Genomic DNA, 57,671 nt, shown 5'->3' with positions numbered 1-57,671 from the left:
TCAGGTATTGGGCGCCTGCTTCGGCCAAGCGGTCTGCCACAGTCTGCATCAAGAGCACATCGTAATCGCTGCCGCCCTGTTCCGCCTTCAGTTTTTCAAGACGCTTTACGAAAGTGTCGCTGACGGTAACGGCAAAGGCGCCCACGATATCGCGGAAAATCTTGTCGCCCAGAACGCTACTGAACACGCTGGCGGTCTTGGCGTCGGCGGGGGCCACATAGTCGCAGAGGGCAAGGCAGGTGCCTTCGGGATTCTGCTGACGTGCGGTGGTGACTTCAACCAGGTCGGCTGCGGTGCCGGTGCGTCCGGTGTTGAACTGGACGGTGCTATCGGTACCGGCGGCAGGGTAGAATGCCTGAACGGCTCGCAGGGCGTATTCGGGCTTGCTGATTTCTGCCAGCAGTTTTTCGGCGTCGGCCTTCAGCTTGATTGCTTCTTCGCAATCCGGCTTTACCTTCCAGGTGTAGAAGAAGTATTCCCAGCTGATCAGCGGGATGACCTTTTCCAAGGCGATAGGCGGCAACTTGCTTTCGCCCATGAAGGGGGGCTGTACCGGCTGATATTTTTCCCAGTCGCACTTGTAGCGGCGTTCCACCGGAGTGGATTCTGCAGCGGCCATGGCTTCTTCGGCAGCAGAGATGATGCCAGCCTGCTTGTCGCGAATGCGCTGCTGTTCCTTGCGGTTTTCTTCGATGGTTTCTGCGCTGGTGGAGGAATCCAGAAGTTTCTGGGCCAGACCCGGATTGCTTGCGGCATCGCGGACGTGGAATACGGGGCCATCGTAGCAGGGAGCGATTTTTACTGCGGTGTGGGTAGGCGAAGTGGTGGCACCGCCAACGATAATGGGAATGCGGAGTCCCGCTTCCTGCATCTTGGTGGCCACGGTGCACATTTCTTCAAGAGACGGAGTAATCAGACCGGAAAGGCTGACGATATCCGCCTTATGTTCAATTGCCGCGTTGACAATCACATCTTCGGGAACCATCACGCCCAAGTCCACCATGTCAAAGCCGTTACAGGCCATGATCACGGAGACGATGTTCTTGCCGATGTCATGAACGTCGCCCTTGACGGTGGCGATGACGATCTTGCCTCGAGAGGCGGCGCCTTCTTCCTTGCCGGCCTCGATGTAGGGCTGCAGAATTTCAACGGCCTTCTTCATGGTACGGGCTGTCTTTACCACCTGGGGCAAGAACATCTTTCCTTCACCGAAGAGGCGGCCCACTTCGTTCATGCCGTCCATCAAAGGACCCGAAATAATGTTCACCGGGCTGTCGCCACGGTTAATCAGTTCCATCAGATCCGGCTGCAAGGTGGTGGAAGTTCCCTTCAGGAGGGCTTCCTGCAAACGCTGTTCCGGAGTGGTCTGCACTGCGGCGACATCGGCACCCGCGCTTTCAGAACTAGCGGCGTTCGCGGCTCCGGCGCTTACGGCAAAAATAGCCTTGGGGTCGTATTTGGCGCCACTTTCCTTGGCAGCCATCTGGGCGGCAGTCATGCGGCTTGCAATTTCGATCAGCTCTTCGCTGGATTCCGGATAGGTATTCAGCAGAACTTCGGTAATGGCCATGCGCAATTCCAGCGGGATGGTCTTGTAGTCTACGGCGGCGGCCGGATTCATGATGGCCATGCCCATGCCGTTGGGAGTTGCCAAATGCAGGAACGTAGAATGCATGGCTTCGCGGAGGTAGTTGTTTCCGCGGAAGGCAAAACTCAGGTTAGAAAGACCGCCAGAAATGCGGACTCCAGGCAGGTTGTCGATAATCCAGCGGCAAGCGCGGATAAAGTCATGGGCGTAGGCGTTGTGTTCCGCCATGCCTGTTGCTACCGTCAAGACGTTGGGGTCGAAAATAATGTCAGAAGGATCGAAACCGCACTTCTCGGTAATGAGCTTATAGGCGCGGGAAGCAATCGCTACACGGCGATCGTAATTGGTGGCCTGTCCTTCTTCGTCAAAGAGCATCACGATAACGGCGGCACCCAAGCGCTTCACCGTCATGGCGTGTTCGATAAAAGCTTCTTCGCCCATCTTCAGGGAGATGGAGTTCACGATGCACTTGCCCTGGGCGCACTTCAAACCTTCTTCGATGACTTCAAAGCGGGAACTGTCCACCATGATGGGCACGCGGCTAATGGCCGGGTCGGAAGCCAGCAAGTTCAGGAAAGTTCGCATTTCCTGCTTGGCATCCAGAAGTCCATCGTCCATGTTCACGTCAACAACCTGGGCGCCGTCTTCTACCTGCTTGCGGGCGATGTCCAGAGCTTCTTCGTAATTCTTTTCGTTGATCAGTCGCAGGAACTTCTTGGAACCTGCCACATTGCAACGTTCACCCACGGGGACGAAATCTTCGGAATTGCAGTTGTCGGCGCCATTGCTGGGGCGTACCTGATTGACCAACAGCGGTTCCAAACCGGCCAGGCGCAGCAGCGGGGAAGTTGCGAATTTCGGTGCGGGTTTGCGACGTTCGTAATCGGCAGGCAGGGCATCCAGCATCTTGCGCATGGCGGCAATATGTTCGGGAGTAGTTCCGCAGCAACCGCCGATCATGTTCACCAGATGTTCGTCCATGTAAGGCGTCATGAGACGCACCATGTCTTCGGGGGTATCGTCATAACCGCCGAACTGGTTGGGGAGTCCTGCGTTGGGGTGGCAGCTCAAATAACAGGGGGCCACCTTTCCCATGCGACGCAAATAGGGAATCATGCCGTCGGCACCCAGGCCGCAGTTCAAGCCGATGCTCAAAGGCTTTGCATGCATGACGCTAATGGCGAATGCTTCTACAGTCTGGCCAGAAAGGGTTCTGCCCGAAGCGTCGCTCACCGTCATGGAAAGCATCACTTCTACCGGGCGGGGCGTTTCACCCTTGGCGATGGCTGCGGCTTCCATGGCTTCCTTGGCCTTGCTGTAAGCGCTCAAGGCGGCCTTTGCGTTCAAAGTATCGAAAATCGTTTCGATGAGAATGGCGTCGACGCCCTCTTCCAAGAGAACTTGAATTTGTTCTAAATAGGCGTCTTCCAGTTCATCGAAAGTAATGGAGCGGCTGGCGGGATCGTTCACGTCGTCGCTCATAGAAAGCATCTTGCTGGTAGGGCCCACGTCGCCCGCGATATACACCTGACGGCCATATTTTGCCATGGCCTCGTCGGCGGCCTGCCTAGCGATCTTTACGGAAGCGCGGTTCATTTCGGCGATACGATGTTCCTGATGGTATTCGTGCTGGCTCACTCTCTGGCTAGAGAATGTATTGGTGGTCAGCACGTCCACGCCGGCGTCTACATAGCGGCGCTGGATATCAAGAATGACGTCGGGGCGTTCGATGCTCAACATATCGTTGTTGGCGCCCTTGATGCCGTAGGTCTGAATGACGGAACCCATGCCCCCGTCCAGGAGCATCATTCTACTTTCAAATGCTTCACGTAAAGTCATAATTGGAATTTTAGAAAAAAGGTGCCGCTAATCCACTACTCTATAGGCATTGCCAATTACGAAAACTGAAAATAAATGATTTGTTATTGGTAAAAACTATAACGTGAAATAGAAAATCCCTTTTATATATAATGTACGTCGGGCAAAGAACTGCTAACTATTATTTGAAACGCGGTCTTTGTCGCAAGCAATCACGCGAAAAAGGCAGTGTAAACCACCGTTTTTTCACCAAATCCACTGCCTTTTTTGCAAAAGATCGTCGCAGGCCGCCCCTTTCGCCTCTGCGTAAGCCTCAATTTGGCTGTCCAACCCGCCATTTCCTCTGTTTAGACCGCCACTTTCATCGTTAAACCCGCCGCTTTCGCAAGCAAATTCGCGAAAAGGCAGTGTAAACCACCGTTTTTCGCAGAATCCACCGCCTTTTTCGCAAAAGATCATCGCAGGCCGCCCCTTTCACTGCCTTTGGAATAATTTCCACCGCCAGCGGGCTGTGTAAAATGGCATCCGATTGCTGATTTGTTGACCGCGCTCACAGTTTGCTCTTGAATGGAGATGTTCCGGCCCCCTTTGAGGCGTTTTTATCCATGAGGAATCCCATTCTTTCTTTTAAAAATTTGCGGTTTTTCGCCTGAAAACGCCAATTTTGTATCAAAACTTATATTTTTGTGACAAAAGTCACGATTGGCTTGGACAAAACGTCCACGGCAAATTCGCGAAATATCTATTTTTTAAAACGTCCAAAGTCTATCTTATTGGTGTAAAGATTTGGATAATTAATATGGTTACTTTTTCTGACATAGCGGACTACCGCGAATTCCTGAAAGCCTTCTATGATCGTAAAAAGGCAGAGATGCCTTTCTACAGCTATCGCATGATGGGTGACAAGCTGGGCCTCGATTCCAGCTACCTGTACAGGGTGCTTCAGAAGAAGCAACACCTGCCTGCCCGTGCGCTGCCTGCCGCGAAGGAAATGCTTGAACTGTCTGGCCGCGAAGCCGAGTACTTCGACCTGCTGTTCTCTGCCTCCGTTACCAAGGACAAGGGTCAGCGCGAAGAACTGATGGCCAAGGCCCTGTCTCTCAGGGACGTGAACCGTCATAGCCTGCAGGCCGCCGAACTTAAACTGCTTGAGAACTGGTGGATTCCCGCCGTCCGTGCCTACCTGGAACTGAATGGTGGCGTGGTGAACATCAAGCAGATCGCCCATGACATCTGCCCGCCCATTTCCGAGGCCCAGGTGCAAGAGGCAATCGATACTCTGCTGGAAGTGGGTCTGGTAAAGAAGATGGCTTCCGGTAAACTTGCGCTTACAGACGCCCATTTGACCGCTGGCGGACCCGAAAAGAAGGCCGCAGTTCGCAAATTCCAGCGTCAGGTGCTGTCTTTAGCCAGCGATGCGCTTGATAACGTTCCTGTGGACGAAAGAAATATTTCTACACTTACATTGTCTGTCGACCAGTCCTGCTTTGAGGATCTGGGGGACATGCTCCGTGAATTCCGTCGCCTGGTTCAGAAGCGCGTGGATGGCGCCAAGAATCCGGATCGGGTAATGCAACTCTCGATGGCGTTCTACCCGGTTGCCCGAAAGGGCGGGGTTGGCACCGTAGATGAAGCGGAGGGCGTAAAAAGGGAGACAAAATGAAAAAGTGGGTGTGGCATTTAACTTTAGCTGCAGCAAGCGCATTCAGTGCGCTTTTTGTCGCATGTTCTAGCGACAGCGTGGGTGACACTGCCGGTTCTTCGTTTGAAACGGAGAACTCTGTTGCCATGACTGTACGCCAGGCTGACGGCTCTCCTGCAGCTCGCACTAAGGTGATGGTGCGACCGAGTCATTTCTTGGCTGGTTCCAGCTCTCGTTATGTCAATAGTCTTGAAGAGTCTGATTCTGCCGCCGGTATCTGGAATAAGGAGACCGACGACCAGGGCCGGTTGAGCCTGCCCAGGATGAAGGCCGGCGAGTATCTTGTCGAAGCTCGTGGTAGCTCCGATAAGGCTTTGGACCGTATTGTCGTTAAGGATAGCGTTTGCGATACCTTGTCCATGGTTCTCAAGAAGACTACTTCTATGAGTGGTCAGGTATTGATTCCCGAGGGAAACAAGTCTACCTACGTGGGTATCCGCGGTCTTGATTACGTTGTGCAGACGGATTCTCTGGGCAACTTCGAATTCAAGTCCCTGCCCGAAGGATCCTTTGACGCTGTGGGCTTTATCTATTACACCAGCGAATACGTGAATGTCAACGGCCAGCTTGAAGTTTACGACAACTTCCAGACCATCGGCTTTGTTCCCGTGACTGTGGTGTCTGAAAAGTCCAAGGATGGCGTGGTTATCGGAACCCGTCCTCAGGTTGAAACTCCCGATACGCTTCCTGCCGATACAACGGCAAAGGATTCCGTAGACGAAGATACCGTAGAGGTTTACCCCTATGTGCTGCTGGATGATTTCGACGATGGCACCTACCGCTGGTACACTTCTGTATCCAGGAATGCGACTATCGAGCTGGATGCTGTGGAAGAAGCCAAGTTCGGTCTGGTAGCTCATATGAGCTGTCACAAGGATTCCAACTTGGTGTGGACCATGATGGGTCACAACTTCGCCGAATTCCATGACTTCTCGGAACTTGATTCCGTTGTGTTCTGGGCTCGCGGCGAGAATCCGGATAACGATTCCATGTGGGTCAGCTTCTCCTTCGATGTTCACGTAGACAACAGCACCGCAGATAGCGTGCTTGGTTACGAGACCAGCAAGGCTTGGGGCCATAAGAGAATTACCGACAGGTGGACTCGTATTGTGATTACCGTAGACGATCTGGATCCTACAAGCGAAAGCAAGATTGGCGGAAACGTCGGTTGGGACGCTGTCAAGGATCATGTGAACAGTCTTGGTATCTTTGCCGCCCGCCGTGGCGACGAAGGCGAATACGAACTCTGGGTCGATGACGTGGAAATCTATGGCGTAAAGGGTTTAACGCCCTAAGGTCCGTTAGGCTTTATATGAAAAAAAGCTCGTCGCAAAAGCGACGGGCTTTTTCTTTAGTTTGCCGCTCACGTTGACAAAATGTCAATGAAATCCCTTTTTCGGTGTGAAAAATTTTCTTCTGCCGGAAATATCTTTAGAAATGAAAAGATAAGGCTGGGTGTATTTAAGGCCTTAGGGAGTTTAGCATGAAGCTTTTAAAGAAAGTGGTTGGCGCCACCTTTGCCGCAGGTCTTGCAACCTTCGGCCTGGCCTACAATCCGATTTCAACTTACCATTATCTGGCTGACCCGGGTGCCGCCGCCGATGATGAATATTTCTACATCATCACCGATTCCGATGACCCGGCTCCCTATAATTCCGATGGTTATAAGATTTATGCTCTTTACGGCTTCCGCAGTAAGGACATGCAGAACTGGACTGATTTCGGTATTATCTATGATGCCCGTCAAATCAACGGCATCGGTGATATTTGGGCTTCCGGTATTGCTTCCGATCCCAAGACTGGTAAACTTTATATTGTGTTCCCCGATGGCGGTGGCGGCGGTATTGGCTATATCAAGGCTGATAGCATCGCCGGTCCGTGGAGCAACGCTGTGGGCGGTGGCAAGGACAAGCTGGTTGCCGGTTGGGGAAAGGGCCATATTGACTGTGATGGCGTTTCCTGGTGCTTTGACCCGGGTATCTTCATCGATGACGATGGTACTACCTATGTGACATGGGGTGGTGGCGAAAGCACTAGTCGTCCGAACACAGATAACTTTGACGTCGTAAAGCTGAATGATGCCAAGGATGCTCCGGTGGGTACCGGCTCTCACGTGAAGGTGAACGGCCTGTCTACCCGCAAGATGCTGGAAGCTTCCTACATCCATAAGCATGAAGGTAAGTATTACTTCTCCTACAGTACTGGCTGGCAGCAGGGTGCTCCCACTATTGACTATGGTATTGGTGATAGCCCCACGGGCCCCTTTACCTGGAAGGGTACCATCCTTGGCGATCCCAGCATGAATGGCAAGAGCATTAACGGCAATAACAACCACCACGGTATCGCCGAATTCAAGGGCCATTCCTATGTGGTTTACCATGATCGCCGTATTGCCAAGGGCCACGATGGTCTGGAAATTATCCCTGCCGATGATGGCATGCCTAAGCCTAACGAAGGTTACCACCGTAGCGTTTCTGTAGACGAAATGTTCTATAACGCCGATGGTACCATTAAGCAGGTGGTTTGCACTAACGAAGGTCCGGAACAGATTGAAAACTTTGACCCGTACGATTGGTATCCGGCTCTGACTAGCTCCAAGCAGAGAGGCGTCCGTAGCCGTTCCCTGTGGGCTCCGGGTAAGGTATCTGGTAGCCTCCTGTTGCCTCTTTCTACCAAGGAATCCTGGATTCGCGTTTCTGGTGTAGACTTCGGTACTGCTGCAACTGGCTTTATCGTTGAAGCGGGTAGTGTTGCCGATGGGAACACCATTGAAATCCGCAAGGGTTCTGCAACTGGCACCTTGGCTGGTACTTGCGAACTGAAGAATACTGGTTCCAAGACAACCTATGCCGAAAACAAGTGCGAAGTTGAAGGCCTCTCCGGTATTGTGGATCAGCTGTTCCTGGTGTTCAAGGGAGCCAAGGATTCTACCATGGCTATCAAGGCCTGGGGCTTCGAAGGTAGCGGAACTACTGAACCCACGCCGCAGTCACCTTATGGCGGCACCGCCTGGGCTATCCCCGGTGTGATCCAGATGGAGGACTTTGACGTTCCCGGTGTTGGCCGCGGTAGCGATTTGAAGTCCTACTATGACAAGGATTCCGAAAACCACTCCTGCACTGATGCCGGCAAGGAAGCGGAATGCTCCGACTACCGTGACGGTACTGGCGTAGATATCTATAAGAAGGCTGGCGGTAAGCTGATTGTGGGTTACATCAACGAAGGCGAATGGCTGGAATATACGGTGAACGTTGCTGAAACTGGCACTTATACCATGTATGCCGCTGTTGCTTCTGATGGTGGTTCCAGCTTCAAGCTTTCTATCGATGGCAAGGATATTACAGAAGATATCACTGTTCCCGCCAACAAGAAGAGCGAAGAATCTGCCCAGAACTTTGACGATTACAGCAAGGTTAGCGCCAATGTGAACCTGACCAAGGGCGAGCACATCCTGCGCTTTACCGCCACTGCAGACTGGTTCGACATCGACTTCATCAACTTCGTTGCTGGCGCCGATGCACCGGATGACGTGGAACTTGATCCTACTTCCATTAAGTCTATCCGTATGAACGTGACCTCTTCCAGAAGCTTCCAGGTGTTCGATGTAAACGGTCAGAAGATGGCTACCATCGATGCCAAGGACCTGTCTTCTGCAACGGCCCAGTGGAAAAATTCTGCCAAGGGTGTCCAGGGCATCTTCATGATCCGTGGTACCAATGGTGAAAAGTCCATGATCCGTGTGGTTCGCTAAAACGCAGAAAATCGTTGAATTTAGGCGAAAATCGTCAAAAGATACCATAAACGCATCCAAAAAAGCCTCCAGAATTTGCCTGGGGGCTTTTTGTCTATGGACAATTTGTCCATGGAAAGAGGGTGTCCATGGCGGATATATGCTCCGAAATGGAATAGTTTAAGTTGCATAGGGCGAGTGGTGTCGCTCTTCATACATGGAGTATGGGATATGTGGAATAGAAATTGCTCTTGCGTAGGCAAGATTGCATCTTTGTTTGGCGTCCTGGGCTTTTTTGCCGGTAGCGCCTTGGCTTCGACTGTTACTGTCGATGCAAATACTGAATATCAGGTAATTCGCGGTTTTGGTGGCATGGTCCACAATGAATGGCAGGGCGGTAAAGGTCTCTCCGATGCCGATGCTAAGCTTGCCTTTGGTACCGGTGATGGCCAAATTGGCTTGAATACCCTCCGTATTCCGGTTTACGGAAATTCTAACAGTTTTAACAAGGATGTTGCCGCCGCCAAGTCCGCCAAGAAGTATGCCGGCAATGACTTCATTCTCTATGCAACCCCCTGGACTTCCAACTATGCAGGTGCCGGTCAGCACATCGCCTCCAGCAACTACCAGAAGTATGTTGACCATCTGAATAGCTTTGCAGAATACATGATCAACCAGGGTGTTCCCCTGTACGCCCTTTCCATCAGCAACGAACCGGACTGGTGCGGCGAATGGGCCTGCTGGTCTGCTGACGAAATTTACAACTTTACCAGAGATTACGCCGCCAAGATGCGTAAGCATGGCACCAAGGTGATTTCTACGGAATCCTTTGCCTATGCCAAGGGCATGTACGACAAGGTTCTGAAGGATGATAATGTTCTGAAGAACTGGGACATTCTTGGCGCCCACTTCTACGCTAGTGAAGCCTATACCGCAGATTCCTGGTTCCAGTACTCTCTCGCTGACCAGAAAAATGTGGAACGCTGGATGACGGAACACTATACCGAAAGCCAGGGCAGCGGCAACTATTGGCGTAAGATTATGAATACCGGTGACCAGGCAAATCAGAACAAGAAGGACACCGTCCGCGCTATGGACGTGGCCTACGATATTCATCGTGCCTTGGCTATTGGGAACTTCAATCAGTACACCTGGTGGTACATCCGTCGTTGCTATGGCCTGATCATGGAAACGGATTTTAGCAATAAGCTTTCCATTCCTTCCAACGAAGTGGGCAAGGTTTCCAAGCGCGGCTACATCATGAGCCAGTTTGCCCGATTCATCCGTCCGGGTGCAGTTCGTGTGGGTGCTACCCTGAAGCCCGAAACTGACGTTCATGCTTCCGCTTACAAGAGCGCCAATGGCGATAGCGTCATCGTGGTTCTCCTTAATCGTGATGCCAGGAACGCAAAGACTGTTACGGTCAACATAAAGGGTGCTGATGTCAAGACCGTTCGCGCCTACATGACCAGCGAAAACAAGAATGCGGAATACCTGGATGAATATGATGTGGTTAACGGTTCCGTGACCATCAAGATGGAATCCGGTTCCTCCAACAAGGACTGCATTGTGACCCTGGTTGGTGCTGCCGCCTTTGCTCCTCCTACTCCCCGTGAACCGTTCAAGGGTGAAGCCCTCGCCATCCCGGGCAAGATCCAGGCCGAAGACTTTGATATCCCGGGTACGGGTAACGCCAACAAGACTTTCTATGATACCGATTCCGAAAACCATTCTTGCTCGGATACCGATGTTTCTGAATGTTCTGATTACCGCAAAGACACCGGCGTCGATATCTACAAGAAGTCCTTTGGCAACGTGGTCGGCTACAACCGCAATGGTGAATGGCTTGAATACACCGTGAAGGTGGCCAAGTCCGGTGATTACACCATGTTCGCCTATGTGGCTTCCAACAACGGTACTGCAAGTTTCCAGCTCTTGATGGATGGCAAGGCTATTACCGATACCATCGTCGCTCCGGCAACTACTTCTAGCGAAGGCAATTTTGACTCCTTTGACAAGATCCAGAGAAATGTAACCCTTACCGAAGGTGAACATATCCTTCGCTTCCAGGTGACCTCCGACTGGCTGGATGTAGACTACTTCACCTTCGTCGAAGGCAAGGACGCAACTGACCCGGAACCGGTTGTGGATCCCGAAGATCCTGAAGATACGACTAGTATTGTCAAGGTCCGTTTTGACGTGGCTGGCGAACAGAACTACTCCGTGTTCGATATGAACGGTAATTTGATGGGTTCCTTCAAGTCTGAATCTGTGGATCTGCAGAACAAGACTGCTGACCTTGTAAAGGCAAAGGGTTCCTATCTGGTGAAGTCCGTCTCTGGTTCTGCTGTAGTGAACGTAACTAAGTAAGATTCATAAAAACTTCCATAAACCAAACCAAAACCAAAAAGGGGCGTCCTGGGAAACTGGGATGTCCCTTTTTTTTAAAATATGACGTTTTTTTGGACATATAATCCATATTTTACGTGTAGAAATTTTGCTTTTTATTCCATTAAAGAATAGTTTATAGTGTGATAAATTGTACGAGGAGTGTTATGAATACAATTAAGTCTAAATTTATGAAGGCGGCGCTGGGTGTATTGGCTGTTGCCGGTTGTGCTTTTGCTGCACCCAATCCGAATTTCCATATTTATATTGCCTATGGCCAGTCCAATATGTCGGGTAACGGTGAAATCGTTCCGTCTGTGGATCAGGCTCAGGAACCCAAGAACTTTATTATGCTGGCTTCTCACACGGCAAATGCCAGCAGCCGTACTGGTTCCACAACCCAGTCTATCAAGACCGGAGAATGGTATCCGGCAATTCCCCCCATGTTCCACTCGTTTGAACAGCTTTCCCCCGCTGACTACTTTGGCCGCGCCATGGTGGACTCCCTGCCGGGTGTGACCGTGGGTATTATTCCTGTGGCTATCGGTGCTGTCAGTATCCGCGCATTTGACAAGGATCAGTATCAGGCTTATTTTGACGGCGATGGTAAGGACATTAAGTCTTGGGGCTGGCCCAAGGATTACGACAACAATCCTCCGGGACGTATTCTGGAACTTGCCAAGAAGGCCAAGGAAGTGGGTGTCATCAAGGGTTTCATCTTCCATCAGGGTGAATCTGACGGTACTGATGATAACTGGCGTAAGACTGTTTACAAGACCTACAAGGACATTATCGACGCTCTCGATCTGGACGAAAACGAAGTTCCTTTCGTGGCTGGTGAATTGCTCCAGGAAGGTAACAACTGCTGTTCCAGCAAGAACGGCGGCATTGCTCTGCTGAAGAACAACTTCAAGAAGTTTGGTTTGGCATCTTCCAAGGGCTTGAAGGGTAACGGCAAGGATGTTTACCATTTCGGACGCGAAGGTGTTATTGAACTGGGCAAGCGTTACTGCTCCGAAATGCTGAAGCTGATCGACAAGACTATTGACCCCAACGCACCCGCCGTGGATCTGGTTGACCCCAGCAAGTCTACAGTGGCTGATGAACCCCCTGAAGAATATGGCCCCTATGCAGATCCTATTGAAATTCCGGGTAAGCTTCAGGCCGAAAACTACAACAAGGGCGGCGCCGGAAAAGCTTACTATGACTTGAGCAAGGGCAACGAAGGTGGCAAGCTCCGTAAGGATGACGTGGATATTTACCAGCCGGATAAGGGTATGGCTATCGGTCATTGCCAGAAGGGCGAATGGCTCAAGTATACCGTGAACGTGGCTGCTGATGGTGAATACGAAATTTCTGCAAGAATCGCTGGCGAAAACAGCACTGGTAGCTTTGTCCTCTACATGGATGAAAAGCAGATCGGTACTGAAATGGTCAACGAGGGCTTGGGCTTTAGCGAAGAAAGCTACACGACTGTGAAGGGCGGCTCCGCAACTCTCACCGCTGGTGAACATGAGCTGAAACTGGAAATCACCAACGACTGGATTGACATCGACTATGTGGAATTTGTCAAGGTGGGCGGTTCTGAAGAAGATCCCACGGCAATCCGTTTGGGTGTGAAGTCCAATCAGCAGGTGGATATGTCCAAGGCCCAGTACTTCGATATGCAGGGCAATCGCGTAAGCAAGTCTGCTACCAAGAAGCAGGGCGTTTACCTGGTCAGTGTCCCCGGCGAAAAGAACTTCATTATGCGAGTTGAAAAATAACACCAAGGAAGATTTATGGGCGCTCACGAAATTTCCATCGTAAAACAGATTGTTGTCTGCAGCATTGTAGCAGTAGCGCTTGGTCTGATTTACGGATAAAACGAAATTTTGGTGGTTAGAGGGGAAAGGGTCCGTTCGCGGACCCTTTCCTTTTTTTTGATACCTCACTCCCTCTCCCCGCAAAGCAGTACCTACTGAAAACAGTCAGACGTTTATAACGTCCCCCCCCTCATTGATAAAATGTTTTGGTGAGGAGTGAAAAAGACGTTCCTTTTATGCAATAACGTTCTAATCTGCTTTCACGTGGCCGGGCGGGAAAGGGGTGCGGGGGAGAGGGCTGACGGCCTTCGTAACTCCGAGTGCGGGCCCTCTCCCCGCAAAGCAGTACCTACTGAAAACAGTCAGACGTTTATAACGTCCCCCCCCTCATTGATAAAATGTTTTGGTGAGGAGTGAAAAAGACGTTCCTTTTATGCAATAACGTTCTAATCTGCTTTCACGTGGCCGGGCGGGAAAGGGGTGCGGGGGAGAGGGCTGACGGCCTTCGTAACTCCGAGTGCGGGCCCTCTCCCCGCAAAGCAGTACCTACTGAAAACAGTCAGACGTTTATAACGTCCCCCCCCTCATTGATAAAATGTTTTGGTGAGGAGTGAAAAAGACGTTCCTTTTATGCAATAACGTTCTAATCTGCTTTCACGTGGCCGGGCGGGAAAGGGGTGCGGGGGAGAGGGCTGACGGCCTTCGTAACTCCGAGTGCGGGCCCTCTCCCCGCAAAGCAGTACCTACTGAAAACAGTCAGACGTTTATAACGTCCCCCCCCTCATTGATAAAATGTCAATAAAAGCTTTTGTCTAGGCATGTTTTTTGTCCTTGGACAGAGGTAATTTATAGTCATGAAAACCGCAGGTTGTTGGTGTGGCCTGCTGAGGAGATTGATATGGGATTGTTAAAGAAGTTTTTTGCCGGAGCAGCTTTGCTCGGTTCTGCAGTTGGCGCCTTTGCCGTCACTGTTAATAATCCGGTGATCTGGTCCGATTCTCCGGACCCTTCCATTGTACGCGTCGAGGGCAACTACTACATGGTGACGACCACCATGCATTACGCTCCGGGCATTCCCATTTTCAAGAGCACCGATTTGGCTCAGTGGCGCACTATTGGTTATGTGTACGAAACCCTGACCAATAACGACAACATGAATTTGAACGGCGGTAAGGATGCCTATGGTAAGGGCTCCTGGGCTTCTAGCATCCGCTATCGAGAGAAGGACGGTTACTATTACGTCCTGACTCCGTCTTATACCACCAACAAGACTCACCTTTACAAGACCAAGGATATCGAAGGCGGCCCCTGGAGCGAAGTCCAGCTGCCCTTCTATCACGATCCCTCTCTGTTCTTCGATGATGACGGCACGGCCTGGGTTTTCTACGGTTCTGGCGATCAGATTAGCTATGTGCAGCTGAACGACGATGCGTCTGGCGTAAAGGCTGGCGGCAAGAGCGGCAAGGTTGGTGGCGTTAGTGTCAACAAGATTACCGGCAAGGGCGATCGCGATTACTATGTGCAGCAGGAAGGCTCTCACATGGAAAAGGTGAACGGTGAATACTACCTGTTTACTATTTCTTGGCCCGCAGGCGCTTGCCGTACTGAAATTGTTTATCGTTCCAAGAACCTTTTGGATGGCTTTACCGGCCGAATCTTCTTGCAGGATAACGGTGTTGCCCAGGGCGGTATTTTTGATACTCCCGATGGCAAGTGGTATGCGCTCCTGTTCCGCGATTCTGGTCCTATTGGCCGTATTTCTCACCTGGTTCCCACGGTGTGGAAGGATGGTTGGCCGCAACCTGAAGGCGGTTCCAAGAAGGCTCCCGCAACTTTGGATTTGCCTAGCGAAGTGGAACCGGGTTACGGCATGGTCACTTCCGATGACTTTGATGGCGACGAACTTCCGCTGGAATGGCAGTGGAACCACAATCCGGATAACTCCAAGTGGAAACTGGCTGATGGCAAGCTCCGCATTACCACTGGCCGTACCGATGCCCGCATTACCAGCGTCAAGAATATGCTGACTCAGCGTACCTTTGGCCCCAAGTGCGTTGGCCGTACCTTGGTGGATGGCTCTAATATGAATGATGGCGATGTTGCCGGTCTTGCTGCTTGGCAGGACAACAAGGGCATGGTTGCCATTACGAAGGAAAGCGGCAGCTATAAGGTAGTCATGTATAGCGGCACCAAGGATGGTGAAAAGCGCGAGGCTTCTGAAAATCTTTCTGGCTCCAAGGTTTACCTCCGCGTCGATTTTGACATTCCTGTCGATAAGGGCACAGCCTCCTTCTACTACAGCGAAGATGGCAGTTCTTGGAAGAAGATCGGTACTAATGTAAGCTTGAGCTTCGATTTGCACATGTTCGTGGGTAATCGTTTTGGCTTGTTCAACTGGGCAACAAAAACCGCTGGCGGATCTGTTGACTTTGACTGGTTCAAGATTGGTGTAGACGCAAATGATGAAATCTACCTGGATGGTGCCGGCGCAGAACCTATTCCCCAGACGGCACACAATGCAACCCAGACTCCGTGGGCACTTCCTGGCCAGATCGAAGCTGAAGACTTTGACGATCCGGGTAAGGGCAAGGGCGGTCCGTCTTACAGCGACAAGGATTCCGAAAATCGTGCCTGCACTGGTGACAAGGTTAGCGAATGCTCCGATTACCGTAAGGATACTGGCGTAGATCTGTACAAGAAATCTGGCGACCGCATTGTGGTTGGCTATATCCAGAAGGATGAATGGCTGGAATATACCATCAATGTTACAAAGGCTGGTGACTATACTTTGTTTGCCGCAGTCGCTTCCGATGGTGGCTCCAGCTTCAAGCTTTCTCTGGATGGTAAGGATCTTACTGAAGACATCGCTGTTCCTGCTGCAAAGAAAGACGGTGATAGCGAAGAACAGAACTTTGATGATTACAACAAGGTGAATGCCAATGTGGTCCTGCCTGCCGGTGAACATATCCTGCGCTTTACCGCCACCGCAGACTGGTTCGACATTGACTACTTTAACTTTGCCGAAGGTAAGGACGCAACGGATCCCGCTCCTATTGGCACCACCTCCATCAGGGACATTCGCATGGTGGTTGGCGGTCAGCAGAACTACCGCGTGTTTAACCTGAACGGAAACTTGCTGGGAATCGTGAACAGCAATGGCGCCGATATCGTGAACGTTACCCGCGATTTTGTAAAGCAGAGCGGCATGTATATCGTAAAGCCTGTCCGTGGTGGCCTGGTTCACAAGATTTCCGTGACCAAGTAAATTTTACAAACGATCTTTCATAACACATCCCATACACTAAAGCGGTACCTGATTTACGTCGGGTGCCGTTTTTTTTGCTTGTTTTGTCATGGACTTTTTATCCATAGTTGTTATGGTTTGATGTTTTCTTTTTGCTTACAACCCATATAGTTTTAAGGTGGGTTCGCGGAGTGGTGTCCGCTAACCTTAAAAATGAGGATGTGGATGTCTGGCAAAAAGTTCTTTGTCGCAGCATTTGCTGCGTTGACTGTATTTATGGGAAGTTCCTTTGGGATTCCTTCTCAGAATATCAATGTGAATGGTGCGAACCGTAATATGCTGGTTTACGCACCCACTAATATCGAAAAAGATCGCCCCCTGATTATTCAGATGCATGGCATGAATCAGGATGCCCCCTACCAGCATGATGCGGCTAAGTGGGAAGAAATCGCGGATACCGCCCGATTTGTGGTGGTGTTCCCTAATGGCGAAAATAAGTCCTGGGATATTTCTGGCGACAAGGATGTGAACTTCCTGAAAGCAATCATCAATGAAATGTATACGAAATACGGAATTGATAAGAAACGCGTATATGTTTCAGGCTTCTCCATGGGCGGCATGATGAGCTATCACGCTGCTAACAAGATGAGCGACCAGATTGCTGCAATTGCTCCCGTGTCCGGATACCCGGTTGGAAATCCCGCTCCCGCCAGCAAGCGCATGATGCCGATTCTGCATACTCACGGCACGACGGATCCTACGGTGAACTACAACAGCGCTGTTTCCTATTTGAAGCGTTGGGTGGAATACGAAGGCTGTTCCTCCAACTCCGAAAAGATTTCCCAATATCCAGTTGGCAAAACCACTTCTGCAGCCTCCATGGAAAAATGGAGCGGCTGTAAGGAAAATAGCGATATCCGTCTGATTTCCATTAAGGATAAGGGCCATTGGTATTCCATGGATTTGGCCAGCGTCAATACCTCTGACGAAATCTGGAATTTTGTAAAGCGCTTCTCTCTCGACGGAGCGGTAGCGGAAACGCCTGCCGTACCTCCTTTTGTTGAACCCACCAACCGCGACAGCATTTATAATGGTGGTTTTGATTCTACTGCGAATGCATGGACCCTCCAGAATCATGGCGATGGTAAGTCCGTTGGTTCTGTGAAGGATGGCAAGTATGTTCTTGATATTTCCGCTGTCGGGTCGCAGCCTTATACCGTGCAGCTGATCCAGCACAATCTTCATCTTGAACAGGGTGAATGGTACAAGGTCAGTTTTGAGGCCGGTGCCGATGCAGATCGTGTTCTTGAAGTGAACGTGGAACAGCACGAAGATCCTTGGGATAGCTATTTGACCGCGGTCCAGAATTTTGACGTTAGTACTTCCATGCAGCCCCTTTCATTCTATTTCCAGATGACCGCTGCGAGGGACACCAATGCCCGCCTAAGCTTTAATGCGGCGACATCTACGGGAACCCTTATGCTGGATAATGTTTCCATTGAAAAGGTTGATGAAAATGATGTGCCCATGGTTCCCTGCTGCGAAACCGCTGTGCATGCGTTGAATTTGGATCGTAATGTTTTACGAACTTATGAAGTCTACGGTTTATCTGGTGCCTACCTTGGAAAGATTGATGCCTTGAATTTCAATGAAATGAAATCGAATGTACTTTCGCTGGTAAAAAAATCTGGCGTGTATATGGTTCGTTCAGGAAGTTCTGTGAAATCGATTCAGGTTGGTCGATAATATCTAGACAAAATGTCCATGAAATATTCTGGTAGGTTGGTGTTTTCAGTGACAGAAGTGGATAGTTTAATACCGAATTAAACAGGAGTGAAAAGATGTTCGGTTTGAAGAAACAGATGGGTCTTGCTGCAGCCGCTATGGCTGTAGCTGCCGTTACTGCAAATGCCCACCCAGATAGTCTGGTGCTTACGCCCCCTCTGGGCTGGAACAGCTGGAACGTATTCCACGAAAACATCAACGAAACCCAGATCAAGGAAGTGGCCGACGCCATGGTTTCTTCTGGCCTTCGCGATGCTGGCTATATCTACCTGAATCTGGACGACAACTGGATGGACACCAAGCGCGACGCCAATGGCGACCTCCAGAACCATCCCAAGACTTTCCCCAGTGGCATGAAGGCTCTGGCCGATTACATTCATAAGAAGGGCCTGAAGTTCGGCGTGTATGGCGACCGCGGTAAACGTACCTGCCATCATTACAACAGCAACTGGGTAAGCGAAAACGGCTCCTACATGCACGAAGAACAGGATGCCAAGAAGTTTGCCGAATGGGGCGTTGACTACCTGAAGTACGATAACTGCGACCCGGCTCCCGGCTCCAACCAGGAAGAAGATTACACCCGTATGTCCAAGGCTCTCCGCAATTCCGGCCGCGACATCGTGTTCAGCATTTGCGCCTGGGAATATAAGGACTGGATGCCGAAAATCGCCCATCTGTGGCGTACCACTTTCGATATTGGCCCCGAATGGAGATCTACCTCCTGGTACCGCGGCGTTTACGAAATTATCGATGCCAATGACAAGTACTGGAAGATTGCAAAGCCGGGTAACTGGAATGACCCGGACATGCTCGAAGTGGATAACAGAAACCTGACTTATGAAGAACAGAAGTCCCAGATGACCATGTGGTCCATTATGGCGGCTCCCATCATGATCAGTTCCGATGTCCGCAAGATGAGCGACCAGGTGAAGGAGCTTTACCTGAACAAGGATATGATTGCCATTAACCAGGATTCCCTGGGCGTGCAGGGACATCGAATTTCTAATGTAGATGGTAAGCAGGTCTGGACCAAGCCCTTGCGCAATGGTGACCTCGCTGTAGCTCTCCTGAATGACAATACCTCTACCCAGACTATCGAATGCGATTTCGCAGATATCGGTGTAACTGGTGAAGTGGAAGTTCGCGATGCCTGGCAGAAGAAGGATTTGGGCAAGCTGAACCATGTCTCTGTTGAAGTTCCTGCCCACGGTTCTGTATTGCTCCGCTTGATTCTTGAACCCGTTCCCCGCGAACCGTTCAAGGGCAAGGCCTTTGCAATCCCCGGCAAGATCGAAATGGAAGATTTTGACGTTAGCGGTATCGGCCAGGGTAACGTTTCCTATAGCGATGGCGATTCCGAAAATCAGGGCAACAGCGATTACCGTAAGGGAACTCCCGTAGACATTTATGAAAAGACTGACGGCCGCATTGTAATTGGTTACAACCAGAAGGGTGATTGGCTCGAATATACAGTTGATGTTGCCGAAACAGGTGAATACACTTTGGGCGCCTATGTGGCTTCTGCCAACGAAACTTCCAGCTTCAAGTTCTCTGTAGACGGTACTGACATTACCGAAGAAATCTCCGTGCCCAAGGGTGAAGGCGATGATAATTACGATGACTACAACCTGGTTGAAAAGAAGGTGAACTTGACCAAGGGCGAACACATTCTCCGCTTTACTGTTACTAGTGACTGGATGGATATTGACTATGTTCAGTTCGAGGGTAGTGGTACAGCTCGCATTGGTAAGAAGGTGGCTCAGAGCCGTTCTGCCGGTCTTGTGAAGGGCGAACGTAACGCCTATTCTCTGACGGGCCGAAATCTGGGCCGCGAAACAAAGAAGCGTTCCAACGGCATGTATCTGCTTCGCTAAAAAAACAAGTCAGATTGATTTTGGTTCCTTTGACAAAATGTCAAAGGAACTTTTTTTTTGTTTGCGTTTTTTACCGCTGTGAAAAATATCTTTAGACTTGTAAACAGGATTGTGGTGGTTCCGTTTACGGTTGGTGCGTCGTGGTTGACGCAATTGAGAGGATATTATGGGGAAATTGGTTTCCGTTGCAGCATTTGCTGCTGTTTTTGCCGTTAGCTCCTTTGCGGTAACGAATCAGTTCCGCGGTACGAACTGGGCTGATAAGCGTGACAATTTCGTCTCCGATGTGCTGAAACTTTCCGGCATGACCGGCACTGAGGACTACCAGGCCGCCTACGCGCTGTCCGACCGCGTCATGAGCCAGTTCGTAGAAAAACTGGGCATCAACAGCCTGCGCATTCCTATTAACGAACCTACCGCTTTAAAGGCCTGGAGCTCCTATAAGGGCATTATCGACGGTATTCTGGCTCACGGTCGTATGCTCGTTGGCTACTGGGGCCCTGCACAGCCCGCCGGCCCCAAGAACATGGATGACTGGTGGAAAATGTGGGATACCGTCATCAAGGAATATGGCGACAATCCCAATGCCTATTTCGAAATTTTCAACGAACCCCATATGTACACCAAGGACGAACTTCGTAATCTGTACGCAAAGTGGCTGGCTCGTTACCCGGATGTTCCTCGTGACCATGTTTTGCTGGATGGTACGGGCCTTGCATGGAATGTACCCGAAATCGCCGACGATTCCCGTTTTGATGGATGCCTTTTCGCAGTGCACGAATACACCTTCTGGAACATGAGCATTACTACCGAACAGGGCTGGATGAACAGTTTCAAGGGCAAGGTGGGCAAGTACGCCGACCGCACCGTGGCAACCGAATGGGGTGGCGCTATGGGCCCTGGCGACAAGAACGGCGTTCATTACGAGATCATGGATTACAACGATCCCAATCCCACCAACTACTTCATGGCCTACATTCGCGGTATGTCCGAACAACTTCGTGAATGGCAGATGGGCAGTTTCTACTGGGTTGGCCTCCGTGATGGTGACTGGTACAGTATGGTAACCCGTTCCGGTGAAGGAGCCAATACCAAACTTGAAATCGTGAACCAGTCTGGCGTAGACCGTATGCAGTATTCCTGGACGGATACTGTTGAGACGACTCCTGCCGTTCAAGAACCGTTTGACGGAATCATTGCGTTGCCCGGAAAAATTGAAGCTGAAAATTATGACAAGGGCGGAAACCGTGTTTCCTTCTACGACAAGGATGCTTCAAACCAGGGAAATGTCTATAGGGATGATGCTGTGGATATCGTTGGCTTTGGCTGCTCCGACTCCCTGAATACCATGGATTGCGAAGGCTATTCCTTGGGCTATACCCAGGTGGGTGAATGGCTGGAATATTCTGTGAACGTTGGAGCCCATGATTCTCTTGTCGGTTCTGCCCGAGTGGCTAGCGGTCTCGAGGGGGCAGGCTTTATCCTGTACATCGACGACAAGACGGTGACCGATACGGTCAAGATTCCCAAGGGCGGAGATTGGGTAACCTATTCCGAAATCGAATTCCCCGTGTCTGAAATCGCCGAAGGGGAACATGTGCTGAAGCTACAGTTTACGGGTGCTTACGGCAATGTGGACTGGGTCAGTCTTGGAGATCCGAATGCGGTTGTCGGAACACGCCTGCAATTTAACGTGGCTACTCCGCAGAACTATTCAGTCTTTACCGTAAATGGAAATTATGTGGGGACTGTGTACGGTTTGTCTGCGGGTATTGCGGAACAGGTTCGCGGGCTTGTGAAAAATCCTGGAATTTATGTGGCGAAACCCGCTTATGGTCCCGCTGTAAAGTTTAATGTGAAGTAGCTGTCGGCTGTATACAGGCGTTTTGGTTATATTTTAACCCATGAAGACGTCTATTCATAGCAAAATCCTAAGATTAAACCTCTCCGTATTGCTGCTCTGCGCAGTATTCGTGGGAGGTTTTGGCATTTTGTGTGCTAGTCATTTTGTCAAGGACGACACCCAGGAACATCTGCAGTTGATCAGCCAGAGGGAATCAGCCCGCATTTCTGCCAGGTTGCAGAATATCGAGCAGTATGTGAAGACCGTATCTTATGTGGTGTTGGATGGGCTTGATGATTTGGATGAATTGAAGGATACCTTGCGCCAGCAAGCGTTTACGGATTACAACCTGAATTTTATGCGGGCGACCATCCATAACGTGAATGGTGCTGTGGCTGTGTATTTGCGTTATAATCCCAAGTTTACGCCTCCCACTTCTGGGGTTTTTCTGGCCAAGACAAGTAAGAACGGAAACATCCTGAAGCAGGTCCCGACCGATTTTTCAAAGTACGATCCCAGCGACATCGAACATGTGGGTTGGTATTACGTCCCCGTTATTTCGGGTAAACCCATCTGGATGGATCCTTACGAAAATAAGAATGTCGATATTTACATGATATCCTATGTGATGCCCTTGGTCAAGTTCGGAACGGAAGTTGGCGTTGTTGGTGTTGATATCGACTTTGGGTATCTGACTTCAGAAATCGCGAGCATTTCATTCCTTGAGTCTGGATATGCCTACCTGGAAAACAAGAATGGAACTGTAATTTATCATCCGTCTCTGTCGAGAGGTTCTAGGGTTCCTGATAATTTCCGCAGGGTCTGCGTGAAGAGAGTCCTTTCTAATGGGATGGTGCTTGTGCTAGAAGTTCCAGCCTCCGAGACCAATATGCAGCGCGATGCACTGGTTGCCGAAATTATGGGCTTTACTTTTATAATCCTTCTTGTTTTCGGTTTGATTTCTGTACGTATGGCCCGCTCTATTACAGAACCTCTGACGGCGCTGACTGAATCCGCCAATCAAATGGTTGCCGGAAATATTGATGTTTCGCTGGAATTCCATTCTGATGATGAAGTGGAGGATCTTGCCCGTAATTTTGCTGCAATCCGAAAGTATGTGAAGGAGTATATGGGTTTTGTAAGGGGCGTGGCCTTTAAGGATGGCCTCACTGGGGTGCGCAATAAAACGGCCTTTGATACTTTTTTGGCAGACCTGCAGAATAAGGTGAACATGTTTGCCGTTACGGAATTGGGCTTTGTCTCGTTTGATGTGAACAACTTGAAAAAGGTAAATGAATGCAGCGGCCATGATCATGGTGATTTGCTCTTGCAGAACGCTTGCCAGATTATTTGCCAGGTGTTTGGCCATAGTCCCGTATTCCGTGTTGGCGGAGACGAATTTGTGGCTGTCCTCCAGTATGAAGACTACAGAAACCGCGAGGCTCTTCTGGCTGAAATGGACCGCAAGATGGCTGCTACCCGTTCCGAAGATTCTGCTCCCTGGGATCGCATCTCTATTGCCAAGGGACTTGCCGTCTATAACTGTTACACGAACGAACCTCTTGTTGATGCGGTGCAGCGTGCCCATGACGCCATGTACGAAAATAAGAGAGCGATGAAAAGTTTCGGTTAAAAGCTATATTTGGCATCGTTAAATTAGCCTCCCGGCATTTGACCGGGATTTTTTGAAATTGGTAAGTATATGCAGAACGAATTCGATAACGCCCTGGAAGGATTGCTGAACTTTAAGCCCGTTGACAGTCAGTCCGCTGACCGTTACAATGAACTTTTCAAGCAGTTGATTTCATCTTCTATGAAGATTTGTAGCGAGACGGATTATGCTGCCCTTGTCAAGCAGAAGGCCGACTCTGTAGAAAAGAAGTATGGTGTCAAGATGGAAACTTCTGACGATGAAGGTGACGTGTATAAGAAATTGCGTGAAGTTGTCCGCTTTGAGATGGCTCGCGAATCTATTCTGAATAACAGGGAGCATGAAGTCTGCTGTACTGAATCTAATTTCAGGAATGCCGTGGGTAAGTTCCGTGGCGAGTTAGAAAAGATTGTTCCCGAGTCTCAGATGGAAGTGCTGGAATCCATGTCCCAGTCGCTGTATTCCGACTTTACCAACTTCTTTGTCTGTGCCTCTATGGATTTGATTGCAGACGCAAAAATCTATCAGATGAAAGAATTCCGTCCCTTACAGCTGAATGCCATGGGCAAGGAAATCCGCACCTATGTAAACGTCATCAAGCAGCAGAATGCCAAGCCCCAGAAATCCCAGGTCGTTACGGACTGGTTCAGGAGTGTAATGGTGTTGCCCGCCTTCCTGTTTAGAAAGCTGTACGGTGTCAGCTTTGTAGAAATGTTTGAAGTGCCTCAGAAACTGGTAGACGATGTGGCCCACACTTTCAATATCTTCCAGAAGAATTTCGAGGCTTTTACCGCAGGCGATGAATACAGAATCCTTCATGAATTCCTGAGGGCTTTGAATCTGGAAAACTGCTTTACGGTTCGCATTAAGATCGGTGACCAGAACCGAAAAGCAGACAAGGCTAAGGTGAACTGATTTTTTATTTCTGTTTGCGCTTGATGCCTGTATTCAAGACTCGGAGTTCGGAATGCCCGTCTTCGAATCTGAACAGGATTCTCCAGGTGTAGACTCCGGTTCCGGCGAGTCGTCCTTCTGACGAACGCTGGTTCCAGCTGATGAATCCAACCTTGTAACGGTGCTCGCTGCTACTGCGGCTTTCCATTTCCATTTCGCCGTTTGAGCCGAATTCCTGGTTGAAGGTGGCAAGCACCTGGGCCATTCCATCGTAAATGGTGACAGAGACCTTATAGGGGGCGATTGTCCATACCTCTACGCTAGAAATAGAATCGGGTTGAGTTTCCCATTCGTCCTGACCGTCGGGAATCCATTCGACAGGTTGGCCTAAGCCGCTGACAGAGGGGTTGCTCCTGATCTTGTAAAGATAGGTGGCGATGTCGGTGCCGGTAGCCTCTACGCCTCCGCGGCCCATAGCGTTTCCTGCTTCATCCTGATAAGGGGCCTGATGGTCTGTGATGATGCAGTTGCCTACGTTTACGACGCGGTCTTTCAGAAGTAAGGTCCACACCAACCCCGATGAATCCTTTTTCGGAATGCTCAGCAGATTGATGGGGTGGGAAACTGTATCTTCGCATTTTTCTGAATATCGGAACAGTTTTTGCCAAGGTTCCCTATCTTCAGATTTTTTTGATTTCTTGGAAGAGGTCGTTTCTTTTACTTCGATAGGTTCTGACAGTTTGACGATTAATGTGTCGGGGTAGATTTCGTTGATTCCGCCCATATCGTTGTTTATGGCGAATTCGCCGGGGCGCTTCTGGGCGCTGACAACAACTGCGCCAATCTTGTCCCTGATTTTCAGTTTCTGCGTCTTGCCCCTTTTCTTGTGAAGGATTCTCAGGTAGGGTGAATTCTTTGCGCTGGTAAGGCCATATTTGAAGGGCTCCAAATTGGCTGTAATCCAAAGGGAATCGCTTGAAATTTCCACGTTGTTCTGGGTAACGCTTCGCCAATCTCCATCGGGGCTATTCCAGAACAAGGTGTCGATGCCGGCGATCTTTTTCAGAAGCTTTTCCTGGAAACGGATCTTTATAAAGTCTGCGGTACCATCCAGATTCAAATCATATATTTCGGCCTTGTCCGCTACACGGGTGGAATCTTCTTCGGGGATATCCTCTTCCTCTTCAATAGGTTCTTCGCAGGCGTTGATGAATGAATTCCTGAAGGTTTTCCAGCGGGTGGTAACGCCAGCCTTGTCAGTGGCTCTCAGGTAGAATTCAACGCTATCACCTTGGAATAAACTTGACGGAATTTTTACAGACCAACGGTTTTCGCCGGCCAGGTGACTGAGGGCTTTGCCGTTGAAGACAACCATGTCGGAATTCTTGTAGAACAGTCTGGCTTCGTAAATGCCGTCGTTGTCCAGGATGTTAAAGGAGAAGGTTGCCTTTCCGTTAGAAGTGTCTGCGCAGTTGTAAACCATGAAAACGGAAGGTGCCTGGTTGTCAATGGGAATGGTGTAGGGTTGCGCGGCGGGGTTGCTGACATTAGGGCCGCGGCCCATTAGACCTGTCGTGTCAGCGGCTATGATGTAGAAGTCGATTCCCGGAGCCACGGCCATGGAGTCGCTAACCACAAAACGCCACAAGTTGCCAGAAACATTTTCCATGTCATAAGGGCTGAAGGATCCTTGGGGGATGCCTGCATGACGCAAGTAGATTCGGGCGTAGTCCACGTCGCTCTTGGTGGTAATGCGAGCCTCGATAACAATGGAGTCGCCTGCGGCTTGCTTTTTGCCGATGAGGGCCTTGGTGGAGTCCGTTAGACGGATAATGGGTGGCGTAAAATCTTCACTCCAGGTGGCGGTTTCCTGAGAGGCGTTTTCCAGGAATTTGACGTTCACTGAAACGGTATGGACGTCTCCGTCAAGAATCATATCGGGGCTTCGGTAACAGACAACGTATCGGGTCTGTACGGAGGTTCTGACTTCGGAATAGATGGAAGCCAATTGTCCTGCGGTAGGTGCGTTAGTGTAGGTGCCTCCAGTAGCTTCTGCCAATTCTTTCAGGGGAACTTCGTAGTTGCCGCCGATGCCTACAGAATAGATGGTGGTATTTAGACTTTTGGCGTAATCGATTACTTCGTCGCTGGAAATGGTTTCGGATCCGTTATCGCCGTCAGAGAAAATGATGACTGCCGTTGGGTTGGTTTCGCCAAAGACCTGTTCTACGCCGTAATAGGCTCCGGTCTTGATGTTGGTCCCGCCGGATGCTGTAAGCCGGTCAACGGCATTCATCAGCAATTCCTTATCCGATGTCATGGTCTGGTGGACCTTGTAATTGCTTCCGCCAGAGAAGCCTACGATTGCCGTTCTATCGTATTGGCCCATATCCGAGATGAATTGACGGATGGATTCCTTGGCTTCGGTAATTCTTGTTCCCGACATAGATCCGCTTTCATCAACGACCAGGGCCACGGAAACGCCTCCCACCTGCTCCATAGTGGAAACCTGGGTGGGAACACTTTTGCCATCCTGGAAGATTTCGAAGTTTTCTGCGGACAAGTTCTGGATGGGGTTCCCTGTTTTACTGTCGCTTGCCGATACGGAAACGCAAACGCCCGGATGTTCGTTCAAGTTGATGTCCAGGATGCTTACGGCGGTAACCGTACTGGAGTCCAGCTCGAAATTCGGGCGGATGGTGCATTGTCTGGAAGTGGGCTTGATTCTCGTGGTGGCGGAATCCTTGCTTGCGAAAGTGGCTGTTCCGGTTACCAGTTCCCAGGACTTGAATTTGTAGCCGCCATAGGGAATCGCGGTCAAGGAGGTGTCAAAGCCGGGGTAAGTTATGATTTCGTTTTTAGGGAAGACTCTGCCGTTACTTGATTCTGAAACGATAACGGTGACGGGAGTCTGTTCGCTGATGGTGAAACCCGGGTTTTTGAATCCGTATGCGCTGCTCAGCTTAACTTCAAAATAGAGGGGGACTCCGGGTGTTCCTGAAACTTGGGCTTGGAAAGTGTTGCCAACTGCAACCCAGGATCGCGTAGAGTTGCTCAAGGTGGAATCGGTTCCCCAGTGATTGATGGTGTATGACGTAGTCGAATCAAACGTGATACCCAGCATGTGCTTTAAGGTGTCTGTGGGAGTCCACTTGAACAAGACGGAAGTACGGAGACTTTCGCTGTAGAAGTCCTTATAGAAGTCGTAATGCTTCTTGACTGTAGACAAGGTCTTGAAGACGCCTTTCTTGAATACAGCCTTGATTGTGGAGGAATCCCTGATAATGACCACGGTTCCGTTACTTAGGGAATCTTTGATGGTTGCCTTTCCCTTGATGACTCTCCAGTGGTCAAACCGGTTGTGTTTGGAAGAAGAAATTCGGATGGGATAGGCCACGTTTGTGTAGGCCGATGAATAACCGCTGGGGGAGGCTGTTCCCAAGGAATCTGTGATGATCGTCAGGGAGGCTGTATTCTGGGAATAGCTGATCCAGAAGGGATCGTCCTGATAGTTGCTGTAATAAGATTTCACTGAGTAGAAAATGGAATCTCCTGCGTTCATGTTCAGTGTGTCTATCAGGATGCTTGATACGTAGCTGAATAAGGTGTCTGCAGTACTGAATGCTGAAGATTTGTATCGGGTGATTTGTAGGGCTCTTTCGCTGTAATCTACGACAGGGCGTGATATGGCGATGGTGTACTTTCCTGCCTTTGGGGCTACGAACTTGAGACGGACTTCCTTGTTGTATGAAGCGTTGCTGAAGCTGTGATCGTTAAAGTCGTACGAAACGGGCGTTGCGATGATGGGATAGACCTGGCCCAGCCTATAGACGGCCTTTATGCGGCAATCGCTGTTGATGACCAGTTTTGTGCTAGCTTTCTTGGGGTCGAGAACGGAGCATTGCCCGCTTGTCACTTCCCACTTGGAGAATATGTAGTCGTTGCGGCTGTAAGCGGATAGGCTGAGAGAGTCTCCCTTGATGTGGGAGTAGTCGTAATTTTTCTGGTTGCCGGAGATGTAGATGTATCCTTGCGTGGAGTCGATGTCTGCATCCACCTTCAGCGCTTTCTGTACGCTTACGTTTATTGTCTCGGCCGGGTCTGAATATTGGTCCAGCAAGAAGTAGTAGGTTTTCCCCTTTTCGGCGGTAAAGGCATGGCCGTTGCCGTTATAATTGTAGGTGCTGCTCTTGCTGCGAGAAAACAGGCTGTCGTCCTGATAAGAAAGTATGTGTATGGTATTTTGGGTGTTGTACGAGATTGTATAATTGCTGGAATCTGTGGCGACGAACTTGAATCGTATGCCGTAATAACCGTCTTTAGTGGCGGATCCGTTTTTAGGGGTGCTGTAAGAGGTCGGCTTACTTGTCAGGGTGTACATCTCGCCCAGTTTCAACTTGTAACCAATAGTAGCCTGGGCCGTAGAAGGTATGAATAGGGTACTTTTGAGGGAGGAGTCTGCGAAAGTTCCTTTGCCCGATATGACGTACCAGTTGACCAGTTGGGAGTCTGCCTTGACGCTTACCGATACAGAAAGGGTGTCGTTGATTCCGACGGTGTCGGGCCTGGTCTTGCCCTGGGTGGTGACAATGGCGGCGTCCATTGCCTGGATGAAGAGGGAATCCTTGTAATCGTAGTATGATTGCTTGTCTTTGAAATACCAGGAGTCTCCCTTCTTGCCCTTGACTGGGACGAAGGAATAGCGGTAGAGGCTTCTGTTCCCTTTTGAGGTCGTGAAGGTGGAATCGTTTTCGTATGAGTAGAAATAATGGGTCCTGCTCTTGGGGCTGCCCTTGATCACGTGGAGGTTCGTGTCTGGGAAGACGTAGCGGAACCATATGCCGTTTTCTGGCTTGACGTCATAAAAATCGCGGTCGGTGTCGTAGCCTGTACGCTTGGTGGTGATGTCGTAAATTTTGCCGGGTTCGCACTGGAGTTCCAGCTTTGTGTTCCCGTAGAAATAGGCGCTAAACTTATAGGTGATGTTATCGTATGCGCGAAGGGAATCGGAAGTGTATTTCCAACCGGCGGGGCGGTACCCCTCTTTCCCGTATCCGAAAAAAGTCTGCTTTGTGCCGACGACCACTTTGCCGGAGGAGCCGCTGGTGTAGCAATTTTTCGACGCTGAAGTGACGGTCAAATTTTTTGTGGTGGCCGTAAGGGTGCTGTAGCTGACTTTGAAGTTTTCCAGCGTATCGGCGTACCAGTAGTTGTTCACCTTGTAGAAGAGGCTGTCGCCAGCATTTACCGCCACAGAGTCCTTGAAGGTGGAATAGAAGTAGGTGGTTAAAAAGTTGGCGTTGTAGGACGAGTCTGTCTTTATGATCTTAAACTCTTTGTCGGGGGCGTCGGTCTGGAAATTGATGGTATAGGTGCCTGTGGTGGGTGCGACAAAGATAAGTCTGACCCCTTCGTTGGAATAGTTGGTGGAACCTAGGAAACCATTATTCTTGACGTTGTATTCTGTGGCGGTGGCGGAAATCTTGTAGGTGGAGCCTGCAGCAAAAGCACCTGCCGTAAAAACAGCAGATGCGGCTAGACTAATAATACACACTCCTAAGACACGCCCGAAAAAATTCTTGAGACTCAAGGTTGACCTCAGAGATTTTTGAGATTTTTATGCGGACAAGGCGAAATTTAGAAATAGGGCCCTTGGTCGCAAACTTTTTTTTGAAAACAAAAATGTGACGGAAATGCTACGGGGTAGGGGTGAACGTGGGGATGTCTAAGCAAACTATAACAAAGAAAAAATTTACACACTTTTGAGTGTACAAACGGATAGTAATTCTATTTGGAATAGGCGTTTTAAGTTCTTGTTTCGGAAATTTTACTCTTGGACTGTTTATCAAAAAGTCTGCATTTATAAAAATTCTTAAACATTTAAAAAAAAACAAGCCCCAGCATATGCCGGGACTTGTAGGGGGTTAGGAGGATAACAACGAAACTTGTCATTCAAGTTTGGAGTTGTCCATAATATAGTAATATTTTATACGAAATTAAGTTATTTGGTAAAATTTAATCAAATTAATAAAAAAATATGTTTTTGGTCTAGTTTTTGACGCGTAAATCGCCTGACTTGGAGTGTTGACAACTTGTCCATGGGATGTTTTGTAGGGGCAATTCTTTTTTTCCTGCATAGAAATATCTTTTAGGATGTGGTTGGTATATCCGTGTGGTAACGGAAAAAGCGAGGAAGTATGGCTTTTAAGCATGTTTTTGGTGGCGCAGTTCTGGCTTGCGCATCTATCTTTGGCCTGGCTCAGGCTGCGACTCAGGCTACCTTTTATGTGGCTCCCGATGGCAGTGATGCCGCGAAGGGTACCAAGGACGCCCCTTTTAAGACGATTACGGCTGCCCAGAAGGCGGTTCGTGCTATCAACGGCTCCATGACCGGCGATATCGAGGTCATTCTCCGGGAAGGTACCTACCAGCTGACCAACACCGTGAACTTTACCGAGGCTGATGGCGGTCAGAACGGCTATTACGTCCGTTATAAGGCTGCCGATGGCGAAAAGCCCCTGATTACCGGTGGTATGCCCATTACCGGCTGGACTATCCATGACGAAAAGAATAACATCTGGAAGGCCGAAAACGTAGATGGCCGTTTCCGCCAGCTGTATGTGAACAACAAGAAGGCCGTTCGCGCTTGCTACCCCAACATGGTCAACGACATGGACCATGATTTTAGGCGCCTGACCAAGGTGGACTCCGCTGGCCGCGCTTTTGATGTTTCTACCGACGATGTAAAGATGATCAAGGATGCGGACAATGTGGAAATCCACTTGATGATTGCCTGGTCCGAAAATATCCTCCGTCTGGAAAAGATTCAGAATAACGGTGGTACTTCCAAGTTGATTCCCAAGGATCCGGAACGTACCCGCCTCTTCCACCGCGCCTACCCTATGCTGGGTACCGCCTTTGCCAGCAATCCGCCCAAGCAGCAGGCTTTCTATCTCGAAAACTCCTACGATTTTATTGACGCCCCGGGTGAATGGTTCCTGGACGAAAAGGAACATGTGCTTTACTACAAGGCCCGCGAAGGCGAAAATATGGGCTCTGCAGTTGTTGTGGCTCCCCGTGTCAATACCCTGTTTAACGTTCTGGGTAAGGATACCAAGAACAAGGTGGGCTACATGGCATTCGAAGGCCTGTACTTCGGCCATTCCAATTACCTGCGCCCCAGCGATGAAGGCTTCCTGGATCTGCAGGCCGCAAACTTCAATATCGATGTCTTGGCTGACCCGGGTCGCGGAAACTGGGAAAATTTGAACAGCAATAAGTTCCTGCTGTGGCGTCCGGATGCCGCATTCCGCGTAGAAAATGCCCATCATTTCAAGGTCCAGGGAAACGTTTTCTCCCAGATTGCCGCAACGGCACTTGATTTTGTTAGCGGTACCAATGACGATATGATCCAGGGCAACGCCTTCTTCGATATTGGCGCTGCTGGTATCATGATCGGTAAGTTTGCCCAGGACTCCCTCACTGAAATTCACGAAGCCTACAATCCTACCGATAAGGAAGAAATCAGCACCCGCGATACCATCAAGAACAACTTGGTCAATAACGTGACTACGGAACATCAGGGTGCTGTTGGTATTGGCGCTGGTTACCCCCGCTTTGTGGAAATTGTCCATAACGAAATTTCCTATACGAACTACTCCGGCATTTCTATTGGTTTCGGCTGGACCAAGAAAGAAACGGCCATGACCAATAACCATATTAACTGGAACGAGATTCACCATATCGCTCGTCTGCTTTGCGACGCAGGTCCGATTTACACTTTGTCTAACCAGGGTGTTGGTGGTGAAATCCAGTACAACTATATTCACGATAACACCACTTCCAAGTGGGCTGACTACTGGAATGTGCCCATCTACCTGGATGAAGGTACCAGCGGCTTTACCATCAAGGAAAACGTGTTCAAGAATGCCCAGGGTGGTGTAGGCCAGAACCAGGCAGGAACCAATACAATTAACCAGACCGGTGATTACTGGAACCAGAATACTGCTGACAATGCCGGTATCGAAAAGGATTTCAAGTACATCAAGGAAATCACGGAAATTCCGCTGCCCGATTTCTCCAATACGGTGCCCCAGGCTCCTTTTGGTGGCGTGGCCGCAGCTATCCCGGGCGTAATCCAGCTCGAAAACTACGATGAAGGCGGTCAGAGCGTTTCCTTCAGCGACAAGGATTTCATCAACGAAGGTAACGTATACCGCGAAGATGGCGTAGACGTTGTGGGCTATGGCTGCTCCGACACCTTGAATACCGAAGATTGCAAGGGCTATGCCATTGGTTACACCAATCCTGGCGAATGGCTGGAATACACCGTGAACGTGGCTGAGGATGGCGAATACCTGTTCCGTGCCAATGTGGCTAGCGGCCTGGATATGGCAAGTTTCCGCCTGTTCATGGATGGCAAGGCCATTACCGATACCATTGCGATCCCCCAGGGCGAAGACTGGGTGACCTACGATACCATCGATGGTAAGACGGCGAAACTGACTAAGGGTGAACATGTGCTCCGTGTGGCCATTACCGGTACATACGGCAACCTGGACTGGATCAAGTTCGCTCTGACCGAAGAAGAACTGAACGCCATGGGTATCAAGTCGGTGAATTACGGAATCAGCTTGGATTTGAACAGCGTTGGTGCCTACAAGGTGTATACCGCTCAGGGCCGCCTCATGGGCTACGTGAATGCAAATTCCGCCCGCGAAGCTCAGAATGCCGCCCGTGCCATGATTCATGATGCCGGCATCTACATGGTGAAGGCACCCAACGGATCCGCCTTCCGCATGAAAGTGAAGTAGTTTTTTAAAGAATGAAACATTGTTATCCCATTGACAACTTGTCAATGGGATTTCTTCTTTCTGTTGGTCGGTTAGCGGTTCCTAAAGATATTTTTATAAAAAAACATAAAAGGGTATGGTATTGTATGAAAAAGAGTTTCAAGAAGTGGATTGCTCCGGCCGCATTCGGCCTGTTTGGCTTGGGTCTCGTGCCCTCTGCCATGGCTGATAATCCGATTATCCAGACGTACTATTCCCCGGACCCGGCTCCGGTTGTGTTTGGCGATACCCTTTGCTCCTATTCCGGTAACGACGAAGGTGGTTCCTTCTTTACCATGCACGGCTGGCGTGTTTCCTGCACCACCGATATGGTGAACTGGACCGATATGGGTACGCTGATTCTGGAAGCTGGTGATTTTAACGGCAGCGCCAAGAAGAATGGCGACTGGGCTGCCCAGGTAATCCGTCGTAAGGATGCCAGCGGCAAGTACAAGTATTACTACTACGTTACAGTGGAATCAACCCGTGGTGGCCGCGCCATTAACGTGGCTGTTTCCGACACCAAGGAAGGTCCCTTTAAGGATGCCTTGAATGGTAAGCACTTGGCTGGCCCCAACTGGGACTACATTGATCCGACTGTATGGATTGATGACGATGGCCAGGCTTATCTGTACTGGGGTAACCCCAAGCTTTATTATTGCCCTCTTAAGGAAAACATGATCGAATGTGCCACCGACGTGAAACTTACCGACATGTCTAGCTTTAACGGCAAGTATACCGAAGGTCCGTGGATCCATAAGCGCGGCAACAAGTATTACATGATTTACGCTGCAAGCGGTGTTCCTGAATCTATTGACTATTCCTGGAGTGACAAGCCCACTAGCGGCTGGCAGTATAAGGGCACTATTATGCCTAGCGGCGAATCGGGTGCCGCATTTACAGTTCATTCCGGCATTGTGGATTTCCAGGGCCGTAGCTTCTTCTTCTATCATAATCAGCGCCGTGTTCCTGGTGCAGGTGGCTATTCCCGTACTTCTGCAGTGGAGGAATTCACCTGGGGTGCTGATGGTACCATTCCTACCATTCACATGACGGATGAAGGCGTCAAGACTCCTATCAAGAATCTGGACCCGTACGAAAAGGTACAGGCCGAAACCAAGGCTTGGATGGAAGGCATCAATCTAGATAAGAGCGGTGGTTATACCATTATCAAGAATGTTGAAACCGAAGGTAAGACTGTTTACCTTACCAATATGAATGCGGGTTCCTGGACTAAGGTCCGTTCTGTGGACATGAGCATGGGTGCCGATGATATTGTGGTCTGCACCAAGGGCGGCTCTGGTGTGATTGAACTTCACTCCGGTTCTGCAACTGGTCCGCTGATGTCTACCATCGAGGTTCCTGCAAGCACCGATTGGCAGGAAAACTCCTTTAAAGTGACCGGTGCCGAAGGCATTGGAGACTTGTATTTCGTATTTAAGTCGGGCAACTTCAAGTTTGACTACTGGTACTTTGAAACTTCTGCAACCGCTGTTCCTCAGGAACCGTATCTGGGTGCTGCATTCGCAATTCCCGGTAAGATCCAGGCCGAGAATTTCGACAAGCCGGGTGTGGGTCGCGGTAACAGTTCCTACATGGACAAGGATGCCGAAAACCATGCTTGCTCCGGAGACGATCTTTCTGAATGTTCCGACTACCGTGATGGCACTGGCGTTGATATTTACAAGAAGAAGGATGGCCGTATCGCTATCGGCTTTATCCAGGAAGGCGAATGGCTGGAATACACCGTGGATGTGGCCAAGGATGGTGATTACACCATGTATGCTGCGGTGGCATCTGCAGGTGGCTCTACCTTCAAGCTTTCTATTGACGGTGAAGATATTACCTCTGACGTAGAAGTTCCCGCCGCCAAGGAAGAAGGAAGTTACAGCGAATACGCCAAGGCAAAGGCCAATGTGAAGCTGACTGCGGGTAAGCATATTCTTCGCTTTACCGCTACCGGCGACTGGTTCGATGTGGACTACTTCAACTTTGAATCTGGCAAGGATGCTGAAGACAGCTCTCCCATAGGTAATGAATCTAATGATGAGGAAGTCTCTATTGGATCTCGTGTTCAGTTCGTCAAAATTCAGCCGGCTTCTTATGAAGTGTTTAGCATGAACGGCAAACTGATTGGCAATGTGGAATTGTCTGCAACCGAGGCTGTTTCCATTTCGCAGGAAATGAAGTCTGCAGGATTTGTTCGCGGTGTATACCTGCTCCGTGGCGTAGGCGTTAATGCCATGCAGAAAGTTCAGGTGAAGTAAAAATCTTTTGATACTCCGAAAGGGAGTTTTGGGGAAAGTCTCAGTCTTCGGACTGGGACTTTTTTTGTCCATAATGGACGCTTTTGGACAATCTGTCAATGAGATTTTCACAACAGATATTTCGCTACCTCTTTAAAAGGGGTATTTTTTTATTGGTTGGTAATAAAGCGAGGACCTTATGAAAAAAGGATTGGTTTTGTGTGCTGCATTGGCTTCTGCCGCAGCGGTTATGGCTCAGCCTAACAATGAATGGAATGGCAAGCCCACGGTGTTCGGAGTAAATACTCTTACACCCCATGTGACTTCCATGCCTTACAGCACTTTGGAAGAAGCTCTGAAAATGGACCGTCGTGCTTCTGAATGGTATCAGACCTTGTCTGGCACGTGGAAGTTCTTTCATGTGAATGCACCTGCTCAGCGTAACAACGAATTCTACGGCGATACCTACGATGTTTCCAAGTGGGACGATATCCCGGTTCCTGGTAACTGGCAGATGTATGGTTACGATCATCCCATTTACAGTAATGTAATTTATCCCTGGAGCAAGAACGACTGGATCAGCCCTCCCGAAGCTCCCACCAAGTTCAATCCCGTTGGACATTACCGTCGTGACTTTACCGTGCCCAAGGCTTGGGACGGCAAGCGTATCCGTCTCCATTTCGAAGGCGTGGAATCCGCCTACTATGTCTGGGTGAACGGTAAGTACGTGGGCTATAGCGAAAACTCCTTCACCGATCACGAATTTGATATTACAGACAAACTTCGTAGCGGTACCAACAATATTTCTGTGCAGGTGTTCCGCTGGTGTGATGGCTCCTGGATGGAAGACCAGGACTTTATCCGTCTGGCCGGTATTCATCGCGATGTCTATATCTATGCTACTCCCAAGACTCACATTCAGGATTTCCAGGTCAATGCGTCCCTGGCTAGCAATTACAGCGATGGTACCCTGGATGCAAGCGTCTGGGTAAGAAATACTAGCGGTTCTGCATCCGGTTCCTACACTTTGGAAATGGGCGTGTATAATGCCGCCGGTACCGCTGTGGCTACCGACAAGGCTACTGTTTCTGTTGCCGCCGGTAAAGAAGAAAAGGTTTCCTTCAGCAAGACCATTACTTCTGTCAAAAAGTGGGCTTCTGAAACTCCCAACCTGTATACCTTTGTGTTGACCCTTAAGGATGGCTCTGGCAAGACCGTGCAGGTGGAAAGTAACCGCATCGGTTTCCGCAAGGTGGAACTTAAGAAGGATGGCAACGGCATTACCCGTTTCTATGTGAATAATTCTCCGGTGATCTTGCGCGGTGTGGACCGTCACGAAATCGATCCGGATTATGGTCATACCATGAGCTATGAACTGATGGAAAGGGATGTCTTCCTGATGAAACAGTTCAATATCAATGCTCTCCGTATGTCTCATTATCCCAATGACCCCCGTATGTACGATCTTTGCGACAAGTACGGCATCTACGTCATTGACGAAACTAACCTGGAAACTCATGGTGCCAACGATAAGGTTCCCAAGAGCGATGACAACTGGCGTGCCGCTTCCGTGGAACGTATCAGCTCCATGATCCAGCGCGACAAGAACCATCCTTCTATCTTGATCTGGTCCCTGGGTAACGAAGCCGGCTGGGGTAACGTTTTCGGCACCATGCAGGAATATGCCCATCAGGCTGACGCTTCTCGCCCGGTTCATTACGAAGGCGACAACGACCACGCCGACGTGAATAGCTGTATGTATTGCAGTGACTGGACTGCAGCCACCTACAATAACAATAACAAGCCCTGGATGCTTTGCGAATACGAACATGCCATGGGTAACTCCGTAGGCGAACTGAAGGAATACGTGAAGGCCTTCTATGATAATCCCCGCGTATTCGGCGGATTCATCTGGGACTTTATCGACCAGGGCCTCCGTCGCAACGGAACCAAGTACTTTAACTTTGGCGGTCTCTGGGGTGATGAACCTAACGATGACAACTTCTGCGCCAACGGCCTGGTTTTCCCGGATCGTAGTCTGCAGCCCGAAATGTGGGAAGTCAAGCACCAGTACCGTAACGTAGTGGTTCACGCCAAGACTCTGGAAAAGGGACTTGTAGAAATCGAGAACCGCTTTGACTTCGTGAACCTGAAGGATTACGCCAACGCTGTCTGGACCTTGAAGGAAGACGGCAAGGAAATCGCTACCGGTAAACTTTCTGGCTCTGACTTGGATGTGGCTCCCTTGGCCAAGAAGGAAGTGACCATCAATTTCAAGAAGCCTGAATTGAAGGCCGGTTCCGAATATATGCTGGATATTGATTTCCAGTTGAAGAATAAGGAAGACTGGGCTGATGCGGGTTTCAGCATTGCTCATGAACAGTTTGCCGTTCAGCTGGGTCAGGGTGATATTCCCCAGGTGGATTACTCTAGCCTGCCCAAGCAGAAAGTTTCCGAAGGTTCTGGCAAGACAACCATTGATGGCAGCGATTTTTCCGTTACCATCAATATGGATAATGCAACCATTGAAAATTACAAGTTGAATGGCCTGGAATTGATTCGGCAAGGTGGTGTGCCTAACTTCTGGCGTGCACCTACCGATAACGACAAGGGCTACAATATGGAAAAGGTTAGCGGTGTCTGGCGCAAGGCCGGTAGCTCCCGCAAGGTGAACAGCTCCAAGGTGACCAAGGTCGACGAAAATGAAACTCGCGTTGACTTTAACCTGGGAATTTCCGCCGGCTATTCTACCATGACCTTGAGCTACACCATTTACGGTAGCGGCGATATCCTGGTGGACTACACCCTTACTCCCGATGCCGCCCAGCCCGATATTCCTAACGTAGGTACCCTCTTCACCATTCCGGGTGGATTTGAAAAGGTCCAGTGGTATGGTCGCGGCCCCAGCGAAAACTATGTTGGCCGTCGTGAAGGTAGTTATGCCGGCATCTATTCTGCAAATGTAGACGATTTCTTTGTGCCTTACATGGAAGTGGGCGAAACCGGTCAGCGTAGCGATGTAAAATGGATGATGCTCACCAACGCTCAGGGCAAGGGCCTTATGGTTGTGGGTTCTCCCCGCATGGAATTCAATGCTTTGCATTACACTCCGGAACAGCTGACCGATGTAAAGCTGCCCTGGGATCTTAAGCGCGATAAGGAAATCACTCTCCGCGTTGACCTTCAGCAGATGGGCCTCGGTGGCACAAATAGCTGGGGCGCAAAGCCGCTCAGTTCCTACATGATTGGTGCCAAGAATACCTACAAGCATAAGTTCCGCATTTCTCCGGTTCGCGGTCTTATGGAAGATCCTACCGTGTTGGCAAATGTTGGTTTCCCCAACTTGGAAACCAGCAAGGTGATTAACGCCAAATATCCGACTATCGAGTACGGAGAGGTTCAGCAGGAAGCATTCGTTGAACATGTCTTCCCCTGCACCATCCAGATGGAAAATTACGACAAGGGTGGTGAAGACCTGAGCTTCCATGATGTGGATATGGAAAACGAAGGCGGCCTCTATCGCGAAGATGGAGTGGATATTGTTGGTGTCGGTTGCGATGCGAAGGGCTCGAACTGCACTGGTTATGCCGTGGGCTATACTCAGCCTGGCGAATGGCTGGAATTTACCGTAGACGTGAAGACTGCAGATGATTATCTGTTCCGTGCTAACGTGGCTAGCGGCCTTGAAGGAAGTGGCTTCAAGCTGTACGTTGACGGTAAGGCTGTAACGGATACGGTCAAGGTCCCCAAGGGCAATGACTGGGATACTTACGGAACTATCGATGGAAAGATTGGCAAGGTATCCGCAGGTAAGCATGTGATCAAGGTTGAAATTACTGGCGCCTACGCAAACATTGACTGGATCCGCTTTGATACGACTGAAGAAGGCCTGCCCATTCGCAACCCGCTGAAGTTGGACGTGGCAGAATCCCAGGACTTCTACGTGTTCAGTGCCAAGGGCAGAATGTTGACGAAGGTGAATGCGGCTGACTTGAACCAGGTCCGTGAGGAATTGCAGGTTCGCGGCATGCAACCCGGAGCCTACATTATTCGCAGTGCGGATGGTAACGTAAAGCAGTTGATCAAGATTACGAAATAAAATTAGCGGAATCTGTATACGCCACACCCATAGCACTTCGAGAGAAATTTCGAAGTGCTTTTTGTTGTTAATGGGCTTTGACAATCTATCCATGAGACTTTGTAAATGACGTGGGTAAAATGCGTCATACAGGAATATTTTTACAGAGAAAAATTAAAGGGAAAGAGGTCCATATGTTTTCTAAAAATTTGTTGTTTGGTTTGGGTTTGAGTCTTGCGGCTCTTTCCTCACCGATGTTCGTGGCATCTGCAAATGCAGCGCCCGAAACCTCTCACGTTCTTTGGTACAACCGTGATGCCGGCGATGTGTTCACCGATGCGCTCCCCATTGGTAACGGCTACATGGGCGGCATGGTCTATGGCGGAGCCGGCAAGGATATCATCGGACTGAATGAAGGTACCGTATGGAATAGCGGTCCCGGCAGCAACAATAAGAGTGGCTCTGCAAGCAAACTGGGTCAGATCCGTAACGCCCTTTTCTCTGGCGACTACAAGACTGCTGAAGATGTAACTGGCAGTTTTGCCACCTATGACATTGCTGCATTCCAGCCTGTTGGTGACTTGGTGATCAATACTGGCCACACCGCTTCTGACTATCGTCGTGAATTGGATCTTGAAACCGCAACGGCAAAGACTACCTATACGGCAGGCGGCGTAAAGTACACCCGTGAATATTTTGCCAGCTATCCCGACAATGTGATTGTGGTCCGCCTGACCGCAAGCGAAAAGGGTAGGGTTGGTTTTAGTGCAGGTCTAACTACGCCTCACAAAAATAATAGTGTGAAGAATGTGGGCTCCAACACCCTCACCATGGATGCGACCGTCAACTCCATCAAGTTCCAGACCCGCTTTGTGGTGCAGACTGATGGCGGTACCGTTTCTGCAGGCAATGGAACCGTCAACGTTTCCGGTGCAAATTCCGCAACCATCATTTTGAATACGGGTACGAATTTCGTTTCTTTCGATAATGTGACCGCAGACCCCGCTGCCCGCGCCGAGGCCACCATCAAGGCTGCTAGCGCCAAGACCTACGATCAGCTGCGTTCCGCTCATCTTAAGGACTATCAGGAATTGTACAATCGTGTGCGTCTGAACTTGGGCGCTGCCGCTTCTAACGCAGGTGATATTACCACCAGCCGCGTCAAGGCTTTCAACACTACCGATGACCCTTCCTTTGTGGAACTTTACTACCAGTTTGGTCGTTACCTCATGATTTCCAGCTCCCGTAAGGGCGGCCAGCCCGCAAACCTTCAGGGCATCTGGAACAAGGATACTTCTCCTATGTGGGGTTCCAAGTACACCACCAACATCAACCTTGAAATGAACTACTGGATGGTTGAATCCGCCAACCTTCAGGAATGCGGTGTACCTCTGTTCGACAAAATCAAGGCTCTCGTCACTCAGGGCTCCAAGAGCGCCAAGGAAATCTGGGGAACGGACCGCGGCTGGGTTGTCCATCATAATACTGACCTCTGGAACCGTACCGGTCCCGTAGATGGCTCCTGGGGCGTATGGCCTTCTGGCGCAGGCTGGCTTAGCACCCACCTGTGGGAACATTACCTCTATACCGGTGATAAGCAGTTCCTGAAGGACGCCTACGAAACTATGAAGGGCGCCGCAGAATTCTACCTCACCACTATGGTTGAAGAACCGAAGAGTGGCCATAAGTATCTGGTAACCGCACCTAGCGATTCTCCCGAAAATACACACGGTGGTTACAATGTCTGCTTTGGCCCTACCATGGATATTCAGATCGCCCGCGATGCCTTCAACAATGCCATCGAAGCTTCCAAGATTTTGGGCGTTGACGCAGATCTTCGCGCCGATTTTGAAGCGGCCGTGAAGAAGCTTCCGCCTAATCAGATCGGTAAGTATGGCCAGCTTATGGAATGGTTTGAAGATTGGGATGATCCTAAGAGCGATCACCGCCATGTTTCTCACCTTTACGGCCTTTTCCCCAGTGCCCAGATTTCTGTAGACGGCACCAAGGAAGAAGCGGAAGCTGCAAAGACTACTTTGACCCAGCGCGGCGACAATGCCACCGGCTGGTCTCTGGCCTGGAAGATTAACTTGTGGGCTCGTTTGCAGGATGGCGATCATGCCTACAAACTGGTCCGCAACCTCCTTACACCGGACCGTACCTACAATAACCTTTTTGACGCACATCCGCCTTTCCAGATTGATGGTAACTTCGGTGCCGTTTCCGGCATTAACGAAATGTTCATCCAGAGTCAGGGCGGCAAGATCCGCGTTCTGCCCGCACTTCCTTCCAAGTGGTCTAGCGGCAGCATCGCAGGTCTCAAGGCCCGCGGCGGAATCACTGTGGATTCCCTGGCCTGGAATAACGGCAAGTTGACTTATCTTGGCCTTAGCTCCACCAACAAGGATAATCTGACCATCGAATATAACGGCAATATCGCCAGCACCACCACCATGGCGGGCGGCAAGTACGAATTCGACGGTAACTTGAAACTGACCAACGAACCTTTCGAAGCCGTGGCCATTCCCGCGACCATCGAAGCGGAAGATTACGTGGCTATGGACGGTGTGGTTATTGAACCCGATGAATCCGGCGAACCCAATATCGGCTGGATCGAAGACGGCGACTGGTCCGAATACTTCGTCAAGGCCCCTGTTGCTGGAACCTACACTTTGAAGGTCCGCGTGGCTTCCGGTTCCGAAGACGAAAGCACCATTACGGTGACCGACGAGGCTGGCAAGAAGCTGGGTGTTATTACCGTTGATCCTGCAAAGACTAGCGGGTGGAATGATTGGTACGAAGAATCCACTTCTATCGAACTCCCTGCCGGCGAACAGACTTTGCGCTTTACCTACAACGGCGAAGGCTTCCTCATGAACGTGGATAAGTTCTCCCTGGAAGGCGATCCCACCGCTATCGGCACCGTTGCCTCCCAGCGCTTCAACTCCCTGGAAGTGTCCCGCGTGCCTATGTCCAACGCCTCTATTGCTCTCATGGTAAAGGCCCCTGCTGGCGAAAGCTACACCGTGCGCCTCCTGGATGTGGATGGCCGTCAGGTGGGAAGCTCCCGCGGCATTGGCGGTTCCTCCAACCTGGTGGAATTCGGTGTGAGCGAGGCCCTGGCACAGGGAAATTATGTCGCCATTGTCCGCTGCGGGTCCCGCCAGAAAGTCCTTCGCCTTTCCGCCTTTTAAACGCCAATTCCGTAATCGGTTGGAAAAGCAGGAAAAATAATGTCGAAAAGAAAATTCCCAGGTCAAGGACCTGGGAATTTTTAAATGCACCTTTTATTGCGCTTCGCGCCGTACCTAAGGCCGACTAGGGCTGGTTACGGCCGATGCTCTAGTTACGGCATGGTGAATTGCTTCAGGAAGGCCCAGCCGATGCGGGCGCAGCCTGCTTCGTGACCGTTGCCAGTGCAGGTTCCTCCTAGCTTGTCTATACAGAGTCCCACCTTTACGCCACTGGCGCAGTTCTCGTACATCTGGCAGCCGTTTTCGGGAGTGGAGCCCTTGGGAGAGCCGGTGCACTGGTTCATGGAGGCCCATTCCTTAAAGTTGTTTTCGGCGCCAAGGAAGGTGATGGGCTTGCCCGGTACTACGCTGGAGTAGCCGCCATTGTAGCTTACGACATTGTCTCTTGTTCCGCGGAAGTTCAGCACAGGAATGGGACGGCTAGGCTTGCAACCTCCGTTCATGCCGTTCTTGACAACTTCTTCGGAAAGGTCCATGGAGGCGGGGGCCACTGCGGCGTAAATATCGGCCATCTTGCAGGCTGCATAGTTGGACATGCCGCCGCCCATGGAGAAGCCCACGGCGTAAATGCGCTTGGAGTCGATATAGACTTCCTTCTTGGCTTCCTCAATAAACTTGCGGCTGAAGGTGACATCGTCTGCATCGTTGCAGCAGGGGCCGACGTTCCAGGCATGTCCCATGAATCCGCCGGCGCTTGCTTCACCGTCGGGGTAGATGATGATTACCTGGTCTGCCTGGGTTTCGCTTTCATAAGTCTTGCTTCCTGCCCACTGGTCAGCGTTTCCGCCAATGGGGTGGTAGTCCACAATCAAGGGAACCGGCTTGTCGCCCTTGTAAGTGCTGGGAACGTGAATAATGTATTTGCGTGAACCGATCGTCCTGTCGTAATTTCCCGGGGCGAGCACCTTGGAGGGCTTCACGTCTACAGCGGCGCTGCTTGACGATACGACCGGGGTAACATTGCTGGAGCTGGAAGCAGGCGGGACAACCCCGGCGCTGGAGGTGGGGATGGGGCCCGCCTTTTTCAGTACGATCTTCACGCCGGTTTCTTCATCCGATGTCATTTCGTGATAAGTCAGGCCGTATCCGTCCAAGGTAAAGGTAAGGGTAGGCAAGGTTTCGCCGTCCTTTTTCAGAACCTGCCTTGCGCCATCCTTGTTCAGCACATAATTGCTGCTGGTTCCATTGGAGGAAACCTTTAGGATCATCATTTTCTGGTTGGAGAACTTCTGCAGGTCTATTTGGGCGTTCGGGGCGTTAAATTCCTGCTGGAAGGCCATCTTTCCCAGGGCGTCCATTAGGGAAACCTTGAAATTTGTGCCACTTTTGTTTGAAATATTCAGTACAGAACCCTGATAACGCACGGCAAGCTTGGCCTCCTTGAGGCCGAAGTCCGCAATTCCCGTCTGCCCGTCGCTGGAAAGTCTGAATTCCCCTTCCGCGTTGGTGACTGCGGACACCCCTGCCACGTTAAAGGAGGATATTGATACCCCCGGCAGACGTGCTTCGCTTTCGTTGACGACGTAACCGTCAATGCTCCAGGCAAAGGCCATGCTTGCCAGAGAGCTAAAAAACAAACCCAGTGCGCCCTTTCGGGCTACACTGCCTAAATCCATCTTATGGATATGCATAACTACTCCTTGATAAGGGAGATCTCCCCAAAAAAAGGAACTTTCTCTCCCAGTATATAATAATACGATGTGGAATAGTAAAAAGCAACAACATTATGGGGAAATCGGGTGAATTCGTTGTATGTTTTAACAACAGGTTTTTGGTGTAGAAGTTCCCGAAATGTTTTTTTTTCGCTTAAATGTGGACTATTCGTCCACGCTGCCTATTTTTTTTGAATGTGTTTTTACGTCAGGACTAGGTAGTTTAATAGAAAAAAGAAAAGGATTTGGTTTATGAAAAAGTACATCACTATTGCAATTGCTGGCCTTGCGGCAGCTACCATTTCCCATGCAGCCCTTGCCGATGGCGGTGCCAAGTTTCTTGGCAATATCACCACTAAAGGCGATATTCGCAGTGACATGGGTACCTACTGGAATCAGATTACGGCTGAAAACGGCTGTAAGTGGGGCTCTATCCATTCTCTTGACGCACAAGGGAAAAGTCAGTTTGCGTGGGATAACTACGACAAGTGTGAAGGAGCCTATAATTGGGCCAAGGAAAAACCGGGTGAACGTTTCTTCAAGTTCCATGCCCTGGTTTGGGGTTCCCAGTATCCCAGCTTCCTTTGCAAGGCCAAGAACTCCAGCATCACCGTAGAAAAGACCAAGCAGTACATCACTGAATGGTTCGATGCTGTTGCTGCCAAGTTCCCTGATCTGGAATATATCGATGTGGTGAACGAAGCTATTTGGTCTGGTAACAATTATCATTCCGGCTATAAGCTCCCTGCCACGGGCGCCGAAGGCGTCAGCACCGACGATGCTGCTTGCGGTGGCTCCTATATTATCGAAGCTCTTGGTGGTGATGATGTTGTCAATGGCAAGCATCAGTATAACTTCATTACAACGGCCTTCAAGATGGCCCGTGAACGTTGGCCCAAGGCTGTTCTGATTTACAATGACTACAACACCTTGCATTGGCAGAAGGATGAAGGTATTGAACTGGTGCAGACCATTCTTAAGAATGGTGCTCCTGTAGATGCCTATGGTCAGCAGGCTCACGATGCCGGCGACTTCCCCGATGCAGAAAGCTTCAAGAATGTCCTGACCGAAGTTTACAATGGTGTTAAGATTCCTCTGTTCATCACCGAATACGACATCGGTGAGGCTGATGATAACAAACAGAAAAACATTATTGCAAACCAGATTCCTTTCCTGTGGGAAACCGAATGGATTGCCGGCATTACCATCTGGGGTTACATCAATGGTTCTACCTGGCGTCAGAATACTGGTATCATGAATTCCGACGGATCGGATCGTGCATCCATGAAGTGGCTCAAGGAATACTTTGCCGCAAATCTGGACAAGGGCCAGAACACCACCGGAATGGGTGGCGGAGTGCCTGTGGACCCTGTGGCCCAGCAGCCGTTCCATGAAGTTGCCATGACCGTGCCTGGCAAGGTGGAAGTGGAAGACTTCGACATTTCCGGCAAGGGCAAGGATCCGGAGACTGGCGCAAGCAACGCTTCCTACTCAGACAAGTCTTCCGAAAACGCAGGCAAGTCCACCTACCGTAGCAATGACGCCCCCTCTGTAGACCTTTACGACGAAGGTACCGGCGTTGTTCTTGGCATGACCCAGGCCGGTGAATACCTGGAATACACCCTGGACTTTGCTGAAGGCGACTATGAAGTGGTTGTAAACGCTTCTTCCGGTAACGCCACCTCCGCTTTCCAGCTCTACATCGACGACAAGAAAGTCGGTGATGAAGTGAAGATGGAACAGACCGGCGAGGGCGACTGGAGTAACTACGTTGACGTCGCTGTGAAAATCGGCAAGGTTTCTGCAGGCAAGCATGTGTTCAAGCTGGAAATTACCGGCGACTACGTGAACATCGACTACTTCAATTTCAAGGCGGATGGCGTCGATGCCGTGCTTGCTAGACCGGCGATGAAAAAGGTCCGTGCCGATTACGATGTATTCGACATGCAGGGCGTTTTCGTTGGCCGCCTCAGCGCCTACTCCATCGGTGAGGCCGTGTCTATCGTAAAGAACAGCAAGACTATCAAGGCGAACGGCATTTTCCACGTTCGTGCAGTAAAGTCTAACGTTTCCCGGACGGTTCGTATTACCAGGTAGCTGGTCCTACCCTCTGTTCACAATCCTATTAAGGCGACCCCTTGTTGACAAGGGGCCGTTTTTTTTGTTGGCTTTTTACACACTTTAGCCCCCTTTTTACACGAAAAACGGCGTTTTTGAGCGAATTTCGCCATGGATAAAATGTCCATGGCATTTGATTTTCGTGGTGGAATGTTCCATCCTGGACGATATAGTTTTATGGACATCGGGGGGATTAACCTCTGACAATATAGGATGTGGATTATGAATAAAATTTTCTCTCTCGTTGCCGCCGGTCTTACCGCTGCATCGATCTCCTATGCAGGCCCGGGTATTGCCGATGGCGCTGCAAAGTTCGTGGGTAACATTACCCAGTCTAACACCGCTCCCGGTCCCAACGATGAATTTACCAAGCTCTGGAACCAGGCCACAGCCGAAAACGGCTGTAAGTGGGGTTCTATCGAAGGCCAACGTGGTAAGTATAACTGGGCTGGCTGCGACGCCGCCTACGATTGGGCAAAGAATAACGGTGGCCACTTCAAGTTCCACGCTCTTCTCTGGGGGTCCCAGTATCCCAGTTGGCTCGAATCCCTGAGTGTTGACGATACCAAGAAAGCTATTACCGCATGGTTCGATGCTGTCAAGGCTCATTACCCCGATATCGAAATGATCGATGTTGCCAACGAAGCTATCCGTACCGGTAACGGCCAGTACCATTCCAACTATACCAAGACAAAGATTATTCAGGCTCTGGGTGGCGACAACAACGGCGATTACCAGTTCTTGACTACCGCTTTCAAGATGGCTCGCGAACGCTGGCCCAAGGCAATCCTGATCTATAACGACTATAACACCATCCAGTGGAATGTGGACCAGGGCATTGACCTGATCAATACCATCCGTAAGAATGGCGCACCTGTTGACGCATACGGCCTTCAGGCTCATGACTTGATGAGCACTGGTGGTGGCTACAACGGCACCGGTGGTGGTGGCAACTGCCTCAACTACAATACCTTTAAGTCCACTATGGAAAAAATCCATAGCAAGACAAACAACTTCCCGATTCTCATTTCTGAATACGACGTTCCTTCTACCGATGACAACATCCAGGAACAGTGCTATAAGGAACAGTTTGCATACTGGATGGAAGATCCCAATGTCGCAGGCATTACCATCTGGGGTTACATCTATGGTCGTACATGGCTCGACTGTAACGGTCAGGCAAGCGGTTGTTCCGGCTTGATCAAGAACGGCCAGGATCGTAAGGCCATGACCTGGATGAGAAACTACTTGAAGTCCAACAAGGGCGTGAACACCACTGGCCTTGCAACAGGTCTTGTGGCAGAACCGGAACCGCAGACTCCGTTTGGCGGCAAGGCTGCAACCATTCCTGGCAAGATCGAAGCTGAAAACTTTGATGAACCGGGTATTGGCGCAGGCAATGATTCCTACTACGATACCGACAGCGGCAACAACGCCTGCGCAGAAAACAATCCTGCACTGGCTTCCGACTGCAAGTCGAATTATCGTAAGGATGCTTCCGTTGATATCAAGACTTCTGGCTCTGGCTACGTAATCGGTTGGGGCGCAACTGACGAATGGCTGGAATACACCGTGGACGTTGTCGAAGTTGGTACATATTCCCTGTTCGTTGCAGCTTCTTCTGGTAACGGCGGCAGCTACAAGCTTTCTGTCAAGAATTCCGATGGTACTTTCTCTGACCTTACCGAAACCATCAAGGTCGCTGCAGGTGCCAATGAAGATGACTACAATAGCTTTGCAAAGAATGCTGTCAATGTGAATTTCAAGAAGGCTGGCAAGCAGATCGTTCGCTTCACCATCGTTGAAGGCTACGTAGACTTTGACTATATGACCTTCGTTGCTGGCGCCGACGCAACTGACCCGGAACCGATTTCTTCCTCTGCTGTAGAAGCTCCTGCCTCTAGTGATTCTAAGACTCCTGAAGTTGGCGACAAGGAAAGCTTCGTGCAGAACCTCAAGATGGAATTTGAAACCCTCCAGAAGTTCGACGTATTCGATATGCAGGGTTCCTTCATGGGCCGTCTCAATGCCTACAGCTTTGACCAGGCAATCAATACCGTCAAGGAAAGCGATGTCAAGTTTGCAAAGGGTGTCTACTATATCCGCAACAAGGATACCAAGCAGATGACTTCCTTCACCATCGCTCAGTAAAGTTTGGGACTTCGGTCCTCAAGAATCCTAATCCAAAACACCAAACAAAGGGCCCCGTGGCGTATGTCATGGGGTTCCTTTTTTTAAGATCTCTGAGCTTGCAGAAGTGGATTCATCACTTTATACAAACAGATCGCTATAAAAATCATCAAATTTTATATATTAATTATAAGGATTGATATAATTGATAGAGTAAAAATCCTTTAAACTACGGACTTTTTTCAAAAAATGCAATTTTTTTACCTTGAAACAGTCTCGATTTTCTTCTAAATTTTGCCTCGCATTGTCCGGGACGGAGCTGTTTCGGAACATTAACGAAAAACACAAAGGATTTACATGAAGACCATTACGGTAAACCCGAAGAACGTCGAACGCAAGTGGAAGCTTGTGGACGCCGCCGAAAAGCCGATGGGCCGCGTAGCAAGCGAAGTTGCTCGCCTCCTCATGGGTAAGCATAAGGCCATCTTCTCCCCGAACGTCGACACTGGCGACTTCGTGGTTGTGATCAACGCTGAAAAGGTTGCAGTTACTGGCAACAAGAACCTGAAGAAGGAATACTTCCACCACACCGGTCACATCGCTGGTGAACGTTGGATCAACTTTGCCGATCTCCAGGCTAAGCACCCGACCGCTCCGCTGGAAGCTGCCATTTGGGGCATGCTGCCGCACAGCGCTCTCGGTCACAAGATGATCAAGAAACTCAAAATCTATGCTGGCGCCGAACATCCGCACGCTGCACAGAATCCCGAAGTCGTAGACTTGTAATTTTAGAACGGAGGATACCTCTATCGCTACCGCAAAGAATAAGAAGATCTACCGCGGCACTGGCCGTCGCAAGAACGCTATCGCCGCTGTGATTTTGAAGCCGGGTACCGGCAAGCGCACCATCAATGGTCGTGATTTTAAGGATTACTTCCATTCTGAAGTGCAGAACATGATTGCAAATCTTCCGTTCGCCATCCTCGGCAACGCTGAAGAATGGGACGTCGAAGTTACCGCTCGTGGCGGTGGCATCGCTGGCCAGATGGGCGCTGTCCGTCTCGGCATCTCCCGCGCACTGGTTGCTAACGACGCAGAATGCAAGCCTGCCCTCAAGAAGGAAGGCCTCATGACTCGCGACTCTCGTGCTGTTGAACGTAAGAAGTTCGGCCGCAAGAAGGCTCGTAAGCACTTCCAGTTCTCCAAGCGCTAATCGTTACGATTTTGCTTGGAAATTGCAAAGGCAATTTCAGGAAGCTCCCGCTCGGCGGGGGCTTTCTTTTTTTCCTCATGGGAAAATGAAAATCGCCCCTATTTTCTACCCTTTTAGCCTTTCCTCTTTAACCTCTAACCTTTAATCTTTCCCCTCTTTTTGCTATCTTTACGCCCACTCGGGCAATTACGCCTGGGGAAATAAACAATCACTGGTCTCGTAAGAGCCGCTTCGGTGGTACCAAGGTACTTTGCGGCTTAATTACCGACCGGGTAGAAATAACCGAAAAAAGGAATACTACTATGGCAAATCTGCCTTCTGTTGAAGACCTGCTCGCTGCAGGTTCCCACTTTGGCCACCAGACTCAGCGTTGGAATCCGAAGATGAAGCCCTACATCTTGGCTGAAAAGAACGGCATCTACGTTCTCAACCTGTCCAAGACCCGCGACCTCCTCGAAGCCGCTGCTGCAGCTGCTAAGAAGATTTCTGAATCTGGCAAGACCGTGCTCTTCGTTGGTACCAAGCCGACTGCTCGTCAGTGCGTGCTGGATGCTGCTGGTTCCTGCAACCAGTTCTCCGTTACCAACCGCTGGCTCGGTGGTATGCTGACCAACTTCCAGACCGTTCGTAAGTCCATCAAGAAGATCGACAAGATCGACACCATGGAACAGGATGGTACTTTCCAGGTTCTTTCCAAGAAGGAAGTTCTGGACAAGACCCGCGAACGCGCTAAGCTCCTGGACGTCTTCGGTGGCATCCGCGAAATGGTGAACCTTCCTGGCCTCATGGTCGTGACCGACCTCGCTCACGAAAAGATCGCCGTTGCAGAAGCTCGCCGTCTTCACATTCCTATCATCGGCATTTGCGATACCAACGTTGACCCGACTCTCGTCGACTTCCCGATTCCGGCAAACGACGACGCAGTGAAGTCCATCAAGCTCATCGTTGACTACATCGCTGCTAACGTTGCAAAGCGTTCTGTCGATAAGAAGGACAAGGAAGAAGCTAAGAAGTTTGACAACGGTGAGGACAAGTAATCATGGCAACTATTACCGCCTCTCTCGTTAACGAACTCCGCCAGAAGACTGGCGTGGGCATGATGCAGTGCAAGAAGGCCCTCACCGAAACTGACGGCGATCTGGACAAGGCTGTTGAACTCCTCCGTAAGCAGGGTGCTGCTGTTGCTGCAAAGCGCGCAGACAAGGCTGCCAAGGAAGGCCGCATCTACCTCATCGAAACTGCTGACAAGGCTGCTGCTTTCGAACTGTCTTGCGAAACCGAACCGGTTTCTAACAACGACGACTTCGTTGCTCTCGCTAACCTCGCTGTCAAGGCTGTCGAAACTCAGGCTATCTCCTCTGTGGAAGACCTGAAGAACGCTGTCGTCGATGGCAAGAAGGTGAACGACATCCTCCAGGACGTTCTCGTTAAGATCCAGGAAAACATCGACTTCCGCAAGTTCGCAGAAATCAAGAAGTCTGCAAACTCCGTCTTCGGTGTTTACAGCCACATGAAGGGCAAGATCGGCGTTATTACCGAACTCGCTTATGAAGGCTCTGCCGACGAAGCCGCTCTCAAGGCTGCTGCTAAGGACATCGCTATGCAGGCCGCTGCTTTCGCTCCGGTTGCATTGAACGACGCTGCAGTTCCTGCTGAAACTATCGAAAAGGAACGCGAAATCGCTCGCGCCCAGATCGAAGCTCAGGCTCAGGCAACTGGTAAGGCTACCAAGCCGGAATTCGTTGAACGTCAGCTTGAAGGCCGCGTTGCTAAGGTCCTCAAGGAAATCGTTCTCGAAGACCAGGAATTCTTCATGTCTGAAAAGAACCCCAAGAAGCTCAACGTCAAGGACTACCTCCAGGAAGTCGTTGCAAAGCAGCTTGGCCTCTCTTCCCTGAAGGTCGTAAACTTCATCCGCTTCGAACGCGGTAACTAATTGATAAATAAGGCGAGCGAAGCGGCCATGCTTGCATGGACATTTCCGAGCCGGTTATCAAAGTAACGAAGTTACTAATTCGCTTTTTGTCATCCCGAGCGTAGTCGAGGGATCTTGCGAAATAGAAAATGGCCGTCCCTTTGGGGGCGGCTATTTTTTATACCCTTCTTTTTACTACATTAGCCATGATTAAGTAATTGGAGCTTATTATGGCAAAGTTTAAGCGAGTTTTGTTGAAGCTTAGTGGCGAAGCCCTCGCAGGCGAAAAGGGCCATGGCATCGACAACGGTATTTTGACAGAAATGGCAAGCGAAATTGCTTCTGTCGTTAAGCAGGGTGTTCAGGTCGCTCTCGTGATCGGTGGCGGCAATATGATCCGCGGCGTGTCCGCATCAGCCGGTGGCATGAACCGTGCCCAGGGCGATGCCATGGGCATGCTGGGTACCGTGATGAATGGACTGGCTATGCAGGACGCCCTTGATAAGCAGGGCATCGACAGTGTGGTCATGAGCGCCATCCGTATGGAACCCATCTGCGAATTTTTTGATCGCCGTAAGGCTATCAAACTTTTGAATGCTGGTTCCGTGGTGATCTTCTCCGCAGGTACCGGCAATCCCTTCTTCACTACCGACAGCTGCGCCGCTCTTCGCGCCATTGAAAGCGAATGCGACGTGATCATGAAGGTGACCAAGGTGGACGGCATCTACTCCGCCGACCCCATGAAGGATCCTACTGCAACCCGCTTCGATGACATTACCTACCAGGAAGTTATCGCCCGCGGTCTTAAGGTGATGGATACCGCCGCTGTGGCCCTGTGCATGGAACACAATATGCCCATTTTCGTGTTCAAGATGGAAAAGGGCTGCTTGACTCAGGCCGCCGTTGAAGGTAATTTAGGTACACTGGTTCATTGTTAATGGAGTAAGAAGTGGTTAGTGTTTAGTGGTTAGTTTTGAGGAAAGATGAAACCTCCTGAACCACTGTTTACTAACCACTGTTTACTAACCACTAACTGCATTTCATATCTTTATTCTAAAAGGTTTTATTATGGCAGATTATCAAGTTAAGATGGACAAGGCTATTGAAGCTACTGAACGTGAATTCACCAAGATCCGCGCTGGACAGGCTTCTCCCGCTATCCTGAACGACATTCGTATCGACTATTATGGCACTCCCACTCCTATCTCCCAGGTGGCTAAGGTTTCCGTTCCGGAACCCCGTATGCTTCTGGTTGCTCCGTGGGAAAAGGCTCTGGTGGACCTGATCGAAAAGGCTATCTACGCAGCAAACATCGGTCTGACTCCCATGAAGGATGGCAACTCCATTCGCGTTAGCCTCCCGATCCTCACTACCGAACGTCGTCAGGAACTGGCTAAGGTCGCTCGCAAGCACGCTGAAGATGGTCGCGTTGCTATCCGCAACATCCGCCGCGATGCAAACGATGCCATCAAGAAGGACAAGGAAATGCCCGAAGACGAAGCCAAGAAGCAGCAGGACGAAATCCAGAAGGCTACTGACAAGGCTATCGCAAAGATTGACGCTCTCCTTGCTGCCAAGGAAGCAGACATCCTCAAGGTGTAATTGTCCTTTGTAAGGTAACGCGTGGCAAATCAGCTTAGACATGTAGCCATCATTATGGACGGCAATGGCCGCTGGGCCAAGAGCCGCGGCATGGAACGTTTCTTCGGTCATCGCAAGGGGACCGAGTCTACTATCGATGCCGTTGAAATGGGTGTGAACCTCAAACTGGAACACATGACTTTGTATGTCTTCAGTTCCGAAAACTGGGGTCGCCCCTCCAAGGAAGTGGATTATCTGATGAACCTTCTCATTGAGATGGTCGTTAAAGAAATCCCCGACCTGATGGAAAAGAACGTGAAGCTTACGGTCATTGGAAACATGGACCGTATTCCTGAGAAGCCTCGCGCGAGCTTGCAATCTGCAATTGATATTACTGCAAACAATACCGGCATGCAGTTGAACCTGGCTATCTCCTATGGCGGTCGTCAGGAAATCGTCGGTGCCGTAAAGTCCATTGCCGCCCAGGTTGCCGCAGGCTCCCTGTCCGTGGATGATATCGACGAAACCCTGTTTGCAAAAAATCTGTATCTGAAAGGCGCTCCCGACCCGGATCTGATTATCCGTACCGGTGGCGAATTCAGACTTTCCAATTATCTCCTCTGGCAGGCCGCTTATAGCGAATTCTACGTTACCGATACGCTCTGGCCCGACTTCACCAAGGATGAATTTATGCAAGCGGTCGAGTTCTTCAATACTCGCGAACGCCGCTTTGGGAAGGTTCTTCATGAGTAATTTGGCTCAACGTCTGATTACCGCGGTGATTGCAATCCCGCTGGTATTTTTCCTTTTGTGGTTTAACGATTTTTCCCGTGTCGGCCTGATGTGCTTCCTGGCCGGTGTTGGCGCCTGGGAATGGGCTGGCATGGCCACCAAGATGTACAAGGGGCCTAACGTACGTTATCTCTCCTTTGCTTCTAGCCTTGCGTTGACTCTTGCCTGGGCCCTTTCCAAGGGTGGGTACTTTGGTCTTTCTGCCGTGCCCTATGTGGTGGGCATGACCGCCATGGTCATCTTTGCCGTCTACATCGGTGTGGCTTACGCCAAGGTTGAAATTGAAAACCTCTTCCCCTGGCTGGTAATGCAGCTGGCCGCACCTCTGTATGTGGGCCTCTGGGGTGGTATGAATGTCTTGATGATGGGCAATGGCCAGGGCTTTGAACATTGCTATGGATTTATCCTGGTCATGACCAGCGTGTGGCTCTGCGATACTGTCGCTTACTTCTTTGGAAAGTTTGCTGCAGGCAAGGGCCCCTTCGGTCGTCATCTCTTTGCTCCCAGCATCAGCCCCAAGAAAACCTGGGAAGGTTCCATTGCGGGTTCTGTTGCAACCATTGCATGGGTGGCCTACTGGGCAAACTGCAGTTCCGCCCTTGGCGCCTTCAATGTAAACATGGATTGGTGCAAGGCCATTATTCTTGGCGTCATGGTGACCGTGGCTGGTCAGGCTGGCGATCTTCTCATGAGTGCTCTCAAGCGCTGGAGCGGTACCAAGGATTCCGGCAACTTGTTTGTGGGGCATGGCGGAGTCCTGGATCGCTGCGATTCCTTCTTCCTGGCAGCGCCGATGCTCTGGCTGTTGCTTGATTTCATGAAGAATCTTGCTTAAAAAATTGGAGGTGCAAACCTCCTTTTTTTATTATTGTTAGGTATAAAGGAGGATTTGTGGATACACCTATTGACATCAGGATGGCACTAGGTACCGACGTTGTCGGTATGATTCTTGTCGTCGTGATGATTGTGGGTAATGTCTGGAGATTGCGTCTAAAAACCAAGGAAAGCAAGCTGCTCATTGCGATGCTGCTATTCTGCTTTTTCAGTTGCCTTTCTGACCTTTTTGCTTATGCCGCCGATGGTTGTTCCTGCGTCTATGCTAAGCAGTTAGTGTATATCACGAACTCGTGGGTCTATGCCTCCAACTTCCTCTGTGCATACAGCTGGATGTCCTTCCTAAAGGAACATTTCCGTATGGAGTTGAATGGCTTCCTGAAATGTATCCTGCGGATTTCCATGGTCGTCTTGCCCCTGATGCTGTTGACGAATCTTTTTGTGCCGTTACTCTTTAGCGTTAACGAACATAACCGCTACGTTCGCTGTTTCGGCTACTGGATTTATATCTTTTTCAACTACAGCATCGTGGTTACATCCCTTACGCTCTACTATAAGAATTACAGGCAGGATGGCCTAATCCGATTTTTCCCCATTTGGTTTTACGCGATTCCGACTGTTGTGGCCATCGTGCTGCAGAGTATCTTCTACGGTGTGTCGTTGATGGCGCCTAGTTTTGCCGTCGCTATTGCGGGCGCGTTCTGTAGCCTGCAGAACGAACGCGTTTTCAGGGATTATCTGACCGGTCTTTTCAATCGCCCCTTCCTTGACTATGTGCTGTACCTGTACAATAACAAAAAGCGTCAGTCCAGCGGGATCATGGTCAGCCTTTGCGATTTTTCAAAAATCAATGACGAGTTAGGCCATAAGGTCGGTGACCGTGCCTTGTGCAATGCGGCCGATATCCTCCGTGAGTCTACGGGGCAGTGGGGTTCAATCCTGCGCTACTCAGGTGACGAGTTCATTATCATGGTCGATACGCATCACGATAACAGTATTGCCAACTGCGTAGAAAAAATCAGGATGAATGTGGAAAAGTTCAATCGCAATAGCGGTGAACCGTATAAGTTGACTGTCGCTATTGGCGTCAAGAAATATGCGGGAAGTTCCGAAAGCGTGGATTACTTCCAGGACTGTCTGTTGGCGGATATGAAAAAAGACAAGCGGCGTATAAAGGGGCTTGCCTTGTAGATATTGGGTTTCGCGGACAGGAAACGCAAACTATTAAAGAGTAATTAGGCCGTGTCAGGGAATCCTTGACGCGGCCATTTAAGTTTTCGCTACTTGATGTAATAGATGTAGTTTTCTTTGCGGGCCAAAGCCTGGGGAACAGGTGTCTGACGGTAACCTAGGGCCACGTGGCCGATGCCTTCGTAGTTGCCCTTGATGCCCAGCTTTTCTAGAATAGACTTTCCGAATTCGCTTTCGAATTCCTGTTTGGCGCGGTGGATCCAGACGCTGCCGAGGCCAAGGCTTGCGGCGGCATTCATCAGGTTTCCCATGACAAGACTGCCGTCGTTGATATAGGTTCCGGAGCCGTTGTTGGCATCCTTGTCTGCAATGACAATCAGGATTACAGGTGCGCCGTAGAAGGGGTCGAAACCTTCGTCCCAACCGCCGATCTTGCGGTTCTCTTCGGCGATCTGGTCGCGCATTTCCTTGTTGGTTACGGCGATGATGATGGAAGACTGCTGGTTCTTTCCGGAAGGGGCGAAGGTTCCTGCGCGAAGCACGGCTTCCAATTCCTCGTCGGTAATCATGTCGGGCTTGAACTTGCGGCAGCTGCGGCGAGTTTCCAGAGTCATCAGGGTTTCGTTCATCATTGTCTTACCTATGGCGAAAAAGTTTTGCCGAGGGCCATTTGGCACCACGTTCATTATAAAAATAGCATTTTCAAATAACTGACTTTATAAAAAAAGAAATTTATTTAAACAAGGTCTTGACCTAGAGTCAACTCTAGATGATATATTATAACAAAAAGAGATTTCAATGAAAAAGATCATCCTCATCCTTTTAACAATCCTTATGGGGGCTGCCATGGCTGCTGAATCCAAGAAACTGGTCATCTATTATTCCCGTGCCGACGAAAACTATAGCGTGGGCTATATCAAGAAGGGCAATACCGAAATCGTTGCCGAAATCATTGCCGCAAAAACAGGTGCAACGCTTTTGAAGGTGGAACCCGTCAAGGAATATCCGAAAGAATACGACGACTGTATCGCTGTGGCCAAGAAGGAATTGGCAAACGACTCCCGTCCCGAAATTAAACCGGTTAGTGTCAATCCGGAAGAATACGACGAAATCTATGTCGGATATCCCGTGTGGTGGGGCGAAATGCCTATGCCCATGGTAACCTTCTTCGAAAAGTACAATCTGAAAGGTAAAACTATTCATCCTTTTGTCACTCACGAAGGTAGTGGCCTCAGCGGTGTAGCCCGCCTTAAGAAATTGACCGGCGCCAATGTTACTATGGGTCTCGCCATTTATGGTCACGTTGCCCAGAACGAAAAGTCCAAGGCCGAAAAAGACGTGGAAAAGTGGATAAGGTAAAAGGACATTTTTCCTTGAAAAATGCAGCTGTGTCCGTTTTGTAATGGATATGGCTTTTTTAGTTTATTCTAAATTTGCTGTTAAAAATGAATCGAATTCTGGCTCTTCATCAACATGTGTGGGTGGCTTCGCCACCCTTTTTTGTTGACATTCGC

31 protein-coding genes (1 of these 31 running past the window's edge) are annotated in these 57,671 nt (G+C 50.0%); 27 read left to right on the top strand and 4 right to left on the bottom strand.

The window, feature by feature from the left end; translation table 11 throughout:
• A protein-coding gene (gene metH, locus B7992_RS06425) for a methionine synthase (RefSeq protein WP_088665829.1) crosses the window boundary here: on the bottom strand, nt 1–3,427 show its 5' portion. The gene continues 218 nt to the left of window position 1, outside the view; 3,427 of the gene's 3,645 nt are visible here — the first part of the coding sequence; the start codon lies at nt 3,425–3,427; its stop codon lies beyond the left edge, outside the window.
• A gap of 778 nt (nt 3,428–4,205) precedes the next feature.
• Here metH and B7992_RS06415 point away from each other — a divergent pair.
• From B7992_RS06415 to B7992_RS06365, 11 genes are all read left to right on the top strand, one after another.
• Complete coding sequence (locus tag B7992_RS06415; protein WP_073161128.1) at nt 4,206–5,069, top strand: DUF4423 domain-containing protein; 864 nt, start codon at nt 4,206–4,208, stop codon at nt 5,067–5,069.
• Nucleotides 5,066–6,403, top strand: a complete 1,338-nt coding sequence (locus tag B7992_RS06410; RefSeq protein WP_088665828.1) for a hypothetical protein — start codon at nt 5,066–5,068, stop codon at nt 6,401–6,403. Before B7992_RS06415 ends, B7992_RS06410 begins: the two co-directional genes overlap by 4 nt.
• 188 nt (nt 6,404–6,591) lie before the next feature.
• On the top strand, nt 6,592–8,859 hold the full coding sequence (locus B7992_RS06405; RefSeq protein ID WP_073285071.1) for a carbohydrate-binding protein: 2,268 nt from the start codon (nt 6,592–6,594) through the stop codon (nt 8,857–8,859).
• A gap of 210 nt (nt 8,860–9,069) precedes the next feature.
• A complete protein-coding gene (locus tag B7992_RS06400) occupies nt 9,070–11,208 on the top strand; it encodes a carbohydrate-binding protein (protein ID WP_088658896.1) in 2,139 nt (712 codons plus the stop codon).
• A gap of 185 nt (nt 11,209–11,393) precedes the next feature.
• Nucleotides 11,394–12,992, top strand: a complete 1,599-nt coding sequence (locus tag B7992_RS06395; RefSeq protein WP_254917637.1) for a sialate O-acetylesterase — start codon at nt 11,394–11,396, stop codon at nt 12,990–12,992.
• A gap of 937 nt (nt 12,993–13,929) precedes the next feature.
• Nucleotides 13,930–16,296 (top strand): family 43 glycosylhydrolase, encoded by a 2,367-nt coding sequence (locus tag B7992_RS06390; protein WP_088665827.1) that lies wholly within the window; start codon nt 13,930–13,932, stop codon nt 16,294–16,296.
• 204 nt (nt 16,297–16,500) lie between these two features.
• Nucleotides 16,501–18,021, top strand: coding sequence for a carbohydrate binding domain-containing protein (locus B7992_RS06385; RefSeq protein ID WP_088665858.1), 1,521 nt, complete (start codon nt 16,501–16,503; stop codon nt 18,019–18,021).
• Between the two features lie 95 nt (nt 18,022–18,116).
• On the top strand, nt 18,117–19,934 hold the full coding sequence (locus tag B7992_RS06380) for a carbohydrate-binding protein (RefSeq protein ID WP_083539707.1): 1,818 nt from the start codon (nt 18,117–18,119) through the stop codon (nt 19,932–19,934).
• A 166-nt stretch (nt 19,935–20,100) separates the two neighbouring features.
• Nucleotides 20,101–21,798 carry a carbohydrate-binding protein gene (locus tag B7992_RS06375; RefSeq protein ID WP_088665826.1) on the top strand — a complete coding sequence of 566 codons (1,698 nt, stop codon included), beginning with the start codon at nt 20,101–20,103 and terminating at the stop codon, nt 21,796–21,798.
• Between the two features lie 40 nt (nt 21,799–21,838).
• Nucleotides 21,839–23,410: a diguanylate cyclase gene (locus B7992_RS06370; protein ID WP_088665825.1), complete on the top strand. Its 1,572-nt coding sequence runs from the start codon at nt 21,839–21,841 to the stop codon at nt 23,408–23,410.
• A 69-nt stretch (nt 23,411–23,479) separates the two neighbouring features.
• Nucleotides 23,480–24,343 carry a hypothetical protein gene (locus B7992_RS06365; RefSeq protein WP_073161119.1) on the top strand — a complete coding sequence of 288 codons (864 nt, stop codon included), beginning with the start codon at nt 23,480–23,482 and terminating at the stop codon, nt 24,341–24,343.
• 4 nt (nt 24,344–24,347) lie between these two features.
• On the opposite strand, the gene B7992_RS06360 is transcribed toward B7992_RS06365, so the two are convergent.
• Nucleotides 24,348–29,876, bottom strand: coding sequence for a VWA domain-containing protein (locus B7992_RS06360; RefSeq protein ID WP_088665824.1), 5,529 nt, complete (start codon nt 29,874–29,876; stop codon nt 24,348–24,350).
• Between the two features lie 643 nt (nt 29,877–30,519).
• Between B7992_RS06360 and B7992_RS06355 the strand changes: the two genes are divergently transcribed.
• The 4 genes from B7992_RS06355 (at nt 30,520) to B7992_RS06340 (ending at nt 42,671) form a co-directional block, all read left to right on the top strand.
• A complete protein-coding gene (locus B7992_RS06355; RefSeq protein ID WP_088665823.1) occupies nt 30,520–33,135 on the top strand; it encodes a carbohydrate-binding protein in 2,616 nt (871 codons plus the stop codon).
• Nucleotides 33,136–33,260: 125 nt separating this feature from the next.
• Complete coding sequence (locus B7992_RS06350) at nt 33,261–35,420, top strand: carbohydrate-binding protein (RefSeq protein ID WP_073161115.1); 2,160 nt, start codon at nt 33,261–33,263, stop codon at nt 35,418–35,420.
• A gap of 178 nt (nt 35,421–35,598) precedes the next feature.
• On the top strand, nt 35,599–39,498 hold the full coding sequence (locus B7992_RS06345) for a glycoside hydrolase family 2 TIM barrel-domain containing protein (protein ID WP_088665822.1): 3,900 nt from the start codon (nt 35,599–35,601) through the stop codon (nt 39,496–39,498).
• A gap of 173 nt (nt 39,499–39,671) precedes the next feature.
• Nucleotides 39,672–42,671, top strand: a complete 3,000-nt coding sequence (locus B7992_RS06340) for a glycoside hydrolase N-terminal domain-containing protein (RefSeq protein ID WP_088665821.1) — start codon at nt 39,672–39,674, stop codon at nt 42,669–42,671.
• Between the two features lie 152 nt (nt 42,672–42,823).
• Here B7992_RS06340 and B7992_RS06335 read toward each other — a convergent pair whose 3' ends face one another.
• On the bottom strand, nt 42,824–44,362 hold the full coding sequence (locus B7992_RS06335) for a PHB depolymerase family esterase (RefSeq protein WP_083539706.1): 1,539 nt from the start codon (nt 44,360–44,362) through the stop codon (nt 42,824–42,826).
• Between the two features lie 273 nt (nt 44,363–44,635).
• On the opposite strand from B7992_RS06335, the gene B7992_RS06330 reads away from it, so the two are divergent.
• From B7992_RS06330 to B7992_RS06280, 11 genes are all read left to right on the top strand, one after another.
• Nucleotides 44,636–46,480 carry a cellulase family glycosylhydrolase gene (locus tag B7992_RS06330; RefSeq protein WP_073161112.1) on the top strand — a complete coding sequence of 615 codons (1,845 nt, stop codon included), beginning with the start codon at nt 44,636–44,638 and terminating at the stop codon, nt 46,478–46,480.
• 243 nt (nt 46,481–46,723) lie between these two features.
• A complete protein-coding gene (locus B7992_RS06325) occupies nt 46,724–48,652 on the top strand; it encodes an endo-1,4-beta-xylanase (protein ID WP_073161111.1) in 1,929 nt (642 codons plus the stop codon).
• Nucleotides 48,653–48,988: 336 nt separating this feature from the next.
• Nucleotides 48,989–49,417, top strand: coding sequence for a 50S ribosomal protein L13 (gene rplM, locus B7992_RS06320; protein WP_073161110.1), 429 nt, complete (start codon nt 48,989–48,991; stop codon nt 49,415–49,417).
• A gap of 22 nt (nt 49,418–49,439) precedes the next feature.
• Nucleotides 49,440–49,844, top strand: coding sequence for a 30S ribosomal protein S9 (rpsI, locus tag B7992_RS06315; RefSeq protein ID WP_073161109.1), 405 nt, complete (start codon nt 49,440–49,442; stop codon nt 49,842–49,844).
• Between the two features lie 302 nt (nt 49,845–50,146).
• Nucleotides 50,147–50,881: a 30S ribosomal protein S2 gene (rpsB, locus tag B7992_RS06310; protein ID WP_073161108.1), complete on the top strand. Its 735-nt coding sequence runs from the start codon at nt 50,147–50,149 to the stop codon at nt 50,879–50,881.
• Between the two features lie 2 nt (nt 50,882–50,883).
• Nucleotides 50,884–51,780 (top strand): translation elongation factor Ts, encoded by an 897-nt coding sequence (gene tsf / locus B7992_RS06305; RefSeq protein WP_073161107.1) that lies wholly within the window; start codon nt 50,884–50,886, stop codon nt 51,778–51,780.
• 209 nt (nt 51,781–51,989) lie between these two features.
• Nucleotides 51,990–52,697, top strand: a complete 708-nt coding sequence (gene pyrH, locus B7992_RS06300; RefSeq protein WP_073161106.1) for a UMP kinase — start codon at nt 51,990–51,992, stop codon at nt 52,695–52,697.
• 130 nt (nt 52,698–52,827) lie between these two features.
• Entirely contained in the window at nt 52,828–53,361 is a 534-nt protein-coding gene (frr, locus tag B7992_RS06295; protein ID WP_073161105.1) for a ribosome recycling factor, read from the top strand.
• Between the two features lie 21 nt (nt 53,362–53,382).
• Complete coding sequence (locus tag B7992_RS06290; protein WP_073161104.1) at nt 53,383–54,093, top strand: isoprenyl transferase; 711 nt, start codon at nt 53,383–53,385, stop codon at nt 54,091–54,093.
• Entirely contained in the window at nt 54,086–54,967 is an 882-nt protein-coding gene (locus B7992_RS06285) for a phosphatidate cytidylyltransferase (protein WP_073161103.1), read from the top strand. The genes B7992_RS06290 and B7992_RS06285 overlap by 8 nt, the downstream gene beginning before the upstream one ends.
• Before the next feature lie 56 nt (nt 54,968–55,023).
• Nucleotides 55,024–56,157: a GGDEF domain-containing protein gene (locus tag B7992_RS06280; protein ID WP_139258445.1), complete on the top strand. Its 1,134-nt coding sequence runs from the start codon at nt 55,024–55,026 to the stop codon at nt 56,155–56,157.
• 89 nt (nt 56,158–56,246) lie between these two features.
• Here the strand turns inward: B7992_RS06280 and B7992_RS06275 are convergent, their stop codons facing one another.
• Nucleotides 56,247–56,786: a nitroreductase gene (locus tag B7992_RS06275; RefSeq protein ID WP_088665857.1), complete on the bottom strand. Its 540-nt coding sequence runs from the start codon at nt 56,784–56,786 to the stop codon at nt 56,247–56,249.
• 169 nt (nt 56,787–56,955) lie between these two features.
• Here B7992_RS06275 and B7992_RS06270 point away from each other — a divergent pair, with 169 nt between their 5' ends.
• Nucleotides 56,956–57,516, top strand: a complete 561-nt coding sequence (locus tag B7992_RS06270; protein WP_249269389.1) for a flavodoxin — start codon at nt 56,956–56,958, stop codon at nt 57,514–57,516.
• The last annotated feature ends 155 nt before the right edge of the window (nt 57,517–57,671 follow it).

This window comes from Fibrobacter sp. UWH1 (assembly GCF_002210365.1).
Lineage (GTDB): Bacteria > Fibrobacterota > Fibrobacteria > Fibrobacterales > Fibrobacteraceae > Fibrobacter.
This window is presented reverse-complemented; position numbering and strand designations above follow the sequence as displayed.

Bases quoted from the DNA above. Each gene is read 5' to 3' on its own strand.
- rplM (WP_073161110.1), top strand. From the start codon at position 48,989: ATGAAGACCATTACGGTAAACCCGAAGAACGTCGAACGCAAGTGGAAG.
- B7992_RS06270 (WP_249269389.1), top strand. From the start codon at position 56,956: ATGAAAAAGATCATCCTCATCCTTTTAACAATCCTTATGGGGGCTGCC.
- B7992_RS06275 (WP_088665857.1), bottom strand. From the start codon at position 56,786: ATGAACGAAACCCTGATGACTCTGGAAACTCGCCGCAGCTGCCGCAAG.
- B7992_RS06410 (WP_088665828.1), top strand. From the start codon at position 5,066: ATGAAAAAGTGGGTGTGGCATTTAACTTTAGCTGCAGCAAGCGCATTC.
- B7992_RS06285 (WP_073161103.1), top strand. From the start codon at position 54,086: ATGAGTAATTTGGCTCAACGTCTGATTACCGCGGTGATTGCAATCCCG.
- B7992_RS06355 (WP_088665823.1), top strand. From the start codon at position 30,520: ATGGCTTTTAAGCATGTTTTTGGTGGCGCAGTTCTGGCTTGCGCATCT.
- B7992_RS06345 (WP_088665822.1), top strand. From the start codon at position 35,599: ATGAAAAAAGGATTGGTTTTGTGTGCTGCATTGGCTTCTGCCGCAGCG.
- B7992_RS06365 (WP_073161119.1), top strand. From the start codon at position 23,480: ATGCAGAACGAATTCGATAACGCCCTGGAAGGATTGCTGAACTTTAAG.
- B7992_RS06340 (WP_088665821.1), top strand. From the start codon at position 39,672: ATGTTTTCTAAAAATTTGTTGTTTGGTTTGGGTTTGAGTCTTGCGGCT.
- pyrH (WP_073161106.1), top strand. From the start codon at position 51,990: ATGGCAAAGTTTAAGCGAGTTTTGTTGAAGCTTAGTGGCGAAGCCCTC.
- B7992_RS06380 (WP_083539707.1), top strand. From the start codon at position 18,117: ATGTTCGGTTTGAAGAAACAGATGGGTCTTGCTGCAGCCGCTATGGCT.
- B7992_RS06390 (WP_088665827.1), top strand. From the start codon at position 13,930: ATGGGATTGTTAAAGAAGTTTTTTGCCGGAGCAGCTTTGCTCGGTTCT.
- rpsB (WP_073161108.1), top strand. From the start codon at position 50,147: ATGGCAAATCTGCCTTCTGTTGAAGACCTGCTCGCTGCAGGTTCCCAC.
- B7992_RS06395 (WP_254917637.1), top strand. From the start codon at position 11,394: ATGAATACAATTAAGTCTAAATTTATGAAGGCGGCGCTGGGTGTATTG.
- B7992_RS06350 (WP_073161115.1), top strand. From the start codon at position 33,261: ATGAAAAAGAGTTTCAAGAAGTGGATTGCTCCGGCCGCATTCGGCCTG.
- B7992_RS06325 (WP_073161111.1), top strand. From the start codon at position 46,724: ATGAATAAAATTTTCTCTCTCGTTGCCGCCGGTCTTACCGCTGCATCG.
- B7992_RS06375 (WP_088665826.1), top strand. From the start codon at position 20,101: ATGGGGAAATTGGTTTCCGTTGCAGCATTTGCTGCTGTTTTTGCCGTT.
- B7992_RS06385 (WP_088665858.1), top strand. From the start codon at position 16,501: ATGTCTGGCAAAAAGTTCTTTGTCGCAGCATTTGCTGCGTTGACTGTA.
- B7992_RS06400 (WP_088658896.1), top strand. From the start codon at position 9,070: ATGTGGAATAGAAATTGCTCTTGCGTAGGCAAGATTGCATCTTTGTTT.
- B7992_RS06335 (WP_083539706.1), bottom strand. From the start codon at position 44,362: ATGCATATCCATAAGATGGATTTAGGCAGTGTAGCCCGAAAGGGCGCA.
- tsf (WP_073161107.1), top strand. From the start codon at position 50,884: ATGGCAACTATTACCGCCTCTCTCGTTAACGAACTCCGCCAGAAGACT.
- B7992_RS06370 (WP_088665825.1), top strand. From the start codon at position 21,839: ATGAAGACGTCTATTCATAGCAAAATCCTAAGATTAAACCTCTCCGTA.
- frr (WP_073161105.1), top strand. From the start codon at position 52,828: ATGGCAGATTATCAAGTTAAGATGGACAAGGCTATTGAAGCTACTGAA.
- B7992_RS06330 (WP_073161112.1), top strand. From the start codon at position 44,636: ATGAAAAAGTACATCACTATTGCAATTGCTGGCCTTGCGGCAGCTACC.
- B7992_RS06405 (WP_073285071.1), top strand. From the start codon at position 6,592: ATGAAGCTTTTAAAGAAAGTGGTTGGCGCCACCTTTGCCGCAGGTCTT.
- B7992_RS06415 (WP_073161128.1), top strand. From the start codon at position 4,206: ATGGTTACTTTTTCTGACATAGCGGACTACCGCGAATTCCTGAAAGCC.